The organism is Geodermatophilus sp. SYSU D00708 (assembly GCF_054050115.1).
Genome location: NZ_JBJGYS010000024.1, coordinates 1 through 56,819, shown reverse-complemented (window position 1 = coordinate 56,819; position 56,819 = coordinate 1). Strand labels below are relative to the sequence as shown.

Genomic DNA, 56,819 nt, shown 5'->3' with positions numbered 1-56,819 from the left:
CGCCCGCCGCGACGCCGACGTCGTCTGCAGCGACCTCGTGCCCGAGCTGCTGGAGTACGCCGTCCGCCGCGCGGAGATGGAGGGGCTGGGGTTCGCGACCGAGGTCGCCGACGCCTGCGAGCTGCCGTTCCCGGACGAGTCCTTCGACGTCGTGGTCTCCACCTTCGGCGTCGTCTTCGCCGCCGATCCCGAGCAGGCCGCCCGGGAGCTGCTGCGGGTGCTGCGGCCCGGCGGCCGGCTCGGGCTGACCGCCTGGCGCCCCGAGGCACCCGGCGGCCGGTTGCTCTCGCTGATCGAGCGGCACGACCCGGAGGACGCCACCGGCGACCCGCTGCGGTGGGGGACCTCGGACGGCGTCGAGAGCCTGCTGCCCCGCGGCGAGTGCCAGCTGCGGCACTCCGAGCAGACCGTCGAGTTCACCGCGCCCTCGGTGGCGGCCCAGTGGCAGCGCTACCGCGACTGGTACGCGCCGGTGCACGTGGCCTGGCAGCGGCTCGACGAGGCCGGTCGCGCGACCCTGGAGGGCGAGTTCAGCGACATGTGGGGCAGCTTCACGCGCGGCGGCGGACCCGGCATCGTGGTGCCCAACACCTACCTGCAGTCCACCGGCGTGCGGGCCGGGTGAGGGGAGAGCGATGAGGAGCTTCGAGGCCGCCGTCCGGATCGACGCGAGCCCCGCCGCGGTGTGGGACCTGCTGGTCGACGTCGGCGGCTGGCGGGACTGGAACTCCGGCGTCGACCGGGTGGAGGGCCGGGTCGCCCTGGGGGAGCGGCTGACGCTCTACGCCACGATGATCCGCACCCGCCCCTTCTCGGTGACGGTCACCGAGATCCGGCCGCAGGAGGCCATGCGCTGGCGCGGCGGGCTGCCGTTCGGCCTGGCGGTGATCGAGCGGACCTACCACCTCGACGGCCAGGACGACGGCGGCACGGTGCTCACCGTCCGCGAGGACCACACCGGGCCGCTGGCCTTCCTGCTCGGTCGCACCACCCCGGACCTCAACCCCTCGTTCCGCCAGTTCTGCGAGGGCCTCAAGGCGCGCGCCGAGGGACGGACCTCCCGGCACGGGGGCTGAGGCCTGCCGACGCGGCAACCCCGGACGCGTGCTGGACCCCACACGACCACTGCGACCGCAACGGAGCCCCCGCGGCGGCGAGGTGGGACGATGGGGCCCGCCATGAGCACCGACACCGCTGCCACCGCGCCCCGTTCGAACGACACCGACAGGGGTGAGCCGGCGACACCGCCGCGCGGCCCCGTCACCTCGGCGTCGTACTCCCTCACCGTCCGGCTCACCGCCGACGGCGACCCGGCCAGCATCGGCCGGATCGCCACCGCCGTGGGGTCCGCCGGCGGCGCGGTCACCGCCATCGACGTCGTGGACAGCCGCTCCGACGGCCTCACCGTCGACGTCACCTGCTCGGCCGCCGACGCCGCGCACTCCGAGGAGATGGTCGAGGCGCTGCGGGCGGTCCCCGGCGTGAAGGTCCGCAAGGTCAGCGACCGGACCTTCCTGCTGCACCTGGGCGGCAAGCTCGAGGTCGCCTCCAAGGTCCCGCTGAAGACCCGCGACGACCTGTCCATGGCCTACACCCCCGGGGTCGCCCGGGTCTGCCTGGCGCTGGCCGCCAACCCCGACGACGTCCGCCGGCTGACGATCAAGGGCAACACCGTCGCGGTGGTCACCGACGGTTCCGCCGTCCTCGGCCTCGGCGACATCGGCCCGGGCGCGGCCATGCCGGTCATGGAGGGCAAGGCGGTCCTGTTCAAGCGGTTCGCCGACATCGACGCCTGGCCGATCTGCCTGGACACCCAGGACGTCGACGAGATCGTGCGCACCGTGGAGCTGCTGGCCCCCGGCTTCGGCGGGATCAACCTCGAGGACATCGCCGCGCCGCGCTGCTTCGAGATCGAGGCCCGGCTGCGCGAGAAGCTCGACATCCCGGTCTTCCACGACGACCAGCACGGCACGGCGATCGTCGCGCTGGCCGCGCTGCGCAACGCCCTGCGCGTGGTGGACAAGCAGCTCGAGGACGTGAAGATCGTCGTCGCCGGTGGCGGTGCCGCCGGGACGGCGATCGTGCACCTGATGCTCAAGGCCGGCGCCCGCCACGTGCTGGTGTGGGACCGCGAGGGCATCCTCTCGCCCGACGACGAGCGGCTCTCCCCGGCCAAGCGGGACCTCGCCGAGCGGACCAACCCGGAGTGCGTGCGCGGTGAGCTGCCCGACGCGCTCGAGGGCGCCGACGTCTTCATCGGGGTCAGCGCGGCCAACGTGCTCGCCGTCGAGGACCTCGACCGGATGGCGGACCAGGCGGTCGTCTTCCCGATGGCCAACCCGACCCCCGAGGTCGACCCGGTCCGGGCCCGGCAGTACGCCGCCGTCGTCGCGTCCGGCCGCTCGGACCTGCCGAACCAGATCAACAACGTGCTGGCCTTCCCCGGCGTCTTCCGCGGCCTGCTCGACGCCCGCGCCCGGGAGATCAGCGACGGCATGCTGCTCGCCGCGGCCGAGGCGATCGCGGCCGTCGTCAAGGACGACCAGCTCAACGCCAACTACATCATCCCGAGCGTCTTCGACCCCGCCGTCGCCAAGGCGGTGGCCGCCGCGGTCGCCGACCAGGCCCGCACCGAGCCCGGCGCCACCGTCCGGCTCAGCGAGGACAACGGCGTCACCCCCTGAGCTTCGCCTCGTGCCGGTCCCCGCGGGGGCCGGCACGAGGGTGGGTCTCCGGCCGGCTCGACCCGCTGATCCGCCCGGATCGGGGGACGGCGGCCGGGAGTCCGAGCGGGCATCATGGCCGGGTGCCCGAGTTGCCCGAGGTGGAGGCGCTGGCCGCGTTCCTCCGCGCGAACGCCGTCGGCCGGGTCGTGACGCGGGTCGACCTGGCCGCCGTCCAGGCGATCAAGACCTTCGACCCGCCGCTGACCTCGCTGGCCGGCCTCGAGCTGACCGGCGTCGCCCGGCACGGCAAGTTCCTCGACCTCGACGTCTCCGGCCTGCACCTGGTCGTCCACCTGGCGCGCGCCGGCTGGCTGCACTGGCGCACCGGGCTGCCGACCGCGCCGCCGAAGCCGGGGAAGGGCCCGCTGGCGCTGCGCGTCCACCTCGACGACGGCAACGGCTTCGACCTCACCGAGCAGGGCACCCGCAAGGGGCTGGCGGTCTACGTGGTCCGGACGCCGGCCGAGGTCCCCGGGATCGCCCGGCTCGGCCCCGACGCGCTCGAGGTGGACCGGGAGGCGTTCGCGGCACTGCTGGCCGGCCGCTCCGGGCAGCTGAAGGGCGCGCTCACCGACCAGACGCTGCTCGCCGGCATCGGCAACGCCTACTCCGACGAGATCCTGCACGCGGCCCGGCTCTCGCCGTTCAAGATGGCCGACAAGCTGACCGAGGACGAGGTCGTCCGGCTCTACGACGCGGTGCGGGCCACGCTGACCGACGCGCTGGAGCGCCAGGTCGGCCAGCAGGCCGCGACGATGAAGGGCGAGAAGCGCTCCGGGCTGACGGTGCACGCGCGCACCGGGCTGCCCTGCCCGGTGTGCGGGGACACCGTCCGCGAGGTCAGCTTCGCCGACACCTCCCTGCAGTACTGCCCGACCTGCCAGACCGGCGGCAAGCCCCTGGCCGACCGGCGGCTGTCCAAGCTGCTGCGCTGATCGGGCCGTCCGTGCTGGTCACCGTCGACCTGTTCAGCGCGCTGATCGACTCCCGCGCGGGTGGCTCGGCGGCGCTCGCGCGGATCACCGGTGCCGACGGCGCCGCGCTCTACGACGCATGGGACGCCGCCAACAAGGCCTCCCAGCGCGACGAGCCCACCTGGGTGCCCTTCGCCGAGCACAGCCGCCGGGCGCTGGCCACCGCGTACGCCCGGCTCGGCGTCGACCGGGACGCCGACGCGGACACGACCGCGCTGCTGGCCTCGGTGGGTGACTGGCCGCTGTGGCCGGACGTCGAGGCAGGCCTGTCGGCGATCGGCGCGCGGCACCGGGTCGGGGTGCTGTCCAACGTCGACGACGCCGTCTTCGCCCGCACCCGCGTCGCGCCCCTGGTGGACGACGGCGCCGTCCTCACCTCCGAGCGGCTGCGGGCCTACAAGCCGGCCGCCGCCCTCTACCGGCGCGCCCTGGACCGCGCCGGGGGCCGGCTGGTGCACGTGGCCACCTCGGCGCGGGACGTGCGCGGCGCCCTGGCCGCCGGCATCGACGTCGTCCGGCTGCGCCGCCCGGGGCACGTGCTCGACCCGCAGGGCGGGACGCCGCAGCGCGAGGCCGGGGACCTGCCCGAGGTGGCCCGGCTCCTGACCTGAACGGAACCGGCTCACGGCGTGGCCCCCTGCGGGGCTCCGCCGCGGGTTTGCGAGTGGGCGGGGGGCCGGGGGTCCTTTCTCAGTCGAGCTGCCGCCGCGCGGTCAGCCAGGACGCCGCCCGCGCCAGCACCGAGCTGCCCACCCCGCCGTCCCCCTGGTCGACCGGCTCGTCGGCGGCCGACCCGACGACGCTCCACCAGTCGGTGACCGGGGGCGGGGTCAGGACGTCGACCCGCTCGCCGGGCCGCGGCACGGCGACCCGGGCGCCGGACCGCTCGGCGGCGGCGCACAGCCGCTGCACCGGCTCGGCCCAGCGGTGGAACGCCAGGTTGAACGTGGCCCAGTGCACCGGGACGAGCAGCCCGCCGCCGAGGTCGCCGTGGGCCTGCACGGCCTCCTCGGGGGTCATGTGGATGTACTGCCACGCGTCGTTGTAGGCGCCGATCGGCAGCAGGGTCAGGTCGAAGGGGCCCAGCAGGGCGCCGATGCCGGCGAAGGCGGGGGTGTAGCCGGTGTCGCCGCCGAAGAAGACCCGGTGCCGCGGCCCGGCGATGGCCCAGGAGGCCCACAGCGTGGTGTCCCGGGCGAAGAACCGGCCGGAGAAGTGCCGGGCCTCGGTGCAGGTGATGGTCAGCCCCGCGACGACGGCCGCACCGTCCCAGTCCAGTTCGACGATGCGCTCCTCCGGCACGCCCCAGCCGCGCAGGTGCGCCCCGATGCCCAGGGGCACCAGGAACGGGGCGGTCTGGGTGCGCAGCAGCTCGCGGACGGTGGGCAGGTCGAGGTGGTCGTAGTGGTCGTGCGAGACGAGGACGGCGTCGACCGGCGGGAGCTCGGCGAGCGGTCCGGGCACCGGGTGCAGCCGGGTGGGGCCGAGCAGCGGGGAGGGCGAGACGCGGTCCCCCCACACCGGGTCGACCAGCACCCGGCGGCCGTCGACCTCGATGAGCGCGCTGGAGTGCCCGAACCAGGTGACGGCCAGCTCCCCGGCCTCGGCCGGCAGCGCGGGGCGGGCCAGCGGCACCGGCCGGGCGGGCAGCCCGGTGTGCCGCTCCTCGTGCATCTGGCGCAGCAGCCCCCGCCGCGCGCTGGCCGGGGGCAGCGCGGGGGTGGTCATCCGGTTGTGGAACCGGCCCCCGGAGAACTGCGGCGACTTCCCGGCGTACCGGCGCACCTCCCGGCGGCTGGCACCGAGCGCCGTGGGCAGGCCCCAGGCGGCGCGGGCGACCCAGACGGCGGGCCCGGCGAGGGTGGCGGCGACGGCGAAGGTGGTGCGGCGGGCAGCGGGGGACGGCACGACCGCCAGCATCCCAGCCGGAGCGGGGACGCGTCGGGCGTTGCCCCGACCGCGGCCGGCGGGCGAGGCTGACCGCGTGGGAACCGATCCGCCGGCGCCGTCCCCCACCGACCCCGAGGGTGGCGACCCCGCGTGCTGGCTGGCGCGCGTGTGCCCCGCCTGCGGGCGGCTGGCCGACGAGGACCCGCCCATGCGCTGCGCGGCCTGCGGCGAGCTGCTGCCGGCCGGCTGACCGAGCTCAGGCGGCGCCGCGGAGGTGCCGGGCCGAGGCCGCGAAGTCGGCCAGCGCGCGGCGCAGCGCCACCCCGAGCCGGTCGGAGCGCACGTGCAGCTCGTCGCGCACGTCCAGCGGCAGCCCGCTGTCGGGCAGCTGCGCCTGCAGCGCGAGGTCCTCGGCGAGCACCTGGCGCTGGATGGCCACCTCGCGGGCGACGTCGTCCGGCCAGGGCAGCCGCGCCCCGGGGCCCGCGGACACCAGCATCCGGGTGTAGACGCGAGTGGAGTCGGCGTCCTCCGGCTGCAGCAGGCACAGGATCGTGGTCACGGCGCCGGTGTCGGGGGAGTCCAGCCGCAGCCGCAGCTGGAACGGCGCCCGGTAGGTGTAGGTGGCGCGGCGCCGGACCGGCGGGCCGGTCACGCCGTCGGGGTGGTGCGGCGTCTCGTACGGCCGCTCCAGCTCCGCGCGGAACCCGCCCTCCTCCGGGACGACGTCGAAGGCGGGCACCTCGGCGGCGTCCGCGGAACCGCCGATCCGGCTGTGCACGAACGGCGCGTGCGCCACGTCGAAGAAGGTATCGGCCAGCGGCCCGGCGGGGCCCGGCGAGCGGACCGGCGGCAGCCAGGTGCTCACGAACCGGCGGTCGCCGTCCTCCGGCACGTCCAGGGTCACGTCGTGCGGCTCGGCGGGGGCCACCCAGACGACGCCGAGGCGCTCGATGACGGCGAACGCGGGGGGCTCGACCTCCAGCCCGTGCGCGGTGCGGCGCAGCAACCAGGTGCGGCCCAGCAGCCGGACCTGCAGCCAGCCCCCGGGGACCAGCTCCCGGGACAGCGCGACCGGGTGCCACGCGTGTTCCAGGGACCGGTCGAGGTTGCCGAACACCGGGCCGCGCGGCTCCTCCGGCGGCGGCGCCGGCTCGGCGGTGGTGTCGGCGGACGGGCGCGGCGGGACGGCGGCGGCCGTCGGCTCGGGAGCCAGCCAGACCCAGCCGTTCCGCTCCTCGACGGCCCAGGGCATCGCCAGGTCCGCCCGCGGCGGGGGTGAGCCGTCGGGGCCGAGGGACGGGATGGACACGCAGTGCCCCTCGGCGTCGAACCGCCACCCGTGGTACGGGCACTGCAGCCGGCCCCCGACGACCGTCGCCGCCGCCAGCGGCACCAGCCGGTGCGGGCAGCGCGCGGGGAAGGCGCTCACCTCACCGCCGGGCCGGAGCCGGACCACCACGTACGGCCGGCCGCCGGCGCCCACGGGCACCGGCGCCGTCCCGACCTCGGCGGCGCGGGCCACCGGGAACCACCCCGTCGACGTCGTCCCAGGCGTGTCCATGACCCATTGCAGCGCGGCCGCGTTCCCGCCCGGTTACGGACGCCGGACGGTCAGGCAACGTCGACAGCGGGCCCTACGCCCGATCGGCGGATCGTCCGACACGGTTCCGTCTCGAACACCACACGGCGGGTCGACACGTCTCTACAGTGACCACGATCACACAGCAGGTTCCCAGTCCTGACAGGGGAGGGCGCACCGTGACACCACCCGCCGAACGCCGGTTGCTCACACCGGAGGAGTACGAGCAGGCCCAGGCCTCACCCGAGTTCGCGGAGCTCAAGCGGCGGTTCCGTCGGTTCGCGTTCCCGATGACGGTCGCCTTCCTGGTCTGGTACCTGCTCTACGTCCTGCTCTCGACCTACGCGCCGGACCTCATGTCCACGCGGGTCTTCGGCAACGTGAACCTCGGGATCCTGCTCGGCCTCGCGCAGTTCGTGACGACGTTCGTCATCACGCACCTCTACGTCGCCCACGCCGACCGGCGCACCGACCCGATCGCCGACGAGATGCGCGAGCGGCTGGAGCACCACGACTACGCGCGTCACGGGGACGCGTCGATGGACGAGGAGATCACCCGTGGCCGCTGAGGTGCTCGCCGCCGAGAGCGCGACGATCGGCAACCCGGCGATCAACATCGCGATCTTCGGGGTCTTCGTCGCCATCACGCTGGTCATCACGTTCCGGGCCAGCCGGACGAACAAGAGCGCGGCCGACTACTACGCGGCCGGCCGCAACATCAGCGGGACGCAGAACGGCCTGGCCATCGCCGGCGACTACCTCTCGGCGGCCTCCTTCCTGGGCATCGCCGGCGCCATCGCGGTGTTCGGCTACGACGGGTTCCTGTACTCGATCGGTTTCCTCGTCGCCTGGCTGGTGGCGCTGCTGCTGGTCGCGGAGCTGATGCGCAACACCGCGCGGTTCACGATGGCCGACGTCCTGGCCTTCCGGATGCGGCAGGGGCCGGTGCGCACCGCGGCGGCCATCTCCACGCTGGCGGTCTCGCTGTTCTACCTGCTGGCGCAGATGTCCGGCGCCGGCGGCCTGGTCACCCTGCTGCTGGGGGTCACCGGTGAGGCGGCCCAGGCGCTCGTGGTCGTGCTGGTCGGCGCGCTGATGATCATCTACGTGCTGGTCGGCGGCATGCGCGGCACCACCTACGTGCAGATCATCAAGGCCTCGCTGCTCATCGCCGGCGCGCTGGTCATGACCGTGTGGGTCCTGGGCCTCTACGGCTTCAACCTGTCGGCGCTGCTCGGCGGCGCGGTGGACCAGGCCGTCGAGGGCCGCGACGTGCTGGCACCCGGGGCGCAGTACGGCGCGACCGACACCTCGAAGCTGGACTTCGTCTCCCTGGGCCTCGCGCTGGTGCTCGGGACGGCGGGCCTGCCGCACGTCCTGATGCGCTTCTACACCGTGCCGACGGCGAAGGACGCCCGTCGCTCGGTGGTCTGGGCCATCTGGCTGATCGGCATCTTCTACCTGTTCAGCCTGATCATCGGCTACGGCGCCGGTGCCCTGGTGGGCCCCGAGACGATCCTCGGCGCGCCGGGCGCGGTGAACTCGGCCGCGCCGCTGCTGGCCTTCGAGCTCGGTGGCACGGTCCTGCTGGGCATCATCGCCGGCGTCGCGTTCGCCACGATCCTCGCGGTCGTCGCGGGCCTCACGATCACCGCGTCGGCGTCGTTCGCGCACGACGTGTACGCCTCGGTGATCAAGAAGGGCAACGTGCCGCCCAACGGCGAGGTGAAGGTCGCGCGCATCACCGCCGTCGTCATCGGCGCGATCTCCATCGGGCTGGGCATCCTGGCGCTGCAGGCCGGGCTGAACATCGCCTTCCTGGTGGCGCTGGCCTTCGCCGTCGCCGCCTCGGCGAACCTGCCGACCATCCTCTACACGCTGTTCTGGAAGCGTTTCACCACCCAGGGCGCGCTGTGGTCGATGTACGGCGGGCTGATCGCCTGCATCGTCCTGATCATCTTCTCGCCGGTGGTGTCGGGTGCGCCGATCGTCGAGGCGACCGGCAAGAGCACCTCGCTGATCCAGGGGGTCGACTTCTCCTGGTTCCCGCTCAACAACCCGGGCCTGGTGTCCATCCCGCTGTCGTTCTTCCTGGGCTGGCTGGGCACCGTCCTGTCCAAGGAGAAGCCGAACGAGGCCAAGTGGGCCGAGCTCGAGGTGCGGGCCCTCACCGGCATCGGGGCGGAGAAGGCCGTCCAGCACTAGAAGGACCACCCTTCCCCCCACGCCTCGCTCCGCTCGGCGCGGGTCCCTGAAGGGTGGCCGCCCGGTGCCCCCCACCGCTCGCACGCTCGCGGCGGGACCCTGCACCGGGGCCGTTCCAGAACGGCACCACGGCTGGGCCGAGGCGCGCGTCCCTTCGGGGGCGCGCGCCTCGTGCGCTGCTCAGGCGGCCCGGGCCGCGGGGGCGGCGTCGGGGGCCAGGACGGCGTCCACGACGGGGACGGTGCGGTGCGCCCGCCGGTGGCGCACGGCCCAGCGGCTGACCAGGCCGGTGAGGACGACCAGGCCGGCCAGGGTGTGCTGGCCCGGTGCGGTGACCGCGACGGCGAGCGCCGCGGCGTAGACCACCGTCAGCAGGACGGCGGGGAGGGACAGGTGCACGGTGCTTCCTCCTCGGAGGCGGAGGCGTCCCGCCGGCCGGCGGCCGGGTCGCCGAGGACCCGGCCGCCGGCGCGGCGACGGCGCAGGACGGGACCTTCAGCAGGTCACTTGAGCATGTCCTTGGCCTTCTGGAGGAACGACTGCCCCGGCTGCTGCGGGGTCGGGAACAGCCGCGGGTCGCCGGGCGGCAGGATCGGTGCGTCGGCGGTCGCCTCGATCGGACGGGCGGAGAACTGGCCGCGGCCGTCGACCGACGGGCCCGACGCCCAGCGGCCGGCCGAGGCCTCGGGGCCGTCGGAGGCGTCGATGAAGGTGTAGCCCAGGTCGCCGACCTCCTCCTCCAGCGGGAACGCCTCCGGCACCGGGATGCCCTCGAGGCCGTCGTCCTTGAGCTCCTCGATCGCGGCCAGCCACTGCTGCTGGTGGTAGTGGTCGCGGGTGATGAGGAACCGCAGCATGTCCTTGACCCCGGGGTCGTCGGTCATGTTGTAGAGCCGGGCGACCTGCAGGCGGCCCTGCATCTCGGCAGTGGCGTTGTACATGAAGTCGGCCATCAGGTTGCCGCTGGCGGTGACGTACGCGCCGGTCCAGGGGTTGCCCATGCTGTCCATGTAGGAGGCGCCGGCGCCGTTGACGATCGGGTGCTGCGGGTTGTGCTGGCCGTAGCCGGCGGCGGCCTCCTTGGTGCGGTCGGCGGCGTCGGGCTTGAGCGGGATGTGGTCGAGCAGCCGGTCGATCATCGTCACGATCATCTCGACGTGGGCCAGCTCCTCGGTGCCGATCGCGAGGAGCAGGTCCTTGTACTTGCCGGGCAGCCGGCAGTTCCAGCCCTGCAGCAGGTACTGCGTGGCGACGGTCATCTCGCCCCACTGACCGCCGAGGACCTCCTGCATCTTGCGGGCGAAGTCCGGGTCGGGACCGTCGGGCTTGGCCTCGTACTGCAGGGCGTGGGTGTGCGTGAACACGGGTGCTCCCTTGCATCGTCGCGACCACCGCCGATGCGGTGACACCAGGGATCTGCCCGCGCCCGGTGGCCCGCCCGTGCCGGTCTCTGGCCCCCCGGTGCCAACCTCACGGGAGCGGAGTGGCAGGGACGCGGGATCCGCGCCGTGGCACTCCGCTCAGCGGTCGGGGAGCTGCACGATGAGGGTGAGCGAGGCGCCGTCGGCGTCCCACACCACCCGCCCGCCGAGCTCCCGTGTCTGCCGCCGCACCGACCACAGGCCCAGCCCCGTGAGGTCCGGCGGCGGCAGCTCGGCGCCCAGGTGCCCGATCAGCCGCTCGGGGTGCGTGACGGCCTGGGTCAGCGCGAGGTCCACCCAGGCCGGGCGGCAGGCGACCGCCAGCCGCACCGGCGCGCCCGCCCCGTGCCGGTGCGCGTTCTCCAGCAGGTTGACGAGGATCCGCTGGACCCGCGCGTCGGCCACCCGCACCTCCGCAGCGTCCTCGCCGAACTCCACGGTCAGCTGGTGCGCGGGGAGCCCGGAGGCGGTCACCGAGGCGTGCACGACGTCCGTCAGCCGGCGCGAGGTCGGGGTCCGCGACGCGGCGCCACCGGCGGCCGCGGCCGTCCGCAGCATGGAGGACAGGTGGGCGGTCTGGGCGCGGGCGAGCTCGAGCACCTCGTCGGGGTCGGCGACGTCCCGGCCCAGCGAGCCGAGCAGGGCCTCCAGCGAGGCCAGCGGCGTGCACATGTCGTGGCACAGGGCGCGCACCACCGCGTCGTCGGGGCTGGCCGGCCGCGGTCGGCTGCCGCGGGGCAGGCCGGCCCGGACCCGACGGGCCAGGCCGGAGAGCAGCCGCGGCGGGGTGTGCCAGGTCGAGGGGTTGGCGGCGAGGGTCATGGGCACCTCCATCGTGCGCAACCGGTCAGCCCGCGCCGGTGCGCGGTGACCGTCGGGGGGAGTGGCAGGTGACCGACGCCGGTGCTGCGCGCCGCCCTGTCGATGTCGTGCTGGTGGACGACCACCCGCTGTTCAGTCGTGGTCTGGCGCTGCTCCTGCCCGGCGTGAGTGACGGGCGGGTGAGGGTCGTCGGGACGACGGATGACGCCTCGGCGGCGGCCGCGCTCGTGCGCCGGCACCACGCCGACGTCGCCGTCGTCGACCTGCACATGCCGCCCCCGGGCGGGACGCGGGCGATCGCCGCGATCCTCCGGACCGACCCGATGGTCCGGGTCGTGGCCCTCTCCGGCATGGCCGAGACGGAGGACGCCATCGAGGCGCTGCGGGCGGGCGCGGCCGGCTACCTGCCGAAGACCGCCGACCCCGAGCACCTGGTCCGCCCGCTGCTGGCGGTCCTCGACGGCTGGTCGGTCGTCCCCGACGACCTGCTGCGCCGGCTGCTGGACGACGCCACCCCCACCGGTGAGCAGGGCATCGCCGAGCGGCTGACCGCCGACGAGCGCCGGCTGTGGCGGCTGGTGGCCGACGGCGCCCCGACGGTGGAGATCGCCACCACGCTGCACGTGTCCGAGCGGACCGCCAAACGGCTGGTCGCCGCCCTGCTGCGCAGCCTCGGGGTGGCCACCCGCGTGGAGGCCGCCGCGCTCGCGGGCCGGGTGAACCTGGGGAAGTCGACGGGCCGACAGGGCTGACCTCCGGAACGGTGCCGGATCGGAGGTCATGGCTTCCCGCGCTACCCACGAACGGAGACCGACACGCGCGGCTAGGGTCGCCCGGGTGACCGCGCCGACCGTCCTCTCCGGGCTGCCGCCGGCATGAGCGCGGTCGCCTGCGTCGACATCGGGTCGACCTGGACCAAGGCCGCCCTGGTCGACCTGCCGGCCGGCGTGCTCCTGGCCCGGGCGCAGGCGCCCACCGACACCGACGACGTCGTCCGCGGCGTGCTCGCCGCCACCGCCGCCTTCCCCGACGCGCCGGTGCTCGCCTGCTCGAGCGCCGGCGGCGGGCTGCGGCTGGCGGTGGTCGGGTACGAGGAGCTGATCAGCGCCGAGGCCGGGCACCGCGCCGCGCTGTCGGCCGGGGCCCGCGTCGTCCACGTGGCCGCGGGCCGGCTGTCGGAGGCGGCGCTGGCGCGGCTGTGGGCGGCCGAGCCGGACGTCGTCCTGCTCGTCGGCGGCACCGACGGCGGCGAGTCCTCGGTGCTGCGGCACAACGCGGCGGCGCTGGCCTCCGGGGTCCTGCGTCGGTCCGTCCCCGTCGTGCTGGCCGGCAACGCCGCCGTCCGGGACGAGGTCGCGGCGCTGCTGCGCGCGGGCGGGGTGCCCGTCACCGAGACCGCCAACGTGCTGCCCGACATCGGCCGGCTGGCCCCGGAGCCGGCGCGGGCGGCGATCCGGGAGGTGTTCCTCCGGCACGTCATCGGCGGCGACCGGCTGTCGACCGACCCGCGGCTGCGCGAGTGGGTGCGCACGGTGACGCCGGACGCCGTCCTCGCGGGGGTGTCGGTGCTCGCGGCCGGCCGGGCGGGCGCCGACGTCCCGGGGGTCGTCGTGGTGGACGTCGGCGGCGCGACCACCGACGTCTACTGCGTGCCCGACCCGGACGCGGAGCAGGCGTCGCTGGGCCGCGAGGCGGTCGGCGTCCCGGCGGCGCGGCGCACCGTCGAGGGCGACCTCGGGGTCGAGGCGAGCGCGGACGCGCTGCGGGCGGCTGCCGCGGCGGAGGAGGTCCCGCTGCCCGGGGCGGACCCGCTCGACCTCGGGACGGCGGCCGCGACCATCGCGCTGCGCCGGCACCTGCGCGCGGAGGCGGCCTACGGCGGCGGCGCCGGGGCGCGCGCCGTCGGCCTGGTCGTGCTGTCCGGCGGGGTGTTCCGGCACGGCGCGCCCGACGCGGTGGACGCCGCTGCGGCGCGGATCGCCGCCGACCGCGGGGGAGCCGGCGGCGTGCTGGCCGGCGCCGAGGTCGCCGTCGACGTCCGGTACGTGCTGGCCGCGGCGGGCCTGCTGGCCGCTGACGCCCCGGCCGCGGCGGCGGGCCTGCTCAGCGCGGGGCGAGCGTTCCGGCCCACGTCCCGGACGACGCCGCCGCGGTGAAGCCGGCGACGTCCGCGGCGGCGAGGTCCACCGCCGCGTAGCCACCGCTGCCGGCGCCGACGCAGGCGACCACCGTGGCCAGCCCCGCACGGCGCTGGAACAGGCTCTGCCGCACCCGCCAGCCCACGACGGCGCGGCGCTGCAGCACCGCCTGCTCCCGGACCAGCCAGCCGCCGCGGACGCTGAACGAGCGCGGCCCGACCCGGTGCCCGAGCGACCGGTACCGCCCGATCCCCATGGGCACGCCGAGCACGGTGAGCACGCCGCCGGCGACGAGCAGCCACCACCAGCCGAGGGTGGCGGTCGCGAGGGCCCCCGCCGCGGTGACCAGCAGGCCGGCCACCAGCGCCCGGACCAGCCGCCGGCGCCGCGCCGCGGGCGGGTGCGCGGTCAGCGGTCCGGGGTCCTCGACCAGCCGGCCCAGCAGCGCCTGCGCCTCCGACCGCGGGCCCAGCGGCAGCAGCTGGCCGCGCCGGTTGGCCTGCCCCAGCCCGGTGACCAGGGCGTTGACCCGGGCGGCGCGCACCCACCGCATGCCCAGCCCCTCGCTGAGCGTGCCGCCGCGGATGCGGTCGACCTCCAGCTCGGTGTGCCGGCGGGTGAGCAGCCCACGGACGGCGACCAGCGACCCGCCCCGCCGGACCAGCCGGAACCGCCAGTTCACCAGCGCCGCGCCGACGACCGCGGCCAGCGCCAGCAGCGGCACCGCGACCGCGAGGGCGCCGAGCGCGACCCGGGGGTCGGACAGGTCGGGGCCGGCGACCTCGGGCACCAGACCGTCGGGGAGCTCGTCGACGAACCGGAACAGCGCACCCACCGCCGCCAGCGGGACGACCAGGTAGCTGCCGACCAGCGGCGCGTACAGCAGCCAGCGGTCGTCGAAGCGGGCGAACTCCTCCTCGGCCGGCTCCTCGGGCTCCGCCGTCCCGGGCGCGGCCGCCGGGCCGGCCGCGACGCGGCGGGCCAGCAACCGGGTCCGCAGCCGGTCGCCCTCGGCGGCCGGCACGCCGTCGACGACGACCTCCTCCTGGTTCACGCCCACCGACCCGGCCGCGGCGTCGATGCGCACCCGCACCAGGCCGAACAGCCGGTGCAGCAACGGCGTCTCGACCTCGACGCCGCGGATGCGGTCGTTGGGCACCGTGCGCACCGAGCGGGCCAGCAGCCCGCGGGTCACCACCAGTGCCGTCGGACCGTCGACGTAGCTGAACCGCCACCAGCCCAGCGCGGCCGCGACGAGCGACAGCACGGTGATCGCGACGGCCAGCAGGGCGACCGTGGTCAGCCCGTCGTCGAAGCCGACGACCGCGGCGAGCGGGATGAGCAGCGGCACCAGCTGGCGGGCCTGCCGGAAGGTGACGGTGTGCACCAGCACGATGCGCGGCGACGTCCGGCGGGCCTCGACGTCGGGCGCCGGGGCGGCCGGGGCGGCCGGGAGTCCCTCGGGGGAGGTCATGTCGCCTCGTCGCGGACCAGCTCGGCCCGGCGGGCGAGGTCGTCGGCCACCCGCCGGGCGACGTCGGCCTCCAGGTGCAGCACCCGCACGGTGCCCTGGCTGGAGGCGGTCAGCACGGCGACCGTGGCCAGGCCGAACATCTGCTGGAGCACCCCGCGGGTCACGTCGACGGTCTGGATGCGCGAGATCGGGACCAGCGTCCAGGTGCGGGTCAGCCAGCCGGTGAGGGTGTAGACGGCCTCGTCGGTGACCTCCCAGTGGTGCACCCGGTAGCGGAACCGGGGCCGGACGCCGATCGCCACGACCGCGTACACCAGCAGCAGCGCCGGCAGCACCCAGCGCAGCACCGGCACGGGGCCGCCCACGGGGACGAAGAGCACGAAGGCCGCCACCAGGGCTCCGTAGAACAGGGTGCCCAGCACCCCCTCGGTGACCCACAGCCCGATGGCGGAGCGGGACAGCGCCCAGGCGGGGTCACGGACCGGCGCGGTGGTCTCGGCAGTCATCGCCGCCCATCCTCGCAGCCGGGCGGCGTGCGGCCGCGTGTCACGATGGCGTGTGTGATGCCGCAGCAGGTCCCGACCGTCCCCGCCGGCGAGCTCCCCGGCGACGCCGTCGTCCTCGACGTCCGCGAGGACGACGAGTGGGTGCACGGGCACATCGAGGGCGCGACGCACATCGCGATGGGCGAGGTGCCGGCCCGGCTCGACGACCTGCCCGAGGGTGACCCGCTCTACGTGGTGTGCCGCAGCGGCGGGCGCTCGGCGCGGGTGGCCGCGTGGCTCAACGCCAACGGTTTCGACTCGGTCAACGTCGGCGGCGGGATGGGGGAGTGGGAGGCGGCCGGCCGGCCGATGGTCAGCGAGACCGGCCAGCCGCCCTTCGTGCGCTGAGCGGAGTGCCAGGGGTGAGGAATCCTCGCCCCTGGCCCTCCGCTCAGCTCTCCAGGGGGCGCTCGGCGAAGCGGACGCGCAGGTCCTTCTTCGAGAACTTGCCGACGCTGGTCTTGGGCACCTCGTCGATGAACTCGACGGCGTCGGGCAGCCACCACTTGGCGACCTGGGGCCGCAGGTGCTCGAGCACCTCCTCCTCGGTCATCGTCTCGCCCGGCTTGACGACGACGCAGGCCAGCGGGCGCTCGTCCCACTTCGGGTGGGGGATGCCGACGACCGCGGCCTCCTTCACCTTCGGGTGGCTCATGATCACGTTCTCGAGGTCGACCGAGCTGATCCACTCGCCGCCGGACTTGATGAGGTCCTTGGTGCGGTCGGCGATGCGGATCGAGCCGTACTCGTCCATGGCCGCCACGTCGCCGGTGCGCATCCAGCCGTCCGGGGTGGACAGCACCACGCCGGCGTCGGGGTTGTAGTAGTCCTGGGCGCACCACGGGCCGCGGACCTGCAGCTCACCGGTGGCCTTGTCGTCCCACGGCTGCGGCTCGAACGTCTCGGCGTCGACGATGCGCGCCTCCACCCCGAGGAACGGGATGCCGGCGCGCGCCCGCTGGGTGGCCTTGGTCTCCTCGTCGGCGTCGAGGAACCGGCGGGGCAGCACGCCCGAGGAGGCCACCGGGTGGGTCTCGGTCATGCCCCAGGCCTGCAGGATCGCCAGGCCGATCTGCTCGCGGTAGGCCTCCGACAGCGCCCTGGGCACCGCCGAGCCGCCGCAGCCGATGCAGCGCAGCTTGTGCTCGCGGCCGGCAAGGTGCGGCAGCACGCCCTGCCAGATGGTCGGGACGCCGGCGGTGAAGGTGACGCCCTCGTCGATGATCAGGTCGGCCAGGGCCTGCGGCTGCATCATCGGCCCCGGCATGACCAGCGAGGCGCCGGCGGCCGGGGCGGCCTGGGCGATCCCCCACGCGTTGGCGTGGAACATCGGCACGACCGGCATCGCGACGTCCTGGATGCCCAGGCCGAACGCGTTGGGCGCCATCACGCCCATCGTGTGCAGCCAGGTCGAGCGGTGGCTGTAGACGACGCCCTTGGGGTTGCCGGTGGTGCCGCTCGTGTAGCACATCGACGCGGCCCGGTACTCGTCGGTGACGTGGAAGTCGACCGGGGAGGCCTCGGCGAGCAGCGTCTCGTAGTCGAGCACCCGCGGGTCGTCGGGGATCTCGTTGTCCCCGCCGTCGTCCATGACCACGACGTGCTTGACCGTCTTCATGGTGTCGATCAGCGGCCACAGCAGCGGCAGGACCGTGCGGTCGGCGAAGACGACCTCGTCCTCGGCGTGGTTGGCGATGTAGGTCAGCTGCTCGGGGAACAGCCGGATGTTGAGGGTGTGCAGCACCCGGCCGGTGGACGGCGCCGCGAAGTACAGCTCCAGGTGGCGCTGGCTGTTCCACCCGAAGGTGCCCACGCGCCCGTCCTCGGAGATGCCCAGGTTGTCGAGCACCCCGCCCAGCTTCCGGGTGCGCTGAGCCCACTCCGCGTACGTCGTCCGGGTGATCCCGCCGGGCCCGGCGGTGGCGATGGTGCCGTCGCCGTAGTGCTGCTCGACGTGCCGGAAGATCGCATCGATGGTCAGGGGGTAGTCCTGCATGAGCCCGCGCATGGCCGCATCGTGCCAGTGAGCCAGCTCACGATCTACCGCACCTTGTCCGGGTGAGGCGCCCTGCGAGGCGGTCCGAGGAGTGGGGGCCGGAGGCTCTCGCGACGAGGACCGGGAAGGGCTCAGGGCAGCTGGGGGACGGCACCTGGCCGCGGTTGGAGGCCGGAGGCCGACAGATCAGCGGAGCACCACGGGCAGTCCGGCCAGGCCGCGGATGACGAACTCCGGGCGGCGCACCGGCTCACCGCCCAGCTCCAGCCGCGAGGTGCGGTCCAGCAGCGCACCGAACGAGGCCTGCAGCTCGACGCGGGTCAGCGGCGCGCCGATGCAGAAGTGGACGCCGGCGCCGAAGGAGATGTGCGGGTTGTCCGGGCGGCCCACGTCGAGGGTGTCCGGGTCGGCGAAGACGGCGGGGTCGCGGTTGGCCGCCCCCAGCAGCGCGGCGATCTTCTGGCCCTGCCGCACGGTCGCGCCGCCGATCTCGACGTCGGCGCCGGCGGTGCGCTCGAACAGCTGCAGCGGCGAGTCGAAGCGCATCAGCTCCTCGATCGCGGTGGGCAGCAGGCCGCGGTCGGCGCGGAGCCGGGCCAGCTGGTCGGGGGAGCGCAGCAACGCCAGCAGCCCGTTGCCGGTCACGTTGACCGTCGCCTCGTGGCCCGCGTTGAGCAGCAGGATGCAGGTGGTGACCAGCTCGTCCTCGGTCAGCCGGTCGCCGTCGGCGTCCCGGACGCTCACCAGGTGGCTGACCAGGTCCTCCCCGAGGTGCCGTCGCCGGTCGGCGGCCAGCTCGCGGAGGTAGGTGACGAACTCGTCCGCCGCCCGCTCGGCCGCCTCCTCGACGGCCGCGGTCCGCCCGTACTCGTACATCTTCACGATCGCGTTCGACCACGGCCGCAGCAGCGGCCGGTCGACCTGGGGGACGCCGAGCAGCTCGGCGATGACGTCGACCGGCAGCTGCTCGGCCATGCCGGAGAGGACGTCGACCGGCTCGCTGCCGCCGGAGCGCTCGACGAGCTCGTCGACCAGCCGGCCGGCGAGGTCCTCGACCCAGGGCCGCAGCCGCTCCACGTGGCCGCGCGCGAACGCGGTGCTGACCAGCCGGCGCAGCCGCGTGTGCGACGGCGGCTCCATCTCCAGGATCGCGTTGCGGTGGATGAGGTTGAAGCTCCCGAACCGCTCCGCCGGCTCCTCGTCCCGCCAGATCCGGCCCAGCCGCCGGTCGCGCAGGACGGCGTTGCTCTCGGCGTGGGTGAACGCCAGCCACAGGCCGAGTCCCTCGTGCCACTGCACCGGCGCCTGTGCCCGTGCCCGGGCGAACGCCGGGTAGGGGTCGGCGACGACGGCGGGGTCGGTGAGGTCGAGCAGCGGGGCGATGCTGGTCACGCCCGGAGCCTAGGAGGCCCCGTCCAGAGGCTCCCGCCGAGCTCGCGAGGGGGGAGGGGGGCGGGAGTCCTTGTCACTACCCTCGTCCCATGGCCCGCTCCGCGACCCGCAAGCGCTCCGCTGCCCCCGCCGCGTCGTCCGCCACGGACGGCGGCGTCAACCCGAAGGCGCCCTGCCCGTGCGGCTCGGGCCGCCGCTACAAGCACTGCCACGGCTCGGGCTACGCGCCGCCGGTGACCCGGCCCTTCGAGGGGCTGCCCGGTGAGCCGCACTGGGTCGCCCTGCGCGAGCTGGTGCCCGCGGCCACCGTGCCGCTGAAGACCACCGACGGCCGGGACCTCACCCTGGCCAGCGTCCTGCCCGGCGGCGCTCCCGCGCTGGTGCGGGCCAACGGCGAGATCCTGCTCGGCGTCCAGCTGCAGACCTCCTCCGACGACGTCAGCCGCGACCTCGGGACGGCGCTGGCGGCGGCCCTCGAGGCGCCCACCGGTGCCCCGGTCGACCCCGGTCCCATCGGCGGCACCGGCTCGGCCGGGCCGCGACTGCAGGAGCTGCTCGACCTCGACGCCCCCTTCGAGGTCACCGTGCACCCCGACTTCGGTTTCTGGCTGGAGGGCACCGAGCCGTCGGCGGCGGCGCGCGCCGGGCTCGAGCAGGCCAACGCCGCGGTGCTGCCCACCGAACTGCTGCCCGGCCTGGGCGCGGCGTACTGGGTGCGCCCCTCGGCCGAGCGGGCGCACCTGCGCTGGGTGCGTCCGGAGCCGGAGGAGCGGCTGCTCGACGCGCTGGCCCGGCTGCGGGCGGCCGAGCAGGTCACCCTCGGCGAGGGCACCCGGTACGCCGGCGCCTTCCGCGCCCACGGCCTCGTCGTCCCCGTGTGGGACCTGCCCGCCGACACCCCGGCCGCCGACTGGACCGACGCGGCCACCGCGTTCCAGGCCCGGCTGGAGCAGGCCCTGGCCGCGACCGAGCCGCTCACCGCCGACGAGCGTCGCGCCCGCGCCGGCCTGCTCTCCCGCCAGATCACCCTGCGCTGAGCTCTGCCGCACCGGCGGCGGGCACCACCTCCGGACGCTCGTGCTCTGCCCACCCCGGTGGGCAGGGCACGAGCCCGCCGGGTGACGGTGCGGCCTCTCCTCGAGCTCTGCCCACGGTCGTGGGCAGAGCTCGACTGCGTTCCGGGGAGATCTCGCGGGCGGTCGTCGACGACCCGAGGAGCGGCGGATGTTACTCCCCAGTAGGGCCATTTGCGACGCAGGGCCATGCGCCGCGGACGCATTGCACCCGAAGGACTGTGGCGTTACGAGACCGTGACGATGGATTGGCGGCGAGGGGTTGACGACCCCCCGTTGTTAACGCTCACACTTGTGCCGCTCGCCACGGGCGGGCCTGCGCCGGGTCGAGCGCGCAGAAATCTCGAGGAGGAGATCACGTGAGCAGAAGGCTCGGCTTCGCCGCGGTCAGCGCCACCCTGGCGCTCACGCTGGCGGCGTGCGGCGGCGAGGGTGCCGGCGGCAGTGGGGGTGCCGGTGGCGGCACCGAGGCGGAGGACCTGACGATCGGCGTCTCGATGCCGACCCAGACCTCCGAGCGCTGGATCGCCGACGGCAACAACGTCAAGGAGCAGCTGGAGGGCGAGGGCTACACCGTCGACCTGCAGTACGCCAACGACGACATCCCGACCCAGTCCCAGCAGATCGACCAGATGATCACCGAGGGTGCCGACATCCTCGTCATCGCGGCGATCGACGGCACCGCGCTCTCCGGCCAGCTGGAGAACGCCGCCTCCAACAACATCCCGGTCATCTCGTACGACCGGCTCATCCGCGACAGCGAGAACGTCGACTTCTACGTCAGCTTCGACAACTTCCAGGTCGGTGTCGCGCAGGGCAACGCGCTGCTCACCGGTCTCGGCCTGCTCAACGAGGACGGCTCGCCCGGCTCCGCCACCGGTCCGTTCAACATCGAGCTGTTCGCCGGCTCGCTGGACGACAACAACGCGCACTTCTTCTTCGACGGTGCGATGTCGGTCCTGCAGCCCAAGATCGACGACGGCACCCTGGTGGTGAAGTCGGGCCAGACCAACATCGAGCAGGTCGCCATCCTGCGGTGGCAGCAGGAGACCGCCCAGCGGCGGATGGAGGACCTGCTGACCTCCACCTACAACGACGGCTCGCGCGTCGACGGCGTCCTCTCGCCCTACGACGGCCTGTCCCGCGGCATCATCACCGCGCTGCAGAACGCCGGTTACGGCCCGAACCTGGACTCGCAGCCGAACCCGATGCCGCCCGTCACGGGGCAGGACGCCGAGATCGCCTCGGTCAAGCTGATCGCCGACGGGGTCCAGAGCTCCACGGTCTTCAAGGACACCCGTCAGCTGGCCGAGCAGGCCGTCAAGGCCGCGCAGGCGTTCGCCGAGGGCAACGAGCCCGAGGCCAACGACACGGAGACCTACGACAACGGCGTGAAGGTCGTCCCGTCGTACCTCCTCCCGGTCGTGACGGTCTACGCGGACAACATCCAGTCCGAACTGATCGACACCGGCTACTGGACGGCCGACGAGGTCGCCAGGGGTCAGGCCGACTGACCTCGCACCCCCGAGTCCCGGCCGGGCTCGGCAGCACCCGCTGCCGGGCCCGGCCGGCACCACCGGGACGACGTCCCGACCTGCCCGCCTGCCGCGGCGGGAGCACACTCTCACCACCATCCGCGGCGCACCCCCGTGCCTGACGAGGGGCACCGACGACCGGACGACGAGGTCCCATGGACGACTACATCCTGGAGATGCGCTCCATCACCAAGACGTTCCCCGGCGTGAAGGCGCTGTCGGACGTCAACCTGAAGGTCCGCCGCGGCGAGATCCACGCCATCTGCGGTGAGAACGGCGCCGGGAAGTCGACGCTGATGAAGGTCCTGTCGGGCGTCCACCCGGCCGGCAGCTACGACGGCGAGATCCTCTACGACGGCAACGCCAGCCGCTTCCACGGCATCCGCGACAGCGAGCACGTCGGCATCGTGATCATCCACCAGGAACTCGCCCTGGTGCCCTACCTGTCCATCGCGGAGAACATCTTCCTGGGCAACGAGATCCGCGGCCGCGGCGGGCTCATCGACTGGAACAAGGCCAACGCCGAGGCCGCGCGGCTGCTGGACGAGGTCGGCCTGCGGGAGAACGCGGTCACCCCGGTCGGTCAGCTCGGCGTCGGCAAGCAGCAGCTCGTCGAGATCGCCAAGGCGCTGTCCAAGGACGTCAAGCTGCTGATCCTCGACGAGCCGACCGCCGCGCTCAACGACAACGACTCCGCGCACCTGCTCGACCTGCTGCGCCGCCTCCGCGAGCGCGGCATCACCTGCATCATGATCTCGCACAAGCTCAACGAGATCACCGCGATCGCCGACAACGTCACCGTCATCCGTGACGGCAAGACGGTCGAGACGCTGAGCCTGCACGCCGGCGAGGTCACCCAGGAGCGGATCATCCGCGGGATGGTCGGCCGCGACCTCGAGAGCTACTACCCCGAGCGCGAGTCGCACCCGGGCGAGGAGGTCCTCCGCGTCGAGGACTGGACCGTCTGGCACCCGACGCAGGACCGGAAGATCGTCGAGAACGCCAGCTTCTACGTCCGCGCCGGGGAGGTCGTCGGCATCGCCGGCCTCATGGGCGCCGGGCGCACCGAGCTCGCCATGAGCATCTTCGGCCGTGCGTACGGGCGGAACATCTCGGGTCGGCTCTTCGTGCACGGCAAGGAGATCCGGCCCCGCAACGTCTCCGAGGCGATCGACGCCGGGATCGCCTATGCGACCGAGGACCGCAAGCACTACGGCCTCAACCTCATCGAGGACATCCGGCGCAACGTCTCCGCCGCCGCCCTGGACAAGCTCGCCAGCAAGGGCTTCGTCAACGGCAACGAGGAGATCAAGGTCGCCGAGGGCTACCGGAAGAGCATGAACGTCAAGGCGCCCAGCGTCACCTCGGTCGTCGGCAAGCTCTCGGGCGGGAACCAGCAGAAGGTCGTGCTGTCCAAGTGGCTCTACACCGACCCCGAGGTGCTGATCCTCGACGAGCCGACCCGCGGCATCGACGTGGGCGCGAAGTACGAGATCTACACGATCATCAACCGGCTCGTCGCCGACGGTAAGGCGGTGCTCGTCATCTCGTCCGAGCTGCCCGAGCTGCTCGGCATCTGTGACCGGATCTACACGCTGTCGGCGGGCCGGATCACCGGTGAGCGGCCGGTCAGCGAGGCCACCCAGGAGAACCTGATGGAGCTCATGACCAAGGAGAAGGAGCTCGCGGCATGACCAGGACCGCGCCGTCGCGCCCGGAGACCCCACCGCAGGAGCCGGCCCAGACCGCCGCGCTCCACACCGGGACCAGCAACCTCAAGGAACTGGTCACCCGCAACCTGCGGCAGAGCGGCATCTACGTCGCCTTCGTGGTGATCATCGCGCTGTTCGCGATCCTCACCGACGGCACCTCGCTGAGCCCCGGCAACGTCACCAACATCGTCCTGCAGTACAGCTACATCCTGATCCTGGCCATCGGCATGGTCATCGTGATCATCGCCGGGCACATCGACCTGTCCGTCGGGTCGGTCGTCGCGCTGACCGGGGCGACCTCCGCCGTCCTGGTGATCCGGCACGGCATGCCGTGGTGGGTCGGCGTCCTCGCCGCGCTCGCCGTCGGCCTCGCGATCGGTGCGTGGCAGGGCTTCTGGGTGGCCTACGTCGGCATCCCGGCCTTCATCGTCACCCTCGCCGGTATGCTGCTGTTCCGCGGCCTCACACTGCAGGTGCTCGACAACATCTCGCTGTCCCCGTTCCCGAGCGAGTACGGCAAGATCGCCAGTGGCTTCCTCAACGGCCTCATCGGCGGCGACGGCTACGACGCCTTCACCCTGCTCATCGGGGTGATCGCCGTCGCCGGCTACGCGTTCAGCAGCTTCCGCACCCGCCTGGCTCGGGTGAGGTACCAGCAGCCGGTCGAGTCCTTCCCGCTGTTCGTGGCGAAGATCGTCCTCGTCGGCGCGGTGGTCATGTGGTTCGCCTGGCAGCTGGCGCACGCCCGCGGTCTGCCGATCGTGCTGATCATCCTGGCCGTGCTGATCATCACCTACGGCATCGTCACCAACCGGACCGTCTTCGGCCGCCAGGTGTACGCGATCGGCGGCAACCTCGCGGCGGCGACCCTGTCGGGCGTCAAGGTCCGGGCGGTCAACTTCTGGATCTTCGTCAACATGGGCTTCCTGGCCGGTGTGGCCGGCGTCGTCTTCTCGTCCCGGTCGAACGGGGCCCAGCCGGCGGCGGGCAACATGTTCGAGCTCGACGCGATCGCCGCCTGCTTCATCGGTGGCGCGGCCGTCACCGGCGGTGTGGGCACCGTCGTCGGCGCCATGGTCGGTGGTCTGATCATGGCCGTCATGAGCAACGGCATGCAGCTCATGGGCATCGACCAGTCCATCCAGTCGGTGGTCAAGGGCCTGGTCCTGCTCCTCGCCGTGGCCTTCGACGTCTACAACAAGCGGCGGGCCGGCGCCTCGCGCTGACCTCCCGGGCGGCCCCGCGGACGACAGCCGCGGGGCCGCCCGTGCCGGTGCGGGGCGACGGCGCCCCGTCGAAGAGAGGGGTGACGGTGGAGCCCGAGGGGGCGACCCGTGCGCTGGTCATGTCGGACGTCGCCGTCCGTGCCGGGGTCTCGCACCAGACCGTCTCCCGCGTCATCAACGGCCACCGCAACGTCGCACCGCAGACCCGTGAACGGGTGGAGCGGGCGATCCGCGAGCTGGGCTACCGGCCCAACACCGCGGCGCGGGCGCTGGTGACCGGGTCGACCCGCACGATCGGCTTCGTCACGGTCAACATCAACCAGTACGGGCCGGCGCAGACCCTGGTCGGCCTGGAGCAGGCCGCGCGCACCGCGGGGTACTCGCTGTCGGTGACCGTCCTGGACGAGGCCACCGCGGAGGCGATGCGCGCGGCGGTGGACCGGTTCGTGGGGGCGTCGGTCGACGCGGTCGTCGCGCTGGCCACCTACGACGACGCGGTGGAGGCGCTGCACCAGGTGGACGTGCCCCTGCCGCTGGTCACCGTGCAGAGCGGCGGCGCCGTCGAGGAGCCCGCGGTGGGCGTCGACCAGGTGGCCGGCGCCCGGCTGGCCACGCGTCACCTGCTCGACCTCGGCCACCGGACGGTGCACCACGTGACCGGGCCGGCCGACTCCAAGGAGGCCCGGGACCGCATCGCCGGCTGGCGGGCCGAGCTGCAGGCGGCCGGTGCCGAGGTGCCGGCCCACGTGGGCGGCGACTGGACGCCGTCGTCGGGGTACGCGGCCGGCCGGCAGCTGGCCGCCCGCCTCCGGGACGGCGAGGAGATCACCGCGGTCTTCCTGGCCAACGACCAGATGGCGCTCGGGCTGCTCGCGGCCCTGCACGAGGAGGGCCTCGAGTCGCCGCGCGACGTCAGCGTCGTCGGCTTCGACGACCTGCCCGAGTCGCCCTACTTCACCCCGCCCCTCACCACCGTCCGGCAGGACTTCGCCGAGCTCGGCCGTCGCGGGGTCGAGCTGGTGCTCGCCCGGCTCCAGGGCGTGGAGCTGCACCCCGATCCCGTCCCGCCGGCCCTCCTGGTGCGGGCCAGCACCGGGCCGGCGCCGCACCAGGCATGAGGACGTCGCGCATGTTAGCGCTAACATCAGGCCCTGCGCCGCGACCGTGGTCGACCGGAGCGCTGGACGCAGGCCTGTCATCCGTAGGCGGGAGGGTCTCCTGACATGACGATGGACGTCGGCGCCGCGATCACCGAGGGGCGCACGGCCCTGGGGATCGAGCTCGGATCGACCCGGATCAAGGCGGTGCTGATCGGTCCGGACCACGCTCCGCTCGCCGTCGGCACCCACGACTGGGAGAACCAGTTCGTGGACCGGCTGTGGACGTACTCGCTGGACGCGGTCTGGGCGGGGGTGCAGGACAGCGTCGCGGCCCTGACGGCCGACGTGCGGCGGCGGCACGGGGTCGACCTGACCACGGTCGGTGCCCTGGGCGTGTCGGCGATGATGCACGGCTACCTGGCGTTCGACGCCGCCGGTGAGCTGCTGACGCCGTTCCGGACCTGGCGCAACACGAACACGGGGGAGTCGGCCGAGCGGCTCAGTGCGGAGTTCGGCCACAACATCCCGCACCGGTGGAGCGTGGCCCACCTCTACCAGGCGATCCTCGACGGCGAGGAGCACGTCGGCCGGCTGGACCACCTGACGACCCTGGCCGGCTACGTGCACTGGCGGCTCACCGGCGAGAAGGTGCTCGGCGTCGGCGACGCCAGCGGCGTGTTCCCGATCGACAGCGAGACCGGCGGATACCACGCCGCGATGCTGACCCGGTTCGACGAGCTCGCGGCCGAGGCGGGGGTGGAGCTGACCCTGGCGGACCTGCTGCCGGCGATCGCCGTCGCCGGCCAGCCGGCCGGCACGCTGACCGAGGCGGGCGCGGAGCTGCTCGACCCCACCGGGCGGCTGCGACCCGGCATCCCGCTCTGCCCGCCCGAGGGGGATGCGGGAACGGGGATGGTCGCCACCAACTCGGTCGCTCCGCGCACCGGCAACGTCTCCGCCGGGACGAGCATCTTCGCCATGGTCGTGCTCGAGCACGAGCTCAGCCGGATGCACCGCGAACTCGACCTGGTCACCACGCCGGCCGGGGACCCGGTGGCCATGGTGCACTGCAACAACGGGGCCAGTGAGCTGAACGCGTGGGTCGGGCTGTTCGCCGAGTTCGCCCTGGCGCTGGGTGTGGCGGCCGACCCGTCGACCGTCTTCGAGACCCTGTTCGCCGCCGCGCTCGGTGGTGCCAGCGACTGCGGCGGGCTGTTGGCCTACAACTACCTCTCCGGTGAGCCGATCACCGACTTCGAGGAGGGGCGGCCGCTGTTCGTGCGGTCCCCGGACAGCAGGTTCGACCTCGCCACCTTCATGCGGACGCACCTGTTCGCATCCCTGGCCACCCTGCGGATCGGCATGGACGTGCTGCTGGAGACCGAGGGCGTGCGGCTCGACGGGATGTTCGCGCACGGGGGGCTGTTCAAGACCAGGGGCGTGGCGCAGCGCTTCCTGGCCGCGGCGATCGACACGCCGGTGTCGGTCGGTGACGTCGCGGCCGAGGGCGGCGCCTGGGGGATGGCCGTCCTCGCCGCCTTCGCCACCCGGCGCGCGCCGGAGCAGAGCCTGGCCGACTACCTGGACACCGTGGTCTTCGCCGACGCCGCGCTGGAGACCGCCGAGCCCGACCCGGTCGACGTCGCGGGTTTCGACGCGTTCGTGCAGCGCTACGTCGCCGCACTCCCGGTCGAGCGGGCCGCCGTGGACCACGTGGGCATCGGCCACCGGCGGGCCGAGCCGCAGAGTTCCGACGCCGAGACGACGGCGTCCGCCCTGACCGAGGAGCGCACCGCATGACCACCACCGAACCGCGCACCGAGCGCGGCACCCTCCGGGCGCAGCGCGAGCACGTCGCCGCCCTGCACAGCGAGCTGACCCGCAACGGCCTGGTCACCTGGACCTCGGGCAACGTCTCCGAGCGGGTGCCCGGCGAGGACCTGTTCGTCATCAAGGGCAGCGGCGTCCTCTACGACGAGCTGACCTGGGAGGGCATCACCGTCTGCGACCTCGACGGGAACGTCGTCGACGGCGTCAAGAAGCCCTCCAGCGACACCGACGCGCACGCCTACGTGTACCGGAACGTGCCCGAGGTCAACGGCCAGGTGCACACCCACAGCCCGTACGCGACCGCCTGGGCCGCCCGGGCCGAGCCGATCCCGTGCGTGCTCACCGCGATGGCCGACGAGTTCGGCGGACCGATCCCGGTCGGGCCGTTCGCGCTGATCGGCGACGACTCCATCGGCCAGGGCATCGTGGCGACCCTGCGCGGCTCGCGCTCGCCGGCGGTGCTCATGCAGAACCACGGCGTGTTCACCATCGGGCCCTCGGCGCGCGCCGCCGTCAAGGCCGCGGTCATGACCGAGGACGTCGCCCGGACGGTGCACCTGTCGCGGCAGCTCGGCGAGCCGCTGCCGATCGCCCAGACCGACATCGACTCCCTCTACGCGCGCTACCAGAACGTCTACGGACAGTGAGGAAGGCTTGATGCGCAAGGACCCGTTCACCGGGCACGAGCTGTGGTTCCTGACGGGCAGCCAGGGCCTGTACGGCGAGGAGACCCTCCAGCAGGTCGCCGAGCAGTCCCAGCGGGTGGCCGCCGCGCTCGACGAGGCCGGTGAGGTCCCCATCCGGGTGGTCTGGAAGCCGGTGCTCACCGACGCCGGCGCCATCCGGCGGGCGATGGGCGAGGCCAACGAGGACCCGGCCTGCGTCGGCGTCATCACCTGGATGCACACCTTCTCCCCGGCGAAGATGTGGATCAGCGGCCTCGACGCGCTGCGCAAGCCGCTGCTGCACCTGCACACCCAGGCCGACGCCGCCCTGCCGTGGGCGACGATCGACATGGACTTCATGAACCTCAACCAGGCCGCCCACGGCGACCGGGAGTACGGGTTCATCCTCACTCGGCTGCGCATGCCGCGGACGACGGTCGCCGGCCACGTCGACGACCCGCGGGTGCGGGCACGGGTCGGGTCGTGGGCCCGGGCCGCCGCCGCGGCGCACGCGGTCCGCTCGCTCAGGCTGGCCCGGTTCGGCGACAACATGCGCAACGTCGCGGTCACCGAGGGGGACAAGGTCGAGGCGGAGATCCGCTTCGGGGTCTCGGTGAACACGTGGGGGGTCAACGACCTGGCCGCCGTGGTGGACGCGGTGGAGGACAAGACCGTCGACGACCTGGTCGAGCAGTACGGCGACCTGTACGAGTTCGCCGAGGACGCCCGCCCGGGCGGTCCGCAGCATGAGGCGGTGCGCTACCAGGCCCGCATCGAGGCGGCGCTGCGCACCTTCCTCGAGGACGGCGGCTTCGGCGCGTTCACCACGAACTTCGAGGACCTCGGCGGGCTGCGCCAGCTGCCGGGGCTGGCCGTCCAGCGGCTGATGGCCGACGGCTACGGCTTCGGCGGCGAGGGCGACTGGAAGACCTCGGTGCTGCTGCACACCCTCAAGGTCGCCGCCGCCGGGCTGCCGGGCGGGACCTCCTTCATGGAGGACTACACCTACCACCTGGCCGCCGACACCCCGAAGATCCTCGGCGCGCACATGCTCGAGGTCTGCCCGACGATCGCCGGGGAGAAGCCGCGGGTGGAGGTGCACCCGCTGTCGATCGGCGGGCGGGAGGACCCCGCGCGGCTGGTGTTCACCGCGGCCCCGGGCGAGGGCGTCGTGGTGGGCTGGTGCGACCTGGGGGACCGGTTCCGCTGGGTGGCCAACGAGATCGACGTCGTCGAGCCCGACGAGCCGCTGCCGAACCTGCCCGTGGCCCGTGCCGTCTGGCAGCCGCGCCCGGACTTCGCGACGGCGACCGAGGGCTGGCTGACCGCCGGCGGGCCGCACCACACGGTGCTGTCGACCGCGCTGGGGGCCGAGGAGCTCACCGACCTCGCCGAGGTGTTCTCCACCGAGCTGGTGCTCATCGACGCGGAGACCACCCGCCGCTCGCTGGCCAAGGAGCTGCGCTGGAGCGCCGCCTACCACCGGCTGGCGCAGGGGCTGTAGCCGCTCGGCGCCCCGTCCTGCCGGACGGCGCGCCCCTCCCCCTCGGGGAGCTCGTGCTCTGCGTGCACGTGGGAAGCAGAGCACGAGCTCCTGGCGAGAGGGTGCCTCCGGCCGGGACGGTCAGGCGAAGGAGACGAGCGGCTTGAGGATGCCGTCCTCCTTGGTCTGCATCATCGCGAAGGCACGCTCGATCTCGTCGAAGTCGAACCGGTGGGTGGTCAGCGGGGTCGGGTCGATGCGCCCCGTCTGCAGCAGCCGGAGCAGCCGCCCCATCCGCTCGCTGCCGCCCGGGCACAGCCCGGTGTGGATGGACTTGTCGTTCATGCCCAGCCCGATGCTGTCGAGCGGCAGCTGCAGCGGCGCGGGGTTCTCCCCGTGGTACCCGATGTTGGAGACCCTGCCGCCGGCCTTGGTGACGCGCAGACAGCCCTCGAAGGTCTCCGGGAACCCGAACGCCTCGATGGCCGCGTCGACCCCCTCGCCGCGGGTGAGGTCCATGATCTGCTCGACCGGGTCGCCCTCGGTGAAGTCCACGACGTCGTCCGCGCCGAAGCGCCGGGCCAGGTCCTTCCGCTCGGGCCGCGACTCCACGGCGATCACCCGCCCGGCACCGAGCAGGTTGGCCCCCATCGTCGCGCACAGCCCGACCGGTCCCTGCGCGAACACCGCCACGGTCTCGCCGAGCTGGAGACGGGCGTGCTCGGCTCCCATGAAGCCGGTGGAGAGCATGTCGCAGGTGTAGGCCGCCTGCTCGTCGGTGACGTCGTCCGGTATCGGCGCGAGGTTGGCCGCGGCCGCGGGCACGACGAAGTACTCGGCCATGGTGCCGTCCATCTGCGCGGTGTACCGGTAGCCCCCGAGAGCGCCGCCGCACTGGCTGGGGAACCCTCGCTGGCAGTAGCTGCACCGGAAGCACGGCGTCACGGCGTTGACCGCGACCCGCTGGCCCTCGGTGAACCCGGACACCGCCGAGCCCAGGGCGTGGACCACGCCCACCGACTCGTGGCCCAGCGTGCGCCCGTTCTCGACCGGGAGGGCGCCCTTCACCGTGTGGACGTCGGACGTGCAGACCAATGCCGCCGTCGTCCGGACGACCGCCTCCTCCGGCCCCGGCGTCGGGACGGGCTTCTCCACCACCGCGGTCTTGCCGACCTCGAGCATCACGAACGCGCGCATCACGTCGGCCATGGGGCACTCCTCCGCACCGGATCCCGGAACCGGGCGGCCGAGCGGTGGGCCCGGTCCACGACCCCGTGTCGGGGCCGATGCGCAGGAGGGTGGCAGAACCGGGCACGGCTGCACACCCGCCGCTGCGCGGCCGGTCCGGTCGACGGACCTCGGCCCCGGCGACCGGGCTACAGCGGGCCGCGGGCGACCGGGCAGGACATGCAGCGCGGCCCGCCGCGGCCGCTGCCCAGCTCCGAGCCGGCGATCCGCACCACCTCGATCCCGGCCGCCTCGAGCGCGGCGTTGGTGACGGTGTTGCGCTCGTAGGCGACGGTCAACCGCGGGGCCAGCGCCAGGGTGTTGTTGCCGTCGTCCCACTGCTCGCGCTCGGCGGTGACCGGGTCCAGGCCGGTGTCGATCACCCGCAGCCGGTCGATGCCCATGGCCGCGGCAGCCGCCTCGAGGAACGGTGCGGGCCCGCGGACGGTCAGGTCGGTCGTGTCCTCGTCATCCGGCGGAACCTCGCCGGTGACCGTCCAGGCCACCAGGGTGTCGGCAACCGCGGGGTACATCACCAGCGCGTCGACGTCGACCATCGTGGCGATGGTGTCCAGGTGCATGGTCGCCCGCTGCTGGGCGATCGGGACGACGAGCACCGTGTGCGCCAGCCCGCGGGCGAACAGCCGCCGCGCCAGCCGTTCCGCGCCGCCCGGCGTCGTCCGCTCGCCCACCCCCACCGCCACCACGCCCGGCGACATCAGCAGCACGTCGCCGCCCTCGAGGTGCTCCAGCGAGGCGTCGTAGAGCTGGGCGGCGCCGGCGAAGCGCGGGTGGTGGGCGTAGACCGCGGCGGTGATGGTGCTCTCGCGGTGCCGGGCGGGCATCGCCAGGGAGGTGACCGCCACCTGGTCGCCGACCCAGACCGACGAGTCGCGGGTGAACAGCAGGTTGGGCAGCGGGGGGACGACGAAGTCGCTGCGGTCCATGAGCTCGTAGGACAGGCCGCGCCCGCCGGGCACCTCGTCGTGCGCCAGCCCGGCGATCAGCGTCCCGGCGAGGTCGTCGGGGGAGAGGCCGGCCAGGTGCGCGGCCGCCGTCCGCTTGAGCGTGGCGCCCAGCCGCGGGTCGTCGACCGCGGCGGCGACCAGCTCGTCCCGCGCGGCCGGGACGGCGAGCACCTCGGCCAGCAGCCGGTCCAGGTACAGCACCTCGACACCGCGGGCGGTCAGCTCGGCGGCGAAGCGGTCGTGCTCCTCCTGCGCCCGCGGCACCCAGGGCACGCCGTCGAAGAGCAGCTGGTCGTTGTTGCGCGGGGTCAGCCGGCGCAGCTCGGCCCCGGGCCGGTGCAGGAGCACCGTCCGCAGCGGGCCGACCTCGCTGGTCGCGCCCAGGACGGCGGTCTCGGCGGCGGGTGCGCTCATGGGGGCAGGCTGGCACACCGGCCGCGCCGGGGCCGCCCGTCCCGGCCGCCGTCACCGGGTCGGGGCGACCTCCCGACCGTGCACGGTGACGGCGTAGATCACCACGACGAGGAACGCGATCACCAGCACCGACCAGACCGGGTAGGCCGGCAGGAACGCCAGGTGCACGAGCGCGCTCACCGCGGCCCACACCACCGCCACGACGCGGGCGACCCGGCTGCCCCGCACCAGGCCCGCGCCGGTGACGATCCCGACCGCGCCGAGGACGACGTGCACCCAGCCCCAGACGGAGTAGTCCACCGCGACGAGCAGGGCGTCGGGCCGCACCACGTAGAAGTCGTCGTTGACCAGTGCGGTGACGCCCTCCATCACCGAGAAGAGGCCGATCAGCACCAGCAGGACCCCGGCGAAGACCACCCACGCCGCCCAGCCGGTCGCCCTGTCGTCTCCGCCGTAGGTGCCGACGTGGGCCTCGGCCTGCCAGTTCGCCTCCGGCTGCCGACTCTGGAAGGCGCTGGTCATGGCGCCGCTCCCTCCCGGGCGGGACCGTCCCGCCCGGTGCATCAGCCTGGCCGTCGCCTGGGGCGGGCGCCTCACGCGGAGCGGACGATGCGCCGTCCGGGCCCGGGTCGCGCCGGACGGGCCTGGGTAGGGTGCCCGCGCCGGGGGCCGACGACGTCCCCACGACGCCGTGGAGGACGCGCCCGTGGACCTGTTCGACCTGACCGGCAAGGTCGCCGTCGTCACCGGCGGCACCCGCGGCATCGGGCTGATGATGGCCAGCGGCCTGCTGCAGGCCGGGGCGTCGGTCTACGTCAGCTCCCGCAAGGCCGACGCCGGGGAGGCCGCGGTCGCCGAGCTGTCGCGGTACGGCACGGTGGCGTCGATCCCGGCCGACCTGTCCACCGAGGCCGAGTGCCTGCGCCTGGCCGCCGAGGTCGGCCGCCGCGAGGAGCGGCTGCACGTGCTGGTCAACAACGCCGGGGCGACCTGGGGTGCGCCGCTCGCCGAGTTCCCCGCGTCGGCCTGGGACAAGGTGCTCGACCTCAACCTCAAGGCGCCGTTCTTCCTGACCCGCGCGTTCCTGCCGCTGCTCGAGGCCGCGGCCACCGACGACGACCCGGCCCGCGTGGTCAACGTCGGCAGCATCGACGGGCTGCACGCGCCGACGCTGCCCACCTACTCGTACTCGGCCAGCAAGGCCGGGGTGCACCACCTCACCCGCGTGCTCGCCAAGGAGCTGGGGCCGAGGCGGATCACGGTCAACGCCGTCGCGCCCGGCCCGTTCGAGTCGAAGATGATGGCCGCCACCCTCGCGGCCCACGGCGACGAGATCGCCGCCTCCTCCCCGCTCGGGCGGATCGGCCGGCCCGACGACATGGCCGGCGTCGTGGTGTACCTGAGCAGCCGCGCCGGCGCCTACGTCACCGGCGCGGTCATCCCCGTCGACGGCGGCCGGGCGACCACCCTGTAGCCCGTGCGGCAGGTCTTCGACGGCTGGATCCTGGGCGTCGGCACGACGTCGGGCACCCGCGTCGTCGTCGGGCACTGGCCCCGGTCGCCGCTGGGGGCGCTCTCCGACGTGATGGTGCAGCGCCCCGGCGGGCACCGGGTGCTGCTGGCCCCCTCGCCGGCCGCCGCGGAGTTCATCGCGGCCACGTACGCCTTCGACGAGGTGCGGGTCCTCGACGTGGCCGTCGCCCGGCCCGGCCCGCGGACCTGGACGGTCACGGCCGGGCCGTTGCGGCTCGCCGTCCGCACGGGACGCCGTCCTCCGCTGGGCTGGCTGCTGCGCGCCGTCCCGGCGCCGCTGGCCCGGACCCCCGCGTGGGTGGGCCTGTTGGACCGGCCCGCCCGGCTGCTGATCGGCCTGCGCACCACCGGCTCGGCCGGGAACGGGCGCACCGAGTGGTACGGCGTGCAGGACCTGCACGCGGTGACGGCGGCCGACGGGTCGTGGGACGGCGTCCCGCTGGGCGGGCTGGCGCCGGTCCGCCCGCCGGTCACCTTCGGGTTCGGCTCGGTCCCGCCCCGGCCGAGCGTGGTGCGGGTGACGACGACGGTGCGGCTGCCCTGACCCGGCTCACTCCGGGAGCAGGACGCCGGGGTTGCAGATGCCGCGGGGGTCCAGCCGCTGCTTGACCGCCCGCAGCACCTCCACCCCCAGGGGGCCGATCTCCCGCTCCAGCCACGGGCGGTGGTCGGCTCCGACGGCGTGGTGGTGGGTGAGCGTGCCGCCGGCGGCGACCAGCGCGTCGGTGGCGGCCCGCTTGGCCGTCAGCCACTGCTGGATGGGCAGGTCGTCGTCGCGGTCGGCGACCACGGTGACGTACAGCGAGGCGCCGGTGGGGTAGCCGTGCGACACGTGGGTCATCAGCAGCGGGCGGTGTCCCCGCCGGCCGAGCGACTCGTGCAGCGCCCGGCGGACGGCGTCGTAGACCGTGGGCAGCGCCGTCCAGGTGGCCGCCGTCTCCAGGGTCTCCACCAGCAGGCCGGCGTCGAGCAGGCTGTCGCGGGTGTAGGGGGCGGCGAACCGGTGCCGCCGCCACGACTCCCCGACGCGCCGGCCCAGCCGCGCCGCCCCGGCCTCGCGCAGCACCGACGCCGCGGCCTTCCGGCGGGCACGCACCAGCGGCGGCAGCCCCTCCCAGCCGACGACCAGCAGGCACCCCTGGCGGCGCCGCCGGGCGCGCAGCGAGCCGCGCAGCGCCCGCGCGCCCGGGCCGCCGGCCATGAGCAGGGTGGTGCGGGTCTCGTCGGGGTCGGACAGCCGGACGACGTCGGGCAGCAGGTCGTGCCGCGCCAGCCGCTGCAGCCCGGCCAGCCCCGCCGCCCATGAGCGGAACGACCAGCCCTCGTACTCGCAGGCCCGGGCCTTGGGCCGCACCCGCAGCCGCAGCTCGGTGATCACGCCCAGGGCGCCCTCCGAGCCGAGCGCCAGGCCGAGCAGGTCCGGTCCGGCGGCCGACGCCGGCGGGGAGCCCAGCTCCAGGACCCCGGACGGCGTGGCCAGGGTCAGCCCGGCGACCAGGTCGTCGAAGCGGCCCACGCCGGTGGAGGCCTGCCCCGCCGACCGGGTGGCCGCGTAGCCGCCGAGGGTGGCGTACTCGAAGCTCTGCGGCAGGTGGCCGAGGGTGAGGCCGGAGCGCTCCAGGTGCTCCTCCAGCGCCGGTCCGCGCATGCCCGGGCCGACGGTCACCAGGGACGACGGCACGTCCAGGTCCCGCACCGAGGCCATGCGGCGCACGTCCACCGAGATCGAGGGCCGGTCGTCGGCGTCGATGCCCGACAGCCCGCCGACGACGCTGGTGCCCCCGCCGAAGGGCACGACGACGACCCCCAGCTCACTGCACAGCGCCAGCAGCGCGGCGGTCTCCTCGGTGTCGGCCGGGGTGACGACGGCGTCCGGCGCGTCGGAGGCGTCGCCCTCCCGCCGACGCAGCAGGTCCAGGTAGCTCTTGCCGCCCGCGTGCCGCAGCCGGCTCTCGCGGTCGGTCCGCACGTTCTCCTCGCCGAGCAGCGCGACCAGCCGCTGCCGGCAGTCCTCGGCGAGCCGCGAGGGCGCCACCCGGATCTCGTCGACCGGCACGGGATGGGTCGGCCGCAGGGTCCAGCCCAGCTCCTTGGCCAGGTGCCGGCGCGCCGCCTTGGGCAGCACCTCGGCCAGGTCGGGGAAGGTCGCGAACGCGAGAGCGCCGTCCCCGCCGTCGGCCCCGGCGGTCACCGTCGCGTCGCGCGGGCGGGTGGGCGACCCCCAGCCCTGGATCGTCAGTTCGGGCTGATCGGGCACGGCTACAGTCTGCCGGGTGCTCCGGAGGGGACCGTCCGACGGCGCCGGTGCCGGCGCGCTCTCCCCGGCCCGGCGGGCCGCCGACCTCGACGTCGTCGCCGGCGGCCGGGTGGACGTGGCCGTCGTCGGCGGCGGGGTGACCGGAGCCGGGGTGGCGCTGGACGCCGCCGCCCGCGGGCTGTCGGTCGTCCTGCTCGAGCGCGCCGACCTCGCCGCGGGCACCAGCCGGTGGTCGTCGAAGCTGGTGCACGGCGGGCTGCGCTACCTCGCCCACGGCGAGCTCGGCCTGGCGCGGGAGAGCGCCCGCGAGCGCGCCGTCCTCATGGGGGCGACCGCGCCGCACCTGGTCCGCCCGCTGCCGTTCCTCGTGCCCGACGCCGCGGGTCCGCTAGTCGCGGGGCTCGCCGGCCTCGGCGGCCGGCTGGGGGACACCGTGCGCGCCTCGGTTCCCGGTGGCCGCCGGTCGCTGCCCCGCACCCGGCGGGTGGGGCCGTCGGAGGTGGCCCGGCTGACGCCCGGGGTGCGCGGCCGCCGCGGCGGGGTCGTGTTCTGGGACGGCCGGCTCACCGACGACGCCCGGCTGGTGGTGGCCCTCGCCCGCTCGGCGGCCGCCGCGGGCGCGCGGGTGCTCACCGGGGCGGCGGTGCGGGCGGTCGACGGCCGGGACGTGCACGTGGAGCTGGACAACGGCGAGGCCCTCGCGCTGCGCGCGGACGTCGTCGTCAACGCGACCGGCGTGTGGGCGCAGCGGCTGGCGCCCGGCGTGCGGCTGGTGCCCTCCCGCGGCTCGCACCTGGTCGTGCCGGCCGGGCGGCTGGGCGACCCCACCGCCGCGCTGACCGTGCCGCTGCCCGGTTCCCGGACGCGGTACGTGTTCGCGCTGCCGCAGCCGGGCGGGCTGGTGTACCTCGGGCTGACCGACGAGCCGGTGCCCGGCGAGGTCCCCGACGAGGACCCGCGGCCCAGCGACGCCGAGGTCGACCAGCTGCTGACGACGGTCAACCGCGTGCTGGCCACGCCGCTGACCCGCGGGGACGTCGTCGGCTGCTACGCGGGCCTGCGGCCGCTGGTGCTGCCCGCCTCGGCCGGCACCGGGCCCGGCGACGCCACCGCCGACCTCTCCCGTCGGCACCTGCTGCGGTGGGACGGACCGGTCCTCACCGTGGTCGGCGGCAAGCTGACCACCTACCGGGCGATGGCGGAGCAGGCGGTGGACGCCGTGGTCGAGCGCCTGGGCCGGCCGGTCCCGCGGTCGTGCACCGCGCGGCTGCCGCTGGTCGGCGCGGCCCCGCCGGTGGCGCTGGACCGGGTGGACGCGCCCCGCCGGCTGGTCGAGCGGTACGGCACCGAGGCGCCCGCGGTCGTCGCGCTGGGCGCCGAGCCGGTGGCGGAGGGCCGGGAGGAGACGGTGGGCGAGCTGCGCTTCGCCGTCCGGGCCGAGGGCGCCCGCACGGTGGCCGACCTGCTCGACCGCCGGGTCCGGATCGGCCTGGTGCCGGCCGACCGGGCCCGCGCCGTCCCCGTCGCCGAGCGGGTGCTCGCCGAGGAGCTCCGGCCCTGACGGCCCCTCAGGCGGCGGCCGGCTGCCGCCGGTGGGCCTCCAGGGTCAGCAGACCGCGGCGGACGCCGACCGCGACCGCGCCCATGGCGAAGAAGCCCTCGTCGTCGTCGACCGTCGTGGAGCGCAGCAGGTGGACGAGCCGGTCGAGGGCGGCGGTCGCGGCGGTGATGACGGCGTCGCGCTCGTCCGGCGTCGTCCCGTCGGTGCTGTGGTACGGCGTGCGGACGACGCCGGCGAGGCCGACGAGCGCGTCGGCGAGCACCCAGCCGGTGCCGGCGTCCACCGCGTCGAGGCCCCGGCGGTGCGGGTGGAACTCCACCACGAGGGAGGTCAGGTCGTCGACGAGGACGGCGACCCGGTCCATCGCACGCGACTCCTCGCGGATGCTGGTCGCGCGCCCCTGCCACCGGCGGGCGCGCGGGTTGGCCCGGCGGGACCGCTCGACCTGCGCCTCCGCTGCGCGCATGCGGTCCAGTTCGCGGTCCAGGTCGCCGGCGCGGTCGGTCCACTCGGCGGGGTCGGGCACCCGGCCCTCGCGCAGCGTCTCGGCGATGTCGTCCAGGTGCGCGGCGAGGGCGGCACGGGTGCGGTCGATCTGCTCCACGGCCCGGGTCAGCTGGAGGGGTGGGAACAGCACGGTGGTGACCAGCACGCCGATCGCCGCCCCCAGCAGGGTCAGCCCGGCGTAGCGCAGGACGTAGGTGTCGGGGTCGTCGAGGCCCACGGTGAGCATGAGGACGGCGGCGAAGCTGACCCAGCTGGCCTGTTCGCGCCAGAGCCCCCACTGCTCGACGGCGATCGCCAGCGCCACGATGAGGGCGATGGTCAGGCCGTTGGGTACCGCCCGGGTGAGCTCGTAGACCGCGACGGCCAGCGCGAAGCCGGTGAGGATCGCCAGCACGCTCCGCCACGCGGCGCTGGCGGAGTCGGCGATCGTGGGGTGGACGGCGATGACCGCGCCCAGCGGGGCGTAGTAGGCGTAGTCGGACAGCAGCGGCGGGAGCAGGCCGGCGACCTGCCAGGCCAGCCCCGCGGCGACCGCCGCGCGCACGCCCCGCTGGACGGCGGGGCGGCGGAGCAGGGCGAGCAGGGTGTCCACGGACATCGAGGATGACCGGTGCACCGGGTCGCGGCGCCCACCCGGGAGGGTGACCCTGCTCTCAGTCAGGCCGCCGGCTCGCCCCGCTGCAGCGCGTCGAGCGCGGTCAGGGCCCGCTCCACCCCGACGGCGACCGCGCTGAGGGGGAGCAGGCCGGGGTCCTCGTCGATGGTGGTGGCCCGCACCCGGTCGACGAGAGCGGCCAGCGCGTCGCCGGCGACCTGGACCCGGTGGTCGCGCTCGTCCGGCCGGATGGCGTCCACCGCGTGGTACGGCGTCCGGATGACGCCGGCGACCCCCTCGAGGGCGTCGGCGAGCCGCCGCGCGGTGCCGAGGTCCGGCCGCTCCCCGCCGCTGCGGTGCGGCTGGTACTCGGCCACCAGGACGGTGACGTCGTCCAGCAGCACGGCGACGCGTTCCAGCGCCCGGGACTCCTCCCGGATGCGCGCCCGGGCGTCCTGCCAGCGGCGGGCCCGCGCGTTGGCCCGCTGCGCCCGTTCGGCGGTCCGCTCGGTCTCCCGCAGCCGGCCGAGGGCGGCGTCGCGGGCGACGGCCCGCCGCAGCTCCTCCTCGACCGTCGGCGACCGGTCGGCCCGCAGCTCGGTGGCGGTGGCGGTGAGGTGCTCGGCGACGAGCGTGCGGGTGGCGTCGATCGCGCGCCTGGCCTGCGTGAGGTTCAGCGGCGGGAACAGGGCGGTGACCAGCACGCCGATCGTCGCCCCGAGCAGCACCAGCCCGGCGTAGGCCGCGACGAAGTCGGCCGGGTCGCCGGCCCCGACGGTGAGCATGAAGACCGCGGCCACGCTCACCCAGCTGGCGTTGCCGCCGAGCAGCGGCCAGCGCTCGAGCCCGACGGCCAGGGCCACCAGCAGGGCCAGGACGAGGGCCTCGGGCAGCGCGGGGGTCAGCTCGGAGACGACGACCGCGAGCCCCAGGCCGAGCAGGATGGCCAGCACCGTGCGCCAGGAGGCGCTCGCGGAGTCGGCGATCGTGGGGTGGACGGCGATGATCGCGCCCAGCGGCGCGTAGTACGCGTACTCGGCGACGCCGGCCGGCAGCAGGACGGCGACCTGCCAGGCCAGCCCGGCCGCGATCGCCGCCCGGATCCCGCGCTGGACCGTCGGGTCGCGCAGCAGCGCGCGCAGGGACCTCATGGGGGACCACCCTCGCAACGGCCCGCCCCACCGGCCACGTCGTCCCATTCTGTGAGAAGGCTGTTCCACTGTGTGGACTCGGCGGTGCAGGCTGTCCCCGTGGACACCTACACGCACGGGCACGCCGACCCGGTCCTGCAGTCCCACCGCTGGCGCACGGCGGAGAACTCGGCCGGCTACCTGCTCCCGCACCTGCGTCCCGGGCTGGACCTGCTCGACGTGGGCTGCGGCCCCGGCACGATCACCGTCGACCTCGCCGCCCGCGTCGCGCCCGGCCGGGTGGTCGGCCTCGACGTGGCGCCGGACCCCCTGGACGAGGCGCGGGCGGCGGCCGAGCGGGCCGGGGTCCCGGTGACCTTCGCCGTGGGGGACGTCTACGCGCTCGAGGCGGACGACGACTCCTTCGACGTCGTCCACGCCCACCAGGTGCTCCAGCACCTCACCGACCCGGTCGCCGCGCTGCGCGAGATGGTCCGCGTCTGCCGGCCCGGCGGGGTGCTCGCCGTCCGGGACGTCGACTACGCCACGTTCACCTGGTTCCCCGCCGACGCGGGCCTGGACCGGTGGCTGGAGCTCTACTACGGCGTCGCCCGGCACAACGCCGCCGAGCCCGACGCCGGGCGCCGGCTGCTCGCCTGGGCGCACGCCGCCGGGCTGCGCGACGTCACCGCGACGACGTCGTCCTGGTGCTACGCCTCGCCGGCCGAGCGGGAGTGGTGGGGCACCTCCTGGGCCGGCCGGGCGACCGCGTCGGCGTTCGCCGAGCAGGCGGTGGGCTACGGCCTGGCCACGCCGGCCGAGCTCGAGGAGGTCGCCGCCGCGTGGCGCCGCTGGGCCGCCGCGGACGACGGCTGGCTCGGGATGATGCACGGCGAGCTGCTCATCCGGGTGTGAGGTCGCCGGGGGCAGAGATGGCCGTCTCTGCCCCCGGCGGCGCGGCTCACCCTTGCTGGCGGGCGGCGTTGGCCTGGACGGCGGTGCTCACGTACTGCGCCAGCCCGGGCGCCAACGCCTCGTACGTGGCGGTGAACCGCGCGTCCTCGACGTACATCCGCCCGAGGCCGGCGTGCACCTCCGGCGAGCACTCGTAGAACCACCGGCTGATGTGCTGCCGGTTGTCCTCGGCGACGTCCATCGCCTGCTCCGAGTCCGGGGCCGCGCCGGAGCGCATCGCCGCGACGAAGCGGCTGCCGATGTCCTCCATCTCGGCCTTGATGCGGACCCAGTCCTCCTTGGCGTACGCCGCGGCCCTCCGCTTCGACTCCGCGTAGGCGTCCGTGTCGCCCCAGCGCTCCTCGACCTCGGCCTCGTACTGCGCCGGGTCGTGCTCGCCGAAGACCTCGAACCGCTCCTCCGGGGTCAGGGAGATCCCCATCGCCCTCGCCTCCATCTCCTTCTCCACGGCCGCGACCATCGCCCGGGTCCGCTCGAGCCGGTCGAGCAGCAGCCGGTGCTGCCGGCGCAGGTGCTCGGCCGGGTCCGCCGACGGGTCGTCCAGCAGGGTCGCGACCTCCTCCAGGGGGAACCCGAGCTCGCGGTAGAGCAGCACCTGGTGCAGCCGGTCCAGGTCGCCCGGCGCGTACTGCCGGTAGCCGGCCGGCGTGCGCCCGGACGGGGACAGCAGCCCGATGCGGTCGTAGTGGTGCAGCGTGCGCACCGTGACCCCGGCCAGGGCGGCCACCTCACCCACGTTCACGGGTCCCTCCTCTCTGACGGGGACGAGTGCACAGCCTGACGTCGCGTCAGGGTCAAGCGCGATGCCGCACCGACCGGCCCGCCTGCAGGGGCCCGCGCCGAGCGGGCGAGGCGTGGGGGCAGGTGGGTCCTCCTGCTGCTGGCCGAGCTCGACGGCCTCGACGAGTGCGCCGTCCGCCGGCCGACGACGCCGACCGGCACCAACCTGCTCGGCCTGGTCGAGCACGTCGCCTACGTGCAGCTGGGCTACCTCGGTGACGTGTTCGGCCGGCCGGCCGGGCGCCCCTGCCCGTGGGACGACGGGGGCGAGGACGACGCCGACATGTGGGCGACCGCGGACCAGACCCGGGAGGAGGTCGTCGAGCTCGCCCGGCACGCCGGCCACGCCGACATCGTCCGCGAGCTCGTCGACGGCGCCGTCGGGATGAGCCCGGAGAACGCCGACCTCCCCGAGCGGGGCGCCGCGGAGTGGGCCGCCTTCCGCGACCGCGTCGAGCAGGCGGCGCGCCAGGCGGCCGGGCGGCAGGGCGCGGCTCCGACGGGTGCCGCCCCGAGGGGTGCCGCGCCGGGCGATGGGTGAGGATCCTCGGCATGGCCGCCGACGACGTCTCGCCCGAGGACCCCTTCCCCCGCAAGCGCGTCCGCGTCGACCGCCGGGCGAACGGCAACCTCCAGATGGCGTACGTGGAGGTGGGGGAGGGCGACCCGATCGTCTTCCTGCACGGCAACCCGACGTCGTCCTACCTGTGGCGCAACGTCATCCCGCACGTGCAGCACCTGGGCCGCTGCCTGGCGCCCGACCTCATCGGCATGGGCGACTCGGACAAGCTGCCCGACCCCGGCCCGGGCACGTACTCGTTCTCCGCCCACGCCGGGTTCCTCGAGCGCTTCCTCGACGCGGTCGGCGCCACCGAGCGGGTCACCTTCGTGCTGCACGACTGGGGCTCGGCCCTCGGCTTCGACTGGGCGCACCGCCACCCGGGCGCGGTCCGGGGCGTCGCGTTCACCGAGGCCATCGTCACGCCGCTGACCTGGGCGGACTGGCCCGCCGACGCGCGCAAGGTCTTCCGCACCATGCGCGGCCCGGACGGCGAGGCCGCGGTGCTGGAGAAGAACGTCTTCGTCGAGCGGATCCTGCCCGCCTCGGTGGCCCGCGGGCTGAGCGCGGCGGCGCACGAGCGCTACCGCCGGCCCTTTGCCACGCCGGAGGAGCGCTGGCCCACCCTCGAGTGGCCGCGGCAGATCCCGATCGAGGGGGTCCCGCCGCGGGTGCGCGACGTCGTCGCCCGCTACGGCCAGTGGCTGCGCACCAGCGACGTCCCCAAGCTGTTCATCGACGCCGACCCCGGCTCGATCCTGGTCGGCCGGCAGCGGGCCTTCGTGCGCAAGTGGGCGGCGCTGACCGAGGTGACCGTGCCCGGCTCGCACTTCGTGCCGGAGGACTCGCCGCACGAGATCGGCCGCGCGCTGGCCGACTGGCTGCCGACCCTGCGGCGGTAGACCCCGCGGGCCGTCGTCCTAGCGCGTCTTCCTCCCGGCGCCCAGGGACTCGGCGGTCTTGGCGATCCGCGCGGCGCGGGTCTCGGGCTTCTTGGCCTCCTCGACCCAGCGCACCCACTCCTTGCGGTGTGAGGGGGCCAGCCCGTCGAAGAAGCTGCGCGCCCCGTCGTCGAGGGCGGCAGCGAGGTCGTCGGGCAGCGGCGTCTCCCGCGGCGCCGTGTCCAGCTCGACCCGGACGTCGACCTCCTCGCCGGCCTGCACGCCCGCGGCCTGGCGGTGCTCGGCGGCCAGCGGCACCCAGAACGCCCCGCCCATCGCGGCGACCGTCGTCCGGTAGGTGTGGCGGCCCACCGTCACGACCACCGGTGGCCGCTTGCCGGCGCCGAGCGCGCCCACCACGTCGTCGGGCACCTGTAGGCCGGTGGCGGTCTTGCCGCCGAGCACGACGGTCGTCCGGAACTCCATGCGGCGCAGGTTAGGGCCTCGACCGGTCAGGCGGGCTGCGCCTCGGCGGCGGCCACCGTGGGGACGACGCCGGCGGTGCCCGGGAAGGACCGGTTGCTGAAGTGCCGCATCTCCGGGCCCCAGCGCCGCATCGCCGAGCGGTGCGGGTCGGTCCGCACGAAGGCGAGCATCGCCGCCTGGTCGTCCCACCACGACACGGTCGTGAAGTGGCGGGCCAGGGGGCGGGCCCGGAGGAACAGCGAGCGCGCCCCGGGGGAGCGCATGGTCTGCCGCCGGATGGCCAGCGAGTCGCGCAGGAAGGCCGGGACGTCGCGCAGTCGGCGCAGGTGCAGCTGGGTGAGCACGACGACGCCGGGGCCGTCGCCCACGGTCGGGGCCTGCCACGGCAGGTCGGGGATGACGGGCACGGCTCCTCCTCGGATCGCTACTTAACGCGTGTAAAGGGAAGGGTAGACCGAGGCCTTTACACTCGTAAAGTGCTGTCCGACCCTGCTCCGCGGATCCCGGGTCGCCGCCGCGCCGACCTGCTGCGGGCCGCCGCAACCCTCGTCGAGCGCACCGGCTCGCCGGAGGCGGTGACCCTGCGCGCGGTGGCCCGCGAAGCGGGGGTGAGCGCCCCGGCCGTGTACGGGCACTTCCCCGACCTCGACGCGCTGCTCGACGCCGTCCTCGCCGAGGCGTTCGACCAGCTGCGGGCGGCGATCGCGGCGGCCGTGGCCGGGCACGCCGACCCGGTCGACCGGCTCTCCGCGGGGTGTCGTGCCTACGTGGCGGCCGGGCTGGCCGCGCCCGGCCGCTACCGGGCGATGTTCGGCCCCCGTCGGCTGCCCGCCGGGCAGGCGGCCTTCGACGTCCTGGTGGCGGCGATGGCCGCCTGCGTGCAGGCCGGGCGGTCGGCGAGCCGGGACCCGCGCGCCGACGCCGGCCTCGTGTGGACGGCGCTGCACGGCGTGGTGAGCCTGCGCTCGGCCGGGCCGGACCTGCCGTGGCCCGACCTCGACGTCCAGGTCGACGCGCTGGTCGGCCGCCTCGCGCTGGTGCAGCCGGCGGGCTGAGCGGGGTCAGGTCAGGGCGCGCACCGTCTCGACGGCGGCCACCACGGCGAACACGAGGAACAGGACGGCGGCCACCCGGCGGATGAGCGCGACCGGCAGCCGGTCGGCGAGCTTCTTGCCGAGGAACACCGCGAGGCCGGACACGGTGAGCAGCGCGGCCCAGGCGCCGATGAAGACCGAGATCGGCGCGTCCAGCCGGGCGGCGAGGCCGGCGGTCGCCAGCTGGGAGAGATCCCCCCACTCCGCGGCGAACAGCACGCCGAAGGAGATGGCCGCGGCGCGGAGGAACGACGTCCCCTCGCGGGCGGCGGCGATGTCGTCGGCCTCCTCCGGGCCGCTGCGCGCGCTGCGCCACAGCAGCACCGCCCCGACGAGGAACAGCACGGCGACCACGCCGCTGACCAGAGCCCCCGGGAGCAGCGACAGCAGGCTGCCCGCGGTGACCGCGATGGCGACCTGCAGGCCGAACGCCGCCCCGACGCCGACGAACACCGGCCAGTGGGGGAGGCGGGTGGCCAGGACGAGGCTGGCGAACAGGGTCTTGTCCGGCAGCTCGACCGGGAGGACGAGGACGAACGCGGTCGCGATGACCGACAGGGACAGCACGGGGTTTCTCTCTTCCGCTCGGCACTGCCGGGCGGGTGCGGGCAGCCTCCGACCGGCAGCACGGGACTGCTCAGGTCGAAGGTCTCGCCCACCCACGCCGGGGCGTGGGCCCGCTGACCGGGCGCACCACCGAGGTGGTGCGCCAGCATGTCGACCAGCGGACGGGGGGCTACTCCCCTTCTCGGCCCGCCAGCGTAGCCGAGCGGTGCCGGGAATCCGGGTGCGCACGGGTGAGGTGGCCCACTAGCGTCGGGCCATGCCGTTCCGTTGACGCCCGTCCACGGCCTCCCTGACCCCCGCGGCCCGCCCGCTGGCCCGGCTGGCCGTGGGCTGGGCCGCGCTCTCCGAGCTGGTCCCGTACTACCCGCTCTACGCCCTGCTCTTCCTCGACACCGGGCTGTCCGACGCCCAGGTGTCGGGGCTGTTCGCGGTCTGGTCGGTGACCGGGCTGCTCACCGAGGTCCCCGCCGGCGTGCTGGCCGACCGCTGGTCGCGGCGCGGCGTCGTCGTCCTCGGCGGCGTGCTGCAGGCGGCCGCGTTCGCCGTCTGGACGGCCGCGCCCGCCGCCCCGGCGTTCGCGATCGGGTTCGCGCTGTGGGGGGTGTCCTCGGCGCTGGTCTCCGGTGCCGCGGAGGCCCTGGTGTACGACGGTCTGGCGGCAGTCGGCGCGGAGTCGGTCTACGCCCGGGTCAACGGGTGGATGACCGCGGCCGAGCTGCTCGTGCAGATCCCGACGGCGGGCGCGGCCAGCCTGCTGTTCGTGCTCGGCGGGTACCCCGCGGTGGGCTGGGCGAGCGTCGCGGTGTGCCTGGCCGCCGCCGCGCTCGCGCTGCGCTTCCCCGAGACCCGGCACGTCCCGGAGGACGACGAGGAGGAGGACGTGCCGCTCCGGCAGGGCGTCGCCGAGGCGCTGCGCCCCGGACTGCGGCTGACCGTGCTCGCGGTCGCCCTCCTCGGCGGCCTGGACGCGTTCGAGGAGTACTTCCCGGTCCTCGCCGGGGACTGGGGCGTGCCCACCCAGGTCGTGCCGTTCGCCGTCCTCGCCACAGCACTGGCCGGGGCGCTGGGCGGGGCGCTGGCCGGGCGCGCCGAGCGGCTCCCCGACGCGGCGCTGCCGGCGCTGCTCGCGCTCGCCGGGGTGCTCCTGGTCGTCACGGCGGTGTGGGCCCGGCCGGCGGCGCTGGTCGCGCTCGCCGTGGCCTACGGCGTCTACATCGCCGTGCTGGTCGTCGGGGAGGCGCGCCTGCAGCACCGGATCACCGGACCGCACCGGGCGACCATCACCTCGGTGGCCGGGCTGGGCCTCGAGCTCGCCTCGCTGCCGGTGTTCGCGGCCTGGGCCCTCGGCGGGCTGGGCGGCGTGGCGGTCGTCGTCCTCGCCGTCGTGCCGGTGGTGGCCGCCGGCCTGCGCCGTCCGGCGGTCAGCTGACCGGGTAGGCGGCCTCGGCGGCGGCCGTGGCCGCGCGCAGCACCTCCTTGACCGGGGTGGCCAGCCGCGCGGCGAGCGCGGCCACGTCGTCGAACTCCACGCTGACGTTGACCACGGCGCCGTCGAGGACGGCGAGCTTCACGCCCACCCGCCCGCCGAGCACGCCCACGGACGCCGACGCCCGCTCCAGCGCCACCTTGCCGACCGGCAGCACCCGCAGGCCGATCGTCGACGTCGTCGTGAACAGCACCGCGCGGAGGGCGTCGACCGCCCCGGGCGGGGACAGCACCGAGACGGTGTGCGCCGGGCGGCCCTTCTTCATGAGGATCGGGGTCAGCCAGGCGTCCGAGGCGCCGGCCGCCAGCAGCCGGTCGAGCACGCCGGGCCACAGCCGGGGGTCCAGGTCGTCGACGTTGGCCTCCAGCACCACCGCGGACGGCGGGGTGGGCCGCTCGGGCTCCCCGAGCACCAGCCGGACGACGTTGGGCAGCTGCTCGGGGTCGCGGGCGCCGGCGCCGACCCCGACGCGGGTGACCCGCATCGCGGGCAGCGTCGTCCACTCGTCGACGTGCGCCGCCAGCAGCGCCGCACCGGTGGGCGTGCAGGCCTCGGCGGGCACCGGTCCGGCGTACACCGGCGCCCCGGCCAGCAGCTCCAGCACCGCGGGTGCCGGGACGGGCACGACGCCGTGCGCGCCGCGCACCGCGCCGCTGCCCAGCGCGACGGGGGAGGCGGTGAGCCGCTCCAGCCGCAGGTGCTCGAGGGCCGCCACGACCCCGACGACGTCGGCCAGCGCATCGAGCGCGCCGACCTCGTGGAAGTGCACGCTCTCCGGCGCGACGCGGTGCACCCGGCCCTCGGCGACGGCCAGCCGCTCGAAGACGGCCAGCGCGCCGTCCCGCACCGCGGGGGCGACGTCGGCGTCGGCGAGCAGGTCCCGGACGTCTGCCCACGTGCGCGTGTGCACCGACGGCGGGGCGTGCACGTGCACCCGGGTCGCGCCCAGCCCGTGCCGGCTCACCTGCTCGGTGACCAGCCGGATGCGCTCCACCGGCAGCGCGGCGACCGCGGCGGCCGGGACGTCGAGGGGCACCCCCCCGTCCACCAGGGCGCCCAGCAACAGGTCCCCTGACGCCCCCGCGGCGAGGTCGAGCCAACCGATCACCGGGGGACCGTAACCACCGCCCCGTTGCCGGGGTTCCTCGTGCCCTGCGGGCGCTGCAGGACCGGCAACGGACGAGGAACGCACACACTGCACCTCATGGGCGCCGCGGTCACCTCCGCCGCGTCCTCCGGGCGATCCTCGCGGCGAAGACGCCGGCGGCGTGGCCGTTGTCGATGTTGCTCACCACGACCCCCGGCGAGGCCGAGTTCAGCATGGTCAGCAGCGCGCTGAACCCGCCGAAGGACCCCGGCTGCCCGGTGGAGGTGGGCACCGCGACGATCGGCACGTCGGTGAGCGCGCCGACCAGCCCGGCCAGCGAGGCGTCCAGCCCGGCGACGACGACCAGGCAGTCGACGTCGTCGAGCAGGGAGCGGTCGGCGATCAGCGGGCGCAGCCGGCTGCCGCCGACGTCGTCCACCCGCACGACCTCGGTGCCGGTGACGCGGGCGGCGAAGGCGGCCTCGGCGGCGACCGGCAGGTCGCCCCCGGCCCCGCACAGCACGCCGATCCGGCCGACGGGCTCGGGCAGCGGGCCGACCGCCGCCGACAGCGACGCGGCGTCGACCGTGGTGTAGGCGTCGTGCTCGCTGGCCAGGGCGACCAGCGTCTCGGCGGTCGCGCGCACCACCACCGCCGGCCGGTCGGGGAACTGACGGCGCGCCTCGCGGACCAGCGCGAGCACCTGCTCGGTGCTGCGGCCGGTGCCCCAGATGACGTCGGGCTCGGCCGGCACGTCCCGGGCCGGCGGGGCCGGTGCGGCCACGGGGCCGGGCTCGGCGGGCGGGAGCGGGCCGAGCGCGGGCTCGGCGGAGCTGCCCAGACCCAGCGGCGGGTCGACGGGCTCGACGAGGAGGGGAGCGAAGCCGCCGGGGTCTCCGGCCGGGTCGTCCAGCGGGGAAGGCTGCACGTCAGGGACCCTATGCGCCGCCGTGGGGGCTGCCGGGGCGACGGCGGGGGCCGTGTCCGCCCCACCGGACTCGTCCGTCACAGCAGTCGCCGTCCGCCTCGCGGGACCGAAGAGGACGTCGAGCGGGCTGTCGCCGGCGCGGGTCTGGGTGACCGCCGACATCCGGACGACGCGGTTGCGGCCGCTGCGCTTGGCGTCGTAGAGCACGCCGTCGGCGGCGGCGAACAGGGTGCGCCGGTCGTCGCCGCGGGTGGCCGAGGCGATGCCCACGCTGATCGTCACCGGCAGGTCGACCCCGAGGCCGGCCCAGTCGAACTCGGCGACCGCGCGGCGGGCCCGCTCCAGCGCCCGCTCCGCCTGCTCGGCGGTGGTGTCGGGAAGCAGGATGACGAACTCGTCGCCGGCCCAGCGGCACACCTCGTCGGTGTCGCGGACCCCGGCGATCAGCAGCTCGGCCACGGTCCGCAGCACGGCGTCCCCGGTGGGGTGCCCGGCGGCGTCGTTGACCTCCTTGAACCGGTCGACGTCGACGACGGCCAGCGCCGGCGTGGTGCCCGAGGACAGCAGCCCGTCCAGCCGCGCCTCGGCGTACCGGCGGTTGGGCAGGTGGGTGAGCGGGTCCTCGTAGGCCTGCCGGCGCAGCTGTCCGGCGGCCCGCTCGGTCTCCAGCAGGCTCTTGCGCCGGTCGAACAGCTCCACCCAGCGGGTGCGCCGCTCGTCGACCCGGTCCAGCTCGTCGGCGAGGTAGGCCTGCAGGTACGGCAGCGCCCGGCCGGCGTCGTCCAGCTCGGAGTGCAGCGTGCACAGCTCGCGCAGCGCGGCCCGGCGCACGCGCGGCAGGCCGTGCTCGGTGGCGATGGCCAGGGCCTGGGCCAGCTGCTCGTCGGCCCCGCGGCCGTCGCCCTGCCGGCGCAGCGCGCGGCCCAGGGCCAGCAGCGCCGCCGAGAGCAGCGCCCGGTCGCCGCTGGCGGTGGTGACCCGGACGGCGGCGCGCAGCGGACCGGCGGCCGCGGCGTGCTCGCCGAGCCCGACCAGTGCCCAGCCGTGCACGACCTGGGCGGCGACCACCGCGGCGGTCGACTCCGGCGGCAGCAGGGCCAGGGCGCGCTCGGCGAGGTCGCGCGCCTCGGCGAAGTGCGGCTCCGCCGCCTCCGGGACGCCGTCGTCGAGCAGGCCCTCGCCGAGCTCGGCGGACAGCTCGCCGAGGCGGGTGGCGGTGCGGGCGACCAGGACGTCGGCGTCACCGTCGGGGGCGCCGTCCCGCCCCAGGGCGCCGGGCACCGTCGCGGCGGCCACGGCGGTCTCGTGCGCGCGCCGCTGGTAGTCCAGCGCGAGCGGCATGAGCTCGAGGTCGGCCAGCACCCCGGCGAGGGTGCCCAGGGTGTCGACGAGCAGCCCGGACGGCGGCAGCGCGGAGTCCAGCAGGCTGGCCGCCTCGACCGCCTCGTCCATCGCGGCGTCGATGCGGCGGGACAGCAGCTCGATGCGGGCGTGCCGGGCCAGGCCGGCGGCGCGCTGCAGCTCGTCGTCGGCGGCGTCGAACGCGGCCTTCGCCGAGCGCACCAGGGCGATCGCCAGCGCGGCGCGGGAGGCCGACTCCGACCGCGGGTCGCCGTCCTCGGCCCCGGGCGCCGGGCCGTCGAGCAGCTCGGCGACGCCGGCGTGCAGGTCCAGCGCCGGGGGGGAGCCGGTGCCGTGCGGTGGCTCGACCGGGTCGCCGACGAGGGTGAACCCGGCCTTCCGCAGCCGCCGCACGAGCAGCTCCGCCCGCAGCGTGTCGGCCCACGCGCGGCCGAGGTGGGCGGGGGTCCCGTGGCCGTCGCGCGGCGCGAGGGCGACGTAGGGGGAGGGGTCGGACTCGACGTCGGCGAGCAGCTCCTCGGCGTCGTCGAGCTGCCAGTTGGAGAGGGCAGCCGTCACCCGCTGGTGCAGGGCTCCCGGTGGCACGAGCGCACTGTGCACGTCGGTACCGACGGAGTCGAGCACCGGTCGCGGGGCGCGCCGACCGGTGTGACGTCCGTCGTCCGTTTCGTCACAGCCGCCCCACCCGGCAGACGCGGTCACGAGGCCCCCTCCAGCGGCGCCCGCCCGCCGGGGGCCCGGACCCGGTTGCGCCCGCCGCGCTTGGCGGAGAACAGGTGCAGGTCGGCGGTGTCGAACAGGGACCGCCAGCTCGGCGACTCCTCCTCGGCGACCGGCGCGGTGGCCACGCCGATGCTCACGGTCACCGGCTCGGTCAGGTGCAGGTCGTCCCAGTCGGCGTCGGCCACCGCCGTGCGCAGCCGGTCCATGGCGACCAGTGCCTGCTGCTCGGTGGCGGTGGGCAGGACGACGAGGAACTCGTCGCCGGCCCAGCGGTACACCTCGTCGCCGGCGCGGCAGTGCTCGAGCAGCAGGGCGGCCACCCGGCGCAGCACCTCGTCCCCGTTGGAGTGGGAGGTGTCGTCGTTGACCTCCTTGAACCGGTCGATGTCGACGACGGCCAGCGACAGCGGCTCCTCACCCAGGCGCATGCTGGCCAGCCGGCGCTCGGCGCTGCGCCGGTTGCCCAGGCCGGTGAGCGGGTCCTCCATCGCGTGCCGGCGGAGGACGGCGGCCTGCCGCTCGGCCTCCCGCAGCCGGCTGCGGCGCACGAACATCTCCGCCCACAGCTGGCGGCCGCGGGCGTGGGCGCGGCCGGTGTCGGCCCGGTAGGCCTCCAGCCAGTGCAGGGCCTCGGCGGGCCGGCCCATCGCGGCGGTGCTCTGGCCCAGCTCGAGCAGGCACTGCCGGTAGCGCCGCCGGTCACCGGTGGCCGCGAACGCACCGGCCGCGTCGACCAGCAGGTCCGTGGCCTCGGCGCCGTGCCCGCCCCCGGACTGCGACTGGTGCAGGCGGGTGAGCAGTCGGGCGAGCACCAGGTCGGCGTACCCGCGCAGCCAGATGCCGCCGTCCCGGTGGATGCGCCGGTGCGCCCGGCGCATCGGCCCCATGGCCTCGTCGACCTCGCCCCGGGACGACATCCCCCACGCCTGGACGACGTCGAGCAGGTCCTGCTCGCCCGGCTCGGGCTCCCAGCCCAGCTCCCGCGCGGCCTGCGCGCTCTCCACCGCCACCCCGGCCAGCTCCTGCGCGCGCTCGGCGTTCCCCCGGCGGTGCAGGGTCTGCGCCAGCTCGGCGTGCTGCTGGGCGCACAGCTGCAGCAGCCGCCAGCGGTCGGCCAGGCCCGGCAGCCGGCCGGCGACCCGGTCCCCGGCCCGGGCCTGCGCGACGGCGAGCTCCTCCAGGTCGAGGGTGGTCAGCGTCAGCGACAGCCACAGGTGGGCCTGGTGCAGCGCCCGCGAGGGGTCGCCGACCGACGGGTTCTCGGTGAGCAGGCTGGCGTCGACGGCCAGCAGCATCGCGGCGTCGAAGTGGTCGGCGGTCGCCTCGACGTGGGCCAGGTAGGCCAGCGTGAGGGCGGTCTGCGCGCAGGGTCGGCACCGCCCGAGGGCCTCGCGGGCGGACGCCACCGCGGCCGCGGCGCGATCCCGCTCGCCGTCCAGCAGGGCGCGGCGGGCGGCGAGGGCGTGCCGCCAGGCGACCCAGACGGCGTCGGTGGCGGCCTCCAGGGCGGCCTCGGCGCGGTCGTGCTCGGCGGTGAAGGCGGTGGGGTCGTCGCGGTCGCTCGCGGCCAGCAGACGCCAGAGCGCATCGTCGAGGTCACCCTCGGTGAGGCGCTCGGAGCCGGGGGTCACGCATCCTCCAACGACGGGTGGGGCCGGCCGGTGCGGCCGCCTGCTGCCGGGCGCGACGACGCTCCCCCCGGGTGGAGCGGCTGCTCCGGCCCGACGCCACTACCCTCGTCGGATGCCTGCGATGCCTTCGACGCGGCCCCCGACGCGGTTCGCCTACCTCGGGCCCGAGGGTACCTTCGCCGAAGCGGCCCTGAGCAGTGCAGTTCCCCCGGGCGAGGGGACGCGGCAGCCCGCGCCCAGCGTCGCCGCGGCGCTGGCCGCCGTCCGGTCCGGGGAGGCCGACGCGGCCCTGGTGCCGCTGGAGAACTCCGTCGAGGGCTCGGTGCCGGCCACCATGGACGGCCTGGCCGACGGTGCGCCGCTGCTGATCACCCGCGAGGTGTTCCTGGCGGTGTCGTTCGTCCTCGCCGTCCGGCCGGGGACACGGCTGGCCGACGTCCGCTCGGTCGCCAGCCACCCGCACGCGCTGGCGCAGACCTCCCGGCGGCTGGCCGAGCTGCTGCCCGGCGTGGTCCCGCTGCCGGCGACGTCCACCGCCGAGGCGGCGCGGCAGGTCGGCGAGGGCGCCGTCGACGCCGCGGTGTGCGCCCCCATCGCGGCCCAGCGCTACGGCCTGGAGGCCCTCGTCGACGACGTCGCCGACCACCCCGGCGCCGTGACCCGGTTCGTGCTCGTCGCCCCGCCCGGCCCGCTGCCCGCGCCGACCGGCGACGACAAGACCTCGCTGGTCGCCGTGGTCAGCGACCGCACCGGCGCGCTGCTGGAGCTGCTGCGCGAGTTCGCCGTCCGGGAGATCAGCCTGACCCGCATCGAGTCGCGGCCCACCCGGGAGCGGCTGGGCGTCTACTCCTTCTCGCTGGACTGCGAGGGGCACGTGGCCGACGCCCGGGTGGGCGAGGCGCTGGCCGCCCTGCACCGGGTGTGCGAGGACGTCCGGTTCCTCGGCTCCTACCCGCGGGCCGACGGGCGGGGCAACAAGCCGGTGCCCGCGACCGCCGCCGACCCCGCCTTCGCCGAGGCGGCCGACTGGCTGCAGCGGGTCCGCGCCGGCGACGTCTGAACAAGGACCCCCTGCCCCCCACCGCTCGCACGCTCGCAGCGGGCCCCTGCAGGGGGCCGCCGCGGCCTGCAGGGGCCGCTCACACGCGGACCGGCTCGCGCTCGGGCGCCGGGCGGACGGGTCGCCTCGCCAGCCGCCCGGGCCACCACACCCGGTCGCCGAGCAGGGTGACCGCGGCGGGCACCAGCAGCGAGCGGACGACGAAGGTGTCGAGCAGCACGCCGAAGCCGACCAGGAACCCCAGCTGGGTGAGGATCACCAGTGGCAGCACGGTGAGCGCGCCGAAGGTGGCGGCCAGCACCAGCCCGGCGCTGGTGATCACCCCGCCGGTGACGGCCAGGGCGCGCCGGATCCCCTCCCGCGTGCCCGCGCGCAGCGACTCCTCTCGGGCGCGGGTCATCAGGAAGATGTTGTAGTCGATCCCCAGCGCGACCAGGAACACGAAGCCGATGAGCAGCACCTGCGGGTCGCTGCCGGGGAAGTCGAAGAGCGAGTCGAACACCAGCGACCCGACGCCGACCGTCGACAGCACGCTCAGCGCCACCGTGGCGACCAGCAGGACCGGTGCCACCAGCGCCCGCAGCAGCAGGGCCAGGACGACGGTGATCACGCCCAGCACCAGCGGGACGATCACCGCTAGGTCGCGGGCCGCCGTCTCCTGCGTGTCCAGGTCGCTGGCCGTGGCGCCGCCGACCAGTGCCGCGGGGTCGGCGGCGCGCACCGCCGTCCGCAGGTCGGCGACGGTGTCGCGGGCCGCGGCGCTGTCCGGCGCGTCGGCGAGGGTGGCGTCGAGGCGGACCAGCCCGTCGACCTCGACCGGTGGCGCCGAGCCGGCGCCGGGCCGCTGCCCGGTGAACGGGGCGACCGCGCTGACGCCGTCCACGCCGGCGGCCGCCTCGGCCACCGCCTCCCAGCCGCCGGCCGGCGTGACCACCACCGCGGGGCTGGCACCCCCGGCGGCGAAGTGCCGCTCGAGCGCCTCCTGGCCGGTGGCCGACGGCGAGCCGCCACGCACGGCGTCGGAGAGGGCGATCCCGCGGGCGTCGAAGGTGGGCGCGAACGCCGCGAGCACGACCAGCAGGCCGAGGCTGCCGAGCAGCACCCGGCCCGGCCGGCGGCCGACGCCGGTGGCGACCCGCTCCCAGCCGCGACCGTGCGGCTGGCCGTCCCCGTACCGTGGGCGGAACGGCCAGAACGCGGCGCGGCCGAACAGCACGAGCACCGCCGGCAGGAAGGTGAGGGCGGCCAGCACGGCGACGGCGATGCCCACCGCGGAGATCGGGCCCAGGCCGCGGTTGGAGCCGAGGTCGGAGAAGAGCAGGCACAGGACGCCGAGGACCACGGTGGCGCCGCTGGCCACGATCGGCTCCCACGACTGACGCAGTGCCACGCGCATGGCCGTGGACGGGGACCGCTCCCGGCGCAGCTCCTCGCGGTAGCGGGCGACCAGGAGCAGGCCGTAGTCGGTGGCCGCGCCGACGACCAGGATCGACGCGATGCCCTGGCTCTGGCCGTTGACCGCGATCCACCCCTCCCGCGCCAGGAGGTAGGCGACGGCCAGCGCCACCACCAGCGCCATGCCGGCGGTGCCGATGACCAGCAGCGGCAGCAGCGGGCTGCGGTAGACGACCAGCAGGATGAGCAGGACCACGCCGAAGGCGGCGAGCAGGAGCAGGCCGTCGATGCCGGAGAAGCCCTCGGCGAAGTCGGAGAACGCCGCTCCGGGACCGGTGACGTGGGCCGTCGTGCCCTCGACCGGGGGCAGTTCCCGCAGCTGTCCGACGACCTCGCCCAGGGTGTCGCCGAGGTCGGGGTCGAACGGCAGGACAACCTGGACCGCCGCGCCGTCCTCCGACGGGATCGGCGGGGACGGCTCCCCGGCGAGGGCGCCGGCCCGGTCGGCGAGCGCCACCGCCTCGTCGGCGCGGGCGGCGACCTCGGCCTGCCGGGCGCCGTCCAGGGGGCCGTCGTCGCTCTCCCAGAGCAGGACCACCGGCAGGCTCCGCTCGGTGGCGAAGCGGCGCTGCAGCTCGGTGACCCGCGTGGACTCGGCGCTGTCGGGGAGGAAGGCTGCGGAGTCGTTCTCCTGCACCTCGGTCAGGGCGCCGCCGTACTGCCCCAGCGGTCCGGCGAGGCCGAGCCAGAGGACGGCGACGAGGGCGGGGAGCAGCCAGCGGGTGATGGAGCGCATGATGTCCCTTGATGGTCGAACATCTCGATCGTCGAGAGATTACGGCGGGGAGCCGCCGGGCGCCAGTGGGGAGGTGGGGTGGCCGAGGACGCCGTCGCCGCGCGCCAGGAGGTGGCCCTCCTGCTGCGCCGGCTGACCGTCGAGCTGGACGCGGTGGGTCAGCGGTTCGCCGCGGTCCACGGGCTGGGGCGCACCGACGTCCGGGCGCTGGTGACGATCATGGACGCTGCGCGGCGCGGCCAGGCGCTGACCGCGGGTGCCCTCGGCTCGGCGGTGGAGCTCAGCTCGGCGTCGGTGACCGCGCTGGTCGACCGGCTGGAGCGGGCCGGCCACCTGCGCCGGGTGCGCGACCCGCAGGACCGGCGCCGGGTCGCGCTGGAGATGACCGACGAGGCGATGGCCGCCGGCGCCGAGCACTTCGGCGGGCTGCAGCGCGACCTGGTCGCGGCGATGGGCGGCTACTCGGACGAGGAGCTGGCCGTCGTCCGCCGCTTCCTGGTGGAGATGACCGGGGTGATCGAGCGCCACGCCCGCGCCGCGGACCCGCCGGCGGAGTGACCGGGTCCGCGGGGTGTGCACACCCGGCGGCGGTCGACGCCCGGAGACCGCGGTACGTGCACAGAACGTCGTCGGGAGGGGCGGGAGCCGCTACAGGTAGAGGCCGGTGGACTCCTCGATCCGCTCGGCGGCCACGGCGTGCACGTCGCGCTCGCGGAGGATGAGCAGGTCCTCGCCGTGCACCTCGACCTCGTGCTGGTCCTCGGGGGAGAACAGCACCTGGTCGCCGACCTTCACCTGGCGGACGCTGGAGCCGACGCCGCGCGCCTCGCCCCACACCAGCCGCTTGGCCACCTGGGCGGTCGCGGGGATGAGGATGCCGCCACTGGACCGGCGCTCGCCGTCCTCCTTGCGCAGCGCCACCAGGATGCGGTCGTGCAGCATCTTGATCGGCAGCCCTGAGCCCTTGACGTCAGCCACGTCGATCAACTTACGCGGTGGCCCGTGCGTCGGTTTCCGCGGAAACCGAC

At 75.2% G+C, this 56,819-nt stretch carries 53 protein-coding genes (1 of these 53 running past the window's edge); 29 read left to right on the top strand and 24 right to left on the bottom strand.

The genetic code is table 11. The features are described from left to right. From ACI79D_RS18735 to ACI79D_RS18715, 5 genes are all read left to right on the top strand, one after another. On the top strand, window positions 1-625 hold the 3' portion of the coding sequence (locus ACI79D_RS18735; RefSeq protein ID WP_456919981.1) for a class I SAM-dependent methyltransferase. 173 nt of this gene lie to the left of the window's left edge; the window shows 625 of its 798 coding nt (coding positions 174-798); its start codon lies beyond the left edge, outside the window; its stop codon occupies window positions 623-625. A gap of 10 nt (window positions 626-635) precedes the next feature. Next, on the top strand, window positions 636-1,076 hold the full coding sequence (locus ACI79D_RS18730) for an SRPBCC domain-containing protein (protein ID WP_456919980.1): 441 nt from the start codon (window positions 636-638) through the stop codon (window positions 1,074-1,076). A gap of 102 nt (window positions 1,077-1,178) precedes the next feature. Then, window positions 1,179-2,684 (top strand): malic enzyme-like NAD(P)-binding protein, encoded by a 1,506-nt coding sequence (locus ACI79D_RS18725; RefSeq protein WP_456919979.1) that lies wholly within the window; start codon window positions 1,179-1,181, stop codon window positions 2,682-2,684. Window positions 2,685-2,806: 122 nt separating this feature from the next. Then, window positions 2,807-3,661: an Fpg/Nei family DNA glycosylase gene (locus ACI79D_RS18720; protein ID WP_456919978.1), complete on the top strand. Its 855-nt coding sequence runs from the start codon at window positions 2,807-2,809 to the stop codon at window positions 3,659-3,661. An 11-nt stretch (window positions 3,662-3,672) separates the two neighbouring features. Next, window positions 3,673-4,311 carry a haloacid dehalogenase gene (locus ACI79D_RS18715; protein ID WP_456919977.1) on the top strand — a complete coding sequence of 213 codons (639 nt, stop codon included), beginning with the start codon at window positions 3,673-3,675 and terminating at the stop codon, window positions 4,309-4,311. 79 nt (window positions 4,312-4,390) lie between these two features. Here ACI79D_RS18715 and ACI79D_RS18710 read toward each other — a convergent pair whose 3' ends face one another. Beyond that, entirely contained in the window at window positions 4,391-5,608 is a 1,218-nt protein-coding gene (locus ACI79D_RS18710; protein WP_456919976.1) for an MBL fold metallo-hydrolase, read from the bottom strand. 76 nt (window positions 5,609-5,684) lie between these two features. Between ACI79D_RS18710 and ACI79D_RS18705 the strand changes: the two genes are divergently transcribed. Then, entirely contained in the window at window positions 5,685-5,840 is a 156-nt protein-coding gene (locus tag ACI79D_RS18705; RefSeq protein WP_456919975.1) for a hypothetical protein, read from the top strand. A gap of 6 nt (window positions 5,841-5,846) precedes the next feature. Here the strand turns inward: ACI79D_RS18705 and ACI79D_RS18700 are convergent, their stop codons facing one another. Then, on the bottom strand, window positions 5,847-7,154 hold the full coding sequence (locus tag ACI79D_RS18700; protein WP_456919974.1) for a Rieske 2Fe-2S domain-containing protein: 1,308 nt from the start codon (window positions 7,152-7,154) through the stop codon (window positions 5,847-5,849). Between the two features lie 197 nt (window positions 7,155-7,351). Between ACI79D_RS18700 and ACI79D_RS18695 the strand changes: the two genes are divergently transcribed. Beyond that, entirely contained in the window at window positions 7,352-7,741 is a 390-nt protein-coding gene (locus ACI79D_RS18695) for a DUF485 domain-containing protein (RefSeq protein WP_456919973.1), read from the top strand. Continuing rightward, complete coding sequence (locus ACI79D_RS18690) at window positions 7,731-9,377, top strand: solute symporter family protein (RefSeq protein WP_456919972.1); 1,647 nt, start codon at window positions 7,731-7,733, stop codon at window positions 9,375-9,377. The genes ACI79D_RS18695 and ACI79D_RS18690 overlap by 11 nt, the downstream gene beginning before the upstream one ends. Before the next feature lie 180 nt (window positions 9,378-9,557). Here the strand turns inward: ACI79D_RS18690 and ACI79D_RS18685 are convergent, their stop codons facing one another. The 3 genes from ACI79D_RS18685 to ACI79D_RS18675 all read right to left on the bottom strand — a co-directional run bounded on the left by ACI79D_RS18685 (window position 9,558) and on the right by ACI79D_RS18675 (window position 11,620). Further along, window positions 9,558-9,776 carry a hypothetical protein gene (locus ACI79D_RS18685; protein ID WP_456919971.1) on the bottom strand — a complete coding sequence of 73 codons (219 nt, stop codon included), beginning with the start codon at window positions 9,774-9,776 and terminating at the stop codon, window positions 9,558-9,560. Between the two features lie 104 nt (window positions 9,777-9,880). Further along, entirely contained in the window at window positions 9,881-10,741 is an 861-nt protein-coding gene (locus tag ACI79D_RS18680) for a manganese catalase family protein (protein WP_456919970.1), read from the bottom strand. A 156-nt stretch (window positions 10,742-10,897) separates the two neighbouring features. Beyond that, on the bottom strand, window positions 10,898-11,620 hold the full coding sequence (locus tag ACI79D_RS18675) for a sensor histidine kinase (RefSeq protein ID WP_456919969.1): 723 nt from the start codon (window positions 11,618-11,620) through the stop codon (window positions 10,898-10,900). Window positions 11,621-11,688: 68 nt separating this feature from the next. Here ACI79D_RS18675 and ACI79D_RS18670 point away from each other — a divergent pair, with 68 nt between their 5' ends. Both ACI79D_RS18670 and ACI79D_RS18665 read left to right on the top strand, forming a co-directional pair. Then, the gene (locus tag ACI79D_RS18670) at window positions 11,689-12,372 is read left to right on the top strand and encodes a response regulator transcription factor (RefSeq protein WP_456919968.1); all 684 of its coding nucleotides are present in this window, start codon (window positions 11,689-11,691) and stop codon (window positions 12,370-12,372) included. Window positions 12,373-12,495: 123 nt separating this feature from the next. Further along, entirely contained in the window at window positions 12,496-13,776 is a 1,281-nt protein-coding gene (locus tag ACI79D_RS18665; protein WP_456919967.1) for a glutamate mutase L, read from the top strand. Here ACI79D_RS18665 and ACI79D_RS18660 read toward each other — a convergent pair. Both ACI79D_RS18660 and ACI79D_RS18655 read right to left on the bottom strand, forming a co-directional pair. Further along, window positions 13,724-15,232 (bottom strand): PH domain-containing protein, encoded by a 1,509-nt coding sequence (locus tag ACI79D_RS18660; protein ID WP_456919966.1) that lies wholly within the window; start codon window positions 15,230-15,232, stop codon window positions 13,724-13,726. The genes ACI79D_RS18665 and ACI79D_RS18660 overlap by 53 nt on opposite strands. Then, window positions 15,229-15,738, bottom strand: a complete 510-nt coding sequence (locus ACI79D_RS18655; protein ID WP_456919965.1) for a PH domain-containing protein — start codon at window positions 15,736-15,738, stop codon at window positions 15,229-15,231. Before ACI79D_RS18655 ends, ACI79D_RS18660 begins: the two co-directional genes overlap by 4 nt. Before the next feature lie 57 nt (window positions 15,739-15,795). Between ACI79D_RS18655 and ACI79D_RS18650 the strand changes: the two genes are divergently transcribed. After that, the gene (locus tag ACI79D_RS18650; protein WP_456919964.1) at window positions 15,796-16,125 is read left to right on the top strand and encodes a rhodanese-like domain-containing protein; all 330 of its coding nucleotides are present in this window, start codon (window positions 15,796-15,798) and stop codon (window positions 16,123-16,125) included. 43 nt (window positions 16,126-16,168) lie between these two features. Here ACI79D_RS18650 and ACI79D_RS18645 read toward each other — a convergent pair whose 3' ends face one another. Next, the gene (locus ACI79D_RS18645) at window positions 16,169-17,785 is read right to left on the bottom strand and encodes a long-chain fatty acid--CoA ligase (RefSeq protein WP_456919963.1); all 1,617 of its coding nucleotides are present in this window, start codon (window positions 17,783-17,785) and stop codon (window positions 16,169-16,171) included. A 174-nt stretch (window positions 17,786-17,959) separates the two neighbouring features. After that, window positions 17,960-19,165 (bottom strand): cytochrome P450, encoded by a 1,206-nt coding sequence (locus ACI79D_RS18640; RefSeq protein WP_456919962.1) that lies wholly within the window; start codon window positions 19,163-19,165, stop codon window positions 17,960-17,962. 89 nt (window positions 19,166-19,254) lie between these two features. On the opposite strand from ACI79D_RS18640, the gene ACI79D_RS18635 reads away from it, so the two are divergent. From ACI79D_RS18635 to araA, 8 genes are all read left to right on the top strand, one after another. Further along, window positions 19,255-20,202, top strand: coding sequence for a DUF5926 family protein (locus ACI79D_RS18635; RefSeq protein ID WP_456919961.1), 948 nt, complete (start codon window positions 19,255-19,257; stop codon window positions 20,200-20,202). A 395-nt stretch (window positions 20,203-20,597) separates the two neighbouring features. Beyond that, window positions 20,598-21,752: a multiple monosaccharide ABC transporter substrate-binding protein gene (chvE, locus tag ACI79D_RS18630; RefSeq protein WP_456919960.1), complete on the top strand. Its 1,155-nt coding sequence runs from the start codon at window positions 20,598-20,600 to the stop codon at window positions 21,750-21,752. A 176-nt stretch (window positions 21,753-21,928) separates the two neighbouring features. Continuing rightward, window positions 21,929-23,467: a multiple monosaccharide ABC transporter ATP-binding protein gene (gene mmsA / locus ACI79D_RS18625; RefSeq protein WP_456919959.1), complete on the top strand. Its 1,539-nt coding sequence runs from the start codon at window positions 21,929-21,931 to the stop codon at window positions 23,465-23,467. Next, entirely contained in the window at window positions 23,464-24,711 is a 1,248-nt protein-coding gene (gene mmsB, locus ACI79D_RS18620; protein WP_456919958.1) for a multiple monosaccharide ABC transporter permease, read from the top strand. Before mmsA ends, mmsB begins: the two co-directional genes overlap by 4 nt. An 80-nt stretch (window positions 24,712-24,791) precedes the next feature. Further along, window positions 24,792-25,829 carry a LacI family DNA-binding transcriptional regulator gene (locus ACI79D_RS18615; RefSeq protein WP_456919957.1) on the top strand — a complete coding sequence of 346 codons (1,038 nt, stop codon included), beginning with the start codon at window positions 24,792-24,794 and terminating at the stop codon, window positions 25,827-25,829. 105 nt (window positions 25,830-25,934) lie between these two features. Continuing rightward, window positions 25,935-27,611, top strand: coding sequence for a xylulokinase (locus ACI79D_RS18610; RefSeq protein WP_456919956.1), 1,677 nt, complete (start codon window positions 25,935-25,937; stop codon window positions 27,609-27,611). Continuing rightward, window positions 27,608-28,288 carry an L-ribulose-5-phosphate 4-epimerase gene (locus tag ACI79D_RS18605; RefSeq protein WP_456919955.1) on the top strand — a complete coding sequence of 227 codons (681 nt, stop codon included), beginning with the start codon at window positions 27,608-27,610 and terminating at the stop codon, window positions 28,286-28,288. The genes ACI79D_RS18610 and ACI79D_RS18605 overlap by 4 nt, the downstream gene beginning before the upstream one ends. Before the next feature lie 10 nt (window positions 28,289-28,298). After that, on the top strand, window positions 28,299-29,810 hold the full coding sequence (gene araA / locus ACI79D_RS18600) for an L-arabinose isomerase (protein WP_456919954.1): 1,512 nt from the start codon (window positions 28,299-28,301) through the stop codon (window positions 29,808-29,810). Window positions 29,811-29,930: 120 nt separating this feature from the next. On the opposite strand, the gene ACI79D_RS18595 is transcribed toward araA, so the two are convergent. The 3 genes from ACI79D_RS18595 to ACI79D_RS18585 all read right to left on the bottom strand — a co-directional run bounded on the left by ACI79D_RS18595 (window position 29,931) and on the right by ACI79D_RS18585 (window position 32,920). After that, complete coding sequence (locus ACI79D_RS18595) at window positions 29,931-30,998, bottom strand: NAD(P)-dependent alcohol dehydrogenase (RefSeq protein ID WP_456919953.1); 1,068 nt, start codon at window positions 30,996-30,998, stop codon at window positions 29,931-29,933. Window positions 30,999-31,165: 167 nt separating this feature from the next. Then, the gene (locus ACI79D_RS18590) at window positions 31,166-32,398 is read right to left on the bottom strand and encodes an arginine deiminase (RefSeq protein WP_456919952.1); all 1,233 of its coding nucleotides are present in this window, start codon (window positions 32,396-32,398) and stop codon (window positions 31,166-31,168) included. Between the two features lie 51 nt (window positions 32,399-32,449). Next, window positions 32,450-32,920, bottom strand: coding sequence for a DUF7144 family membrane protein (locus tag ACI79D_RS18585; RefSeq protein ID WP_456919951.1), 471 nt, complete (start codon window positions 32,918-32,920; stop codon window positions 32,450-32,452). Window positions 32,921-33,104: 184 nt separating this feature from the next. Here ACI79D_RS18585 and ACI79D_RS18580 point away from each other — a divergent pair, with 184 nt between their 5' ends. After that, window positions 33,105-33,872: an SDR family oxidoreductase gene (locus tag ACI79D_RS18580; RefSeq protein WP_456919950.1), complete on the top strand. Its 768-nt coding sequence runs from the start codon at window positions 33,105-33,107 to the stop codon at window positions 33,870-33,872. Between the two features lie 3 nt (window positions 33,873-33,875). Then, window positions 33,876-34,475: a hypothetical protein gene (locus ACI79D_RS18575; protein WP_456919949.1), complete on the top strand. Its 600-nt coding sequence runs from the start codon at window positions 33,876-33,878 to the stop codon at window positions 34,473-34,475. A gap of 6 nt (window positions 34,476-34,481) precedes the next feature. Here ACI79D_RS18575 and ACI79D_RS18570 read toward each other — a convergent pair whose 3' ends face one another. After that, complete coding sequence (locus ACI79D_RS18570; protein ID WP_456919948.1) at window positions 34,482-36,188, bottom strand: FAD-binding oxidoreductase; 1,707 nt, start codon at window positions 36,186-36,188, stop codon at window positions 34,482-34,484. Between the two features lie 16 nt (window positions 36,189-36,204). Between ACI79D_RS18570 and ACI79D_RS18565 the strand changes: the two genes are divergently transcribed. Beyond that, on the top strand, window positions 36,205-37,749 hold the full coding sequence (locus ACI79D_RS18565; protein ID WP_456919947.1) for a glycerol-3-phosphate dehydrogenase/oxidase: 1,545 nt from the start codon (window positions 36,205-36,207) through the stop codon (window positions 37,747-37,749). A gap of 7 nt (window positions 37,750-37,756) precedes the next feature. Here the strand turns inward: ACI79D_RS18565 and ACI79D_RS18560 are convergent, their stop codons facing one another. Together ACI79D_RS18560 and ACI79D_RS18555 are read right to left on the bottom strand one after the other, a co-directional pair. Then, window positions 37,757-38,848: an FUSC family protein gene (locus ACI79D_RS18560; RefSeq protein WP_456919946.1), complete on the bottom strand. Its 1,092-nt coding sequence runs from the start codon at window positions 38,846-38,848 to the stop codon at window positions 37,757-37,759. Window positions 38,849-38,913: 65 nt separating this feature from the next. After that, the gene (locus ACI79D_RS18555) at window positions 38,914-40,002 is read right to left on the bottom strand and encodes an aromatic acid exporter family protein (protein WP_456919945.1); all 1,089 of its coding nucleotides are present in this window, start codon (window positions 40,000-40,002) and stop codon (window positions 38,914-38,916) included. A 99-nt stretch (window positions 40,003-40,101) separates the two neighbouring features. Here ACI79D_RS18555 and ACI79D_RS18550 point away from each other — a divergent pair, with 99 nt between their 5' ends. Beyond that, window positions 40,102-40,896, top strand: a complete 795-nt coding sequence (locus ACI79D_RS18550; protein WP_456919944.1) for a methyltransferase domain-containing protein — start codon at window positions 40,102-40,104, stop codon at window positions 40,894-40,896. A 46-nt stretch (window positions 40,897-40,942) separates the two neighbouring features. On the opposite strand, the gene ACI79D_RS18545 is transcribed toward ACI79D_RS18550, so the two are convergent. Further along, the gene (locus tag ACI79D_RS18545; RefSeq protein WP_456919943.1) at window positions 40,943-41,698 is read right to left on the bottom strand and encodes a MerR family transcriptional regulator; all 756 of its coding nucleotides are present in this window, start codon (window positions 41,696-41,698) and stop codon (window positions 40,943-40,945) included. 132 nt (window positions 41,699-41,830) lie between these two features. On the opposite strand from ACI79D_RS18545, the gene ACI79D_RS18540 reads away from it, so the two are divergent. Next, entirely contained in the window at window positions 41,831-42,277 is a 447-nt protein-coding gene (locus ACI79D_RS18540) for a mycothiol transferase (protein WP_456920008.1), read from the top strand. Between the two features lie 11 nt (window positions 42,278-42,288). After that, window positions 42,289-43,197, top strand: a complete 909-nt coding sequence (locus ACI79D_RS18535) for a haloalkane dehalogenase (protein ID WP_456919942.1) — start codon at window positions 42,289-42,291, stop codon at window positions 43,195-43,197. Window positions 43,198-43,215: 18 nt separating this feature from the next. Here the strand turns inward: ACI79D_RS18535 and ACI79D_RS18530 are convergent, their stop codons facing one another. Beyond that, complete coding sequence (locus tag ACI79D_RS18530; protein ID WP_456919941.1) at window positions 43,216-43,662, bottom strand: YdeI/OmpD-associated family protein; 447 nt, start codon at window positions 43,660-43,662, stop codon at window positions 43,216-43,218. Between the two features lie 26 nt (window positions 43,663-43,688). Then, window positions 43,689-44,069, bottom strand: a complete 381-nt coding sequence (locus ACI79D_RS18525) for a hypothetical protein (RefSeq protein ID WP_456919940.1) — start codon at window positions 44,067-44,069, stop codon at window positions 43,689-43,691. A 69-nt stretch (window positions 44,070-44,138) separates the two neighbouring features. On the opposite strand from ACI79D_RS18525, the gene ACI79D_RS18520 reads away from it, so the two are divergent. Next, window positions 44,139-44,717 (top strand): TetR/AcrR family transcriptional regulator, encoded by a 579-nt coding sequence (locus tag ACI79D_RS18520; RefSeq protein WP_456919939.1) that lies wholly within the window; start codon window positions 44,139-44,141, stop codon window positions 44,715-44,717. A 6-nt stretch (window positions 44,718-44,723) separates the two neighbouring features. On the opposite strand, the gene ACI79D_RS18515 is transcribed toward ACI79D_RS18520, so the two are convergent. Further along, window positions 44,724-45,323, bottom strand: a complete 600-nt coding sequence (locus ACI79D_RS18515; protein WP_456919938.1) for a TMEM165/GDT1 family protein — start codon at window positions 45,321-45,323, stop codon at window positions 44,724-44,726. Between the two features lie 325 nt (window positions 45,324-45,648). Between ACI79D_RS18515 and ACI79D_RS18510 the strand changes: the two genes are divergently transcribed. Continuing rightward, a complete protein-coding gene (locus tag ACI79D_RS18510; protein WP_456919937.1) occupies window positions 45,649-46,752 on the top strand; it encodes an MFS transporter in 1,104 nt (367 codons plus the stop codon). On the opposite strand, the gene larC is transcribed toward ACI79D_RS18510, so the two are convergent. From larC to ACI79D_RS18495, 3 genes are all read right to left on the bottom strand, one after another. Beyond that, on the bottom strand, window positions 46,745-47,917 hold the full coding sequence (larC, locus tag ACI79D_RS18505; protein ID WP_456919936.1) for a nickel pincer cofactor biosynthesis protein LarC: 1,173 nt from the start codon (window positions 47,915-47,917) through the stop codon (window positions 46,745-46,747). The two genes, ACI79D_RS18510 and larC, sit on opposite strands and share 8 nt — an antisense overlap. 109 nt (window positions 47,918-48,026) lie before the next feature. Then, window positions 48,027-50,771, bottom strand: a complete 2,745-nt coding sequence (locus ACI79D_RS18500) for a diguanylate cyclase domain-containing protein (protein ID WP_456919935.1) — start codon at window positions 50,769-50,771, stop codon at window positions 48,027-48,029. 113 nt (window positions 50,772-50,884) lie between these two features. Continuing rightward, window positions 50,885-52,540: a GGDEF domain-containing protein gene (locus ACI79D_RS18495; RefSeq protein ID WP_456919934.1), complete on the bottom strand. Its 1,656-nt coding sequence runs from the start codon at window positions 52,538-52,540 to the stop codon at window positions 50,885-50,887. Window positions 52,541-52,652: 112 nt separating this feature from the next. On the opposite strand from ACI79D_RS18495, the gene pheA reads away from it, so the two are divergent. Continuing rightward, a complete protein-coding gene (gene pheA / locus ACI79D_RS18490; RefSeq protein WP_456919933.1) occupies window positions 52,653-53,600 on the top strand; it encodes a prephenate dehydratase in 948 nt (315 codons plus the stop codon). 79 nt (window positions 53,601-53,679) lie between these two features. Here pheA and ACI79D_RS18485 read toward each other — a convergent pair whose 3' ends face one another. Then, window positions 53,680-55,791, bottom strand: coding sequence for an MMPL family transporter (locus tag ACI79D_RS18485; RefSeq protein ID WP_456919932.1), 2,112 nt, complete (start codon window positions 55,789-55,791; stop codon window positions 53,680-53,682). Window positions 55,792-55,869: 78 nt separating this feature from the next. On the opposite strand from ACI79D_RS18485, the gene ACI79D_RS18480 reads away from it, so the two are divergent. Then, window positions 55,870-56,349: a MarR family winged helix-turn-helix transcriptional regulator gene (locus tag ACI79D_RS18480; RefSeq protein ID WP_456919931.1), complete on the top strand. Its 480-nt coding sequence runs from the start codon at window positions 55,870-55,872 to the stop codon at window positions 56,347-56,349. Window positions 56,350-56,439: 90 nt separating this feature from the next. On the opposite strand, the gene ACI79D_RS18475 is transcribed toward ACI79D_RS18480, so the two are convergent. Then, complete coding sequence (locus ACI79D_RS18475) at window positions 56,440-56,769, bottom strand: GroES family chaperonin (RefSeq protein WP_456912466.1); 330 nt, start codon at window positions 56,767-56,769, stop codon at window positions 56,440-56,442. Between the last annotated feature and the right edge of the window lie 50 nt (window positions 56,770-56,819).

Coding starts and splice junctions, on each gene's coding strand:
- ACI79D_RS18485 (WP_456919932.1), bottom strand. CDS start 55,791: ATGCGCTCCATCACCCGCTGGCTGCTCCCCGCCCTCGTCGCCGTCCTC.
- ACI79D_RS18585 (WP_456919951.1), bottom strand. CDS start 32,920: ATGACCAGCGCCTTCCAGAGTCGGCAGCCGGAGGCGAACTGGCAGGCC.
- ACI79D_RS18605 (WP_456919955.1), top strand. CDS start 27,608: ATGACCACCACCGAACCGCGCACCGAGCGCGGCACCCTCCGGGCGCAG.
- araA (WP_456919954.1), top strand. CDS start 28,299: ATGCGCAAGGACCCGTTCACCGGGCACGAGCTGTGGTTCCTGACGGGC.
- pheA (WP_456919933.1), top strand. CDS start 52,653: ATGCCTGCGATGCCTTCGACGCGGCCCCCGACGCGGTTCGCCTACCTC.
- ACI79D_RS18660 (WP_456919966.1), bottom strand. CDS start 15,232: ATGACCTCCCCCGAGGGACTCCCGGCCGCCCCGGCCGCCCCGGCGCCC.
- ACI79D_RS18650 (WP_456919964.1), top strand. CDS start 15,796: ATGCCGCAGCAGGTCCCGACCGTCCCCGCCGGCGAGCTCCCCGGCGAC.
- ACI79D_RS18610 (WP_456919956.1), top strand. CDS start 25,935: ATGACGATGGACGTCGGCGCCGCGATCACCGAGGGGCGCACGGCCCTG.
- ACI79D_RS18645 (WP_456919963.1), bottom strand. CDS start 17,785: ATGCGCGGGCTCATGCAGGACTACCCCCTGACCATCGATGCGATCTTC.
- ACI79D_RS18675 (WP_456919969.1), bottom strand. CDS start 11,620: ATGACCCTCGCCGCCAACCCCTCGACCTGGCACACCCCGCCGCGGCTG.
- ACI79D_RS18655 (WP_456919965.1), bottom strand. CDS start 15,738: ATGACTGCCGAGACCACCGCGCCGGTCCGTGACCCCGCCTGGGCGCTG.
- ACI79D_RS18590 (WP_456919952.1), bottom strand. CDS start 32,398: ATGAGCGCACCCGCCGCCGAGACCGCCGTCCTGGGCGCGACCAGCGAG.
- ACI79D_RS18730 (WP_456919980.1), top strand. CDS start 636: ATGAGGAGCTTCGAGGCCGCCGTCCGGATCGACGCGAGCCCCGCCGCG.
- ACI79D_RS18595 (WP_456919953.1), bottom strand. CDS start 30,998: ATGGCCGACGTGATGCGCGCGTTCGTGATGCTCGAGGTCGGCAAGACC.
- ACI79D_RS18635 (WP_456919961.1), top strand. CDS start 19,255: ATGGCCCGCTCCGCGACCCGCAAGCGCTCCGCTGCCCCCGCCGCGTCG.
- ACI79D_RS18555 (WP_456919945.1), bottom strand. CDS start 40,002: ATGAGGTCCCTGCGCGCGCTGCTGCGCGACCCGACGGTCCAGCGCGGG.
- ACI79D_RS18725 (WP_456919979.1), top strand. CDS start 1,179: ATGAGCACCGACACCGCTGCCACCGCGCCCCGTTCGAACGACACCGAC.
- mmsA (WP_456919959.1), top strand. CDS start 21,929: ATGGACGACTACATCCTGGAGATGCGCTCCATCACCAAGACGTTCCCC.
- ACI79D_RS18535 (WP_456919942.1), top strand. CDS start 42,289: ATGGCCGCCGACGACGTCTCGCCCGAGGACCCCTTCCCCCGCAAGCGC.
- ACI79D_RS18700 (WP_456919974.1), bottom strand. CDS start 7,154: ATGGACACGCCTGGGACGACGTCGACGGGGTGGTTCCCGGTGGCCCGC.
- mmsB (WP_456919958.1), top strand. CDS start 23,464: ATGACCAGGACCGCGCCGTCGCGCCCGGAGACCCCACCGCAGGAGCCG.
- ACI79D_RS18665 (WP_456919967.1), top strand. CDS start 12,496: ATGAGCGCGGTCGCCTGCGTCGACATCGGGTCGACCTGGACCAAGGCC.
- ACI79D_RS18530 (WP_456919941.1), bottom strand. CDS start 43,662: ATGGAGTTCCGGACGACCGTCGTGCTCGGCGGCAAGACCGCCACCGGC.